Annotated in this window: 51 protein-coding genes, 2 tRNA genes and 1 pseudogene (2 of these 54 cut by a window edge); 19 read left to right on the top strand and 35 right to left on the bottom strand. The window is 69.5% G+C overall.

Translation table 11 applies throughout. The annotated features are described in order from the left end of the window. On the top strand, nucleotides 1–855 hold the final stretch of the coding sequence (gene pknB / locus NON19_RS09090; RefSeq protein WP_255926168.1) for a Stk1 family PASTA domain-containing Ser/Thr kinase. It extends 1,140 nt beyond the left edge of the window; 855 of the gene's 1,995 nt are visible here — the last part of the coding sequence; the start codon falls outside the window, past its left edge; it ends in the stop codon at nucleotides 853–855. A gap of 90 nt (nucleotides 856–945) precedes the next feature. Here the strand turns inward: pknB and NON19_RS09085 are convergent, their stop codons facing one another. The 6 genes from NON19_RS09085 to NON19_RS09060 all read right to left on the bottom strand — a co-directional run bounded on the left by NON19_RS09085 (nucleotide 946) and on the right by NON19_RS09060 (nucleotide 5,402). Beyond that, a complete protein-coding gene (locus NON19_RS09085; protein WP_255926167.1) occupies nucleotides 946–1,695 on the bottom strand; it encodes a class E sortase in 750 nt (249 codons plus the stop codon). A 38-nt stretch (nucleotides 1,696–1,733) separates the two neighbouring features. Then, nucleotides 1,734–2,990 carry a class E sortase gene (locus NON19_RS09080; RefSeq protein WP_255926166.1) on the bottom strand — a complete coding sequence of 419 codons (1,257 nt, stop codon included), beginning with the start codon at nucleotides 2,988–2,990 and terminating at the stop codon, nucleotides 1,734–1,736. After that, on the bottom strand, nucleotides 2,987–3,625 hold the full coding sequence (locus tag NON19_RS09075) for an aminodeoxychorismate/anthranilate synthase component II (protein ID WP_255926165.1): 639 nt from the start codon (nucleotides 3,623–3,625) through the stop codon (nucleotides 2,987–2,989). The genes NON19_RS09080 and NON19_RS09075 overlap by 4 nt, the downstream gene beginning before the upstream one ends. Then, entirely contained in the window at nucleotides 3,625–3,798 is a 174-nt protein-coding gene (locus NON19_RS09070) for a hypothetical protein (RefSeq protein WP_255926164.1), read from the bottom strand. The genes NON19_RS09075 and NON19_RS09070 overlap by 1 nt, the downstream gene beginning before the upstream one ends. Before the next feature lie 64 nt (nucleotides 3,799–3,862). Beyond that, nucleotides 3,863–4,600 carry a class E sortase gene (locus NON19_RS09065; RefSeq protein ID WP_255926225.1) on the bottom strand — a complete coding sequence of 246 codons (738 nt, stop codon included), beginning with the start codon at nucleotides 4,598–4,600 and terminating at the stop codon, nucleotides 3,863–3,865. Between the two features lie 37 nt (nucleotides 4,601–4,637). Then, nucleotides 4,638–5,402, bottom strand: a complete 765-nt coding sequence (locus NON19_RS09060) for a DUF881 domain-containing protein (RefSeq protein WP_255926163.1) — start codon at nucleotides 5,400–5,402, stop codon at nucleotides 4,638–4,640. Nucleotides 5,403–5,539: 137 nt separating this feature from the next. Between NON19_RS09060 and crgA the strand changes: the two genes are divergently transcribed. Next, nucleotides 5,540–5,797: a cell division protein CrgA gene (gene crgA / locus NON19_RS09055; protein ID WP_255926162.1), complete on the top strand. Its 258-nt coding sequence runs from the start codon at nucleotides 5,540–5,542 to the stop codon at nucleotides 5,795–5,797. Between the two features lie 317 nt (nucleotides 5,798–6,114). Here the strand turns inward: crgA and NON19_RS09050 are convergent, their stop codons facing one another. Beyond that, nucleotides 6,115–6,960: a rhomboid family intramembrane serine protease gene (locus NON19_RS09050; protein WP_255926224.1), complete on the bottom strand. Its 846-nt coding sequence runs from the start codon at nucleotides 6,958–6,960 to the stop codon at nucleotides 6,115–6,117. A 165-nt stretch (nucleotides 6,961–7,125) separates the two neighbouring features. Further along, on the bottom strand, nucleotides 7,126–7,659 hold the full coding sequence (locus NON19_RS09045) for a peptidylprolyl isomerase (protein ID WP_255926161.1): 534 nt from the start codon (nucleotides 7,657–7,659) through the stop codon (nucleotides 7,126–7,128). 194 nt (nucleotides 7,660–7,853) lie between these two features. On the opposite strand from NON19_RS09045, the gene NON19_RS09040 reads away from it, so the two are divergent. Continuing rightward, nucleotides 7,854–8,582 carry a DUF5324 family protein gene (locus tag NON19_RS09040; protein ID WP_255926160.1) on the top strand — a complete coding sequence of 243 codons (729 nt, stop codon included), beginning with the start codon at nucleotides 7,854–7,856 and terminating at the stop codon, nucleotides 8,580–8,582. A gap of 182 nt (nucleotides 8,583–8,764) precedes the next feature. Here NON19_RS09040 and NON19_RS09035 read toward each other — a convergent pair whose 3' ends face one another. Further along, nucleotides 8,765–11,941: an AfsR/SARP family transcriptional regulator gene (locus tag NON19_RS09035; RefSeq protein ID WP_255926159.1), complete on the bottom strand. Its 3,177-nt coding sequence runs from the start codon at nucleotides 11,939–11,941 to the stop codon at nucleotides 8,765–8,767. A 347-nt stretch (nucleotides 11,942–12,288) separates the two neighbouring features. Continuing rightward, nucleotides 12,289–12,491 (bottom strand): annotated as a pseudogene (locus tag NON19_RS09030) (hypothetical protein); the annotation flags it as partial. Between the two features lie 275 nt (nucleotides 12,492–12,766). Here NON19_RS09030 and NON19_RS09025 point away from each other — a divergent pair. Then, nucleotides 12,767–13,282, top strand: a complete 516-nt coding sequence (locus NON19_RS09025) for a hypothetical protein (protein ID WP_255926158.1) — start codon at nucleotides 12,767–12,769, stop codon at nucleotides 13,280–13,282. Between the two features lie 85 nt (nucleotides 13,283–13,367). Here the strand turns inward: NON19_RS09025 and NON19_RS33355 are convergent, their stop codons facing one another. Together NON19_RS33355 and NON19_RS09015 are read right to left on the bottom strand one after the other, a co-directional pair. Next, nucleotides 13,368–13,898, bottom strand: a complete 531-nt coding sequence (locus NON19_RS33355) for a DUF1360 domain-containing protein (RefSeq protein WP_255926157.1) — start codon at nucleotides 13,896–13,898, stop codon at nucleotides 13,368–13,370. 290 nt (nucleotides 13,899–14,188) lie between these two features. Beyond that, a tRNA-Ala gene (locus NON19_RS09015) sits at nucleotides 14,189–14,261 on the bottom strand. Between the two features lie 137 nt (nucleotides 14,262–14,398). On the opposite strand from NON19_RS09015, the gene NON19_RS09010 reads away from it, so the two are divergent. Then, nucleotides 14,399–14,950 carry a helix-turn-helix domain-containing protein gene (locus NON19_RS09010; protein WP_255926156.1) on the top strand — a complete coding sequence of 184 codons (552 nt, stop codon included), beginning with the start codon at nucleotides 14,399–14,401 and terminating at the stop codon, nucleotides 14,948–14,950. Nucleotides 14,951–14,980: 30 nt separating this feature from the next. Continuing rightward, nucleotides 14,981–16,132 carry a serine/threonine-protein kinase gene (locus tag NON19_RS09005; RefSeq protein WP_255926155.1) on the top strand — a complete coding sequence of 384 codons (1,152 nt, stop codon included), beginning with the start codon at nucleotides 14,981–14,983 and terminating at the stop codon, nucleotides 16,130–16,132. Nucleotide 16,133: 1 nt separating this feature from the next. Here NON19_RS09005 and NON19_RS09000 read toward each other — a convergent pair whose 3' ends face one another. The 12 genes from NON19_RS09000 to dnaA form a co-directional block, all read right to left on the bottom strand. Then, nucleotides 16,134–17,378 carry a hypothetical protein gene (locus NON19_RS09000; protein ID WP_255926154.1) on the bottom strand — a complete coding sequence of 415 codons (1,245 nt, stop codon included), beginning with the start codon at nucleotides 17,376–17,378 and terminating at the stop codon, nucleotides 16,134–16,136. Between the two features lie 126 nt (nucleotides 17,379–17,504). Continuing rightward, entirely contained in the window at nucleotides 17,505–17,645 is a 141-nt protein-coding gene (locus tag NON19_RS08995) for a DLW-39 family protein (protein WP_255926153.1), read from the bottom strand. 366 nt (nucleotides 17,646–18,011) lie between these two features. Next, nucleotides 18,012–18,269 carry a hypothetical protein gene (locus tag NON19_RS08990; RefSeq protein ID WP_255926152.1) on the bottom strand — a complete coding sequence of 86 codons (258 nt, stop codon included), beginning with the start codon at nucleotides 18,267–18,269 and terminating at the stop codon, nucleotides 18,012–18,014. Nucleotides 18,270–18,489: 220 nt separating this feature from the next. Next, nucleotides 18,490–18,566 (bottom strand) — tRNA-Ile (locus NON19_RS08985). Between the two features lie 61 nt (nucleotides 18,567–18,627). Next, complete coding sequence (locus tag NON19_RS08980) at nucleotides 18,628–19,266, bottom strand: DUF3566 domain-containing protein (protein ID WP_255926151.1); 639 nt, start codon at nucleotides 19,264–19,266, stop codon at nucleotides 18,628–18,630. 3 nt (nucleotides 19,267–19,269) lie between these two features. After that, nucleotides 19,270–21,891, bottom strand: coding sequence for a DNA gyrase subunit A (gene gyrA / locus NON19_RS08975; RefSeq protein ID WP_255926150.1), 2,622 nt, complete (start codon nucleotides 21,889–21,891; stop codon nucleotides 19,270–19,272). Nucleotides 21,892–21,940: 49 nt separating this feature from the next. After that, the gene (gene gyrB, locus NON19_RS08970) at nucleotides 21,941–23,974 is read right to left on the bottom strand and encodes a DNA topoisomerase (ATP-hydrolyzing) subunit B (RefSeq protein ID WP_308213666.1); all 2,034 of its coding nucleotides are present in this window, start codon (nucleotides 23,972–23,974) and stop codon (nucleotides 21,941–21,943) included. 293 nt (nucleotides 23,975–24,267) lie between these two features. Next, nucleotides 24,268–24,825 (bottom strand): DciA family protein, encoded by a 558-nt coding sequence (locus tag NON19_RS08965; RefSeq protein ID WP_255926149.1) that lies wholly within the window; start codon nucleotides 24,823–24,825, stop codon nucleotides 24,268–24,270. Next, on the bottom strand, nucleotides 24,822–25,991 hold the full coding sequence (recF, locus tag NON19_RS08960) for a DNA replication/repair protein RecF (protein ID WP_255926148.1): 1,170 nt from the start codon (nucleotides 25,989–25,991) through the stop codon (nucleotides 24,822–24,824). The genes NON19_RS08965 and recF overlap by 4 nt, the downstream gene beginning before the upstream one ends. Nucleotides 25,992–26,056: 65 nt before the next feature. Beyond that, the gene (gnd, locus tag NON19_RS08955) at nucleotides 26,057–26,944 is read right to left on the bottom strand and encodes a phosphogluconate dehydrogenase (NAD(+)-dependent, decarboxylating) (protein ID WP_255926147.1); all 888 of its coding nucleotides are present in this window, start codon (nucleotides 26,942–26,944) and stop codon (nucleotides 26,057–26,059) included. Nucleotides 26,945–27,202: 258 nt separating this feature from the next. Next, the gene (gene dnaN, locus NON19_RS08950) at nucleotides 27,203–28,333 is read right to left on the bottom strand and encodes a DNA polymerase III subunit beta (RefSeq protein ID WP_255926146.1); all 1,131 of its coding nucleotides are present in this window, start codon (nucleotides 28,331–28,333) and stop codon (nucleotides 27,203–27,205) included. An 813-nt stretch (nucleotides 28,334–29,146) separates the two neighbouring features. Beyond that, nucleotides 29,147–30,928, bottom strand: coding sequence for a chromosomal replication initiator protein DnaA (dnaA, locus tag NON19_RS08945; RefSeq protein WP_255926145.1), 1,782 nt, complete (start codon nucleotides 30,926–30,928; stop codon nucleotides 29,147–29,149). 483 nt (nucleotides 30,929–31,411) lie between these two features. Here dnaA and rpmH point away from each other — a divergent pair, with 483 nt between their 5' ends. The 10 genes from rpmH to NON19_RS08895 all read left to right on the top strand — a co-directional run bounded on the left by rpmH (nucleotide 31,412) and on the right by NON19_RS08895 (nucleotide 38,288). Continuing rightward, nucleotides 31,412–31,549, top strand: coding sequence for a 50S ribosomal protein L34 (gene rpmH / locus NON19_RS08940; protein ID WP_003956500.1), 138 nt, complete (start codon nucleotides 31,412–31,414; stop codon nucleotides 31,547–31,549). 16 nt (nucleotides 31,550–31,565) lie between these two features. Continuing rightward, the gene (gene rnpA, locus NON19_RS08935) at nucleotides 31,566–31,943 is read left to right on the top strand and encodes a ribonuclease P protein component (RefSeq protein WP_255926144.1); all 378 of its coding nucleotides are present in this window, start codon (nucleotides 31,566–31,568) and stop codon (nucleotides 31,941–31,943) included. Next, entirely contained in the window at nucleotides 31,940–32,269 is a 330-nt protein-coding gene (yidD, locus tag NON19_RS08930; protein WP_255926143.1) for a membrane protein insertion efficiency factor YidD, read from the top strand. The genes rnpA and yidD overlap by 4 nt, the downstream gene beginning before the upstream one ends. Before the next feature lie 3 nt (nucleotides 32,270–32,272). Next, nucleotides 32,273–33,376, top strand: coding sequence for a membrane protein insertase YidC (gene yidC / locus NON19_RS08925; protein ID WP_255926142.1), 1,104 nt, complete (start codon nucleotides 32,273–32,275; stop codon nucleotides 33,374–33,376). A gap of 66 nt (nucleotides 33,377–33,442) precedes the next feature. Further along, on the top strand, nucleotides 33,443–33,952 hold the full coding sequence (locus tag NON19_RS08920) for a Jag family protein (protein WP_255926141.1): 510 nt from the start codon (nucleotides 33,443–33,445) through the stop codon (nucleotides 33,950–33,952). A gap of 147 nt (nucleotides 33,953–34,099) precedes the next feature. Beyond that, on the top strand, nucleotides 34,100–34,831 hold the full coding sequence (gene rsmG, locus NON19_RS08915) for a 16S rRNA (guanine(527)-N(7))-methyltransferase RsmG (protein ID WP_255926140.1): 732 nt from the start codon (nucleotides 34,100–34,102) through the stop codon (nucleotides 34,829–34,831). A gap of 236 nt (nucleotides 34,832–35,067) precedes the next feature. After that, on the top strand, nucleotides 35,068–36,159 hold the full coding sequence (locus tag NON19_RS08910; protein ID WP_303653480.1) for a ParA family protein: 1,092 nt from the start codon (nucleotides 35,068–35,070) through the stop codon (nucleotides 36,157–36,159). After that, nucleotides 36,156–37,283, top strand: coding sequence for a ParB/RepB/Spo0J family partition protein (locus NON19_RS08905; RefSeq protein WP_255926138.1), 1,128 nt, complete (start codon nucleotides 36,156–36,158; stop codon nucleotides 37,281–37,283). Before NON19_RS08910 ends, NON19_RS08905 begins: the two co-directional genes overlap by 4 nt. A 134-nt stretch (nucleotides 37,284–37,417) precedes the next feature. Continuing rightward, complete coding sequence (locus NON19_RS08900) at nucleotides 37,418–37,666, top strand: hypothetical protein (protein ID WP_255926137.1); 249 nt, start codon at nucleotides 37,418–37,420, stop codon at nucleotides 37,664–37,666. Between the two features lie 4 nt (nucleotides 37,667–37,670). Then, the gene (locus NON19_RS08895) at nucleotides 37,671–38,288 is read left to right on the top strand and encodes a GNAT family N-acetyltransferase (RefSeq protein ID WP_255926136.1); all 618 of its coding nucleotides are present in this window, start codon (nucleotides 37,671–37,673) and stop codon (nucleotides 38,286–38,288) included. A 72-nt stretch (nucleotides 38,289–38,360) separates the two neighbouring features. Here NON19_RS08895 and trxA read toward each other — a convergent pair whose 3' ends face one another. The 7 genes from trxA to NON19_RS08860 form a co-directional block, all read right to left on the bottom strand. Beyond that, complete coding sequence (gene trxA / locus NON19_RS08890) at nucleotides 38,361–38,684, bottom strand: thioredoxin (protein WP_255926135.1); 324 nt, start codon at nucleotides 38,682–38,684, stop codon at nucleotides 38,361–38,363. Nucleotides 38,685–38,736: 52 nt separating this feature from the next. Then, nucleotides 38,737–39,714 carry a thioredoxin-disulfide reductase gene (gene trxB, locus NON19_RS08885; RefSeq protein ID WP_255926134.1) on the bottom strand — a complete coding sequence of 326 codons (978 nt, stop codon included), beginning with the start codon at nucleotides 39,712–39,714 and terminating at the stop codon, nucleotides 38,737–38,739. Nucleotides 39,715–39,884: 170 nt separating this feature from the next. Beyond that, nucleotides 39,885–40,781 (bottom strand): anti-sigma factor family protein, encoded by an 897-nt coding sequence (locus NON19_RS08880; RefSeq protein ID WP_255926133.1) that lies wholly within the window; start codon nucleotides 40,779–40,781, stop codon nucleotides 39,885–39,887. Further along, nucleotides 40,778–41,473: an RNA polymerase sigma factor SigM gene (sigM, locus tag NON19_RS08875; RefSeq protein ID WP_255926132.1), complete on the bottom strand. Its 696-nt coding sequence runs from the start codon at nucleotides 41,471–41,473 to the stop codon at nucleotides 40,778–40,780. Before sigM ends, NON19_RS08880 begins: the two co-directional genes overlap by 4 nt. 8 nt (nucleotides 41,474–41,481) lie before the next feature. Next, nucleotides 41,482–43,209: a protein kinase family protein gene (locus tag NON19_RS08870; protein WP_255926131.1), complete on the bottom strand. Its 1,728-nt coding sequence runs from the start codon at nucleotides 43,207–43,209 to the stop codon at nucleotides 41,482–41,484. Between the two features lie 148 nt (nucleotides 43,210–43,357). Continuing rightward, entirely contained in the window at nucleotides 43,358–45,541 is a 2,184-nt protein-coding gene (murJ, locus tag NON19_RS08865) for a murein biosynthesis integral membrane protein MurJ (RefSeq protein ID WP_255926130.1), read from the bottom strand. Nucleotides 45,542–45,584: 43 nt separating this feature from the next. Next, nucleotides 45,585–47,918, bottom strand: coding sequence for a DUF6049 family protein (locus tag NON19_RS08860; RefSeq protein ID WP_255926129.1), 2,334 nt, complete (start codon nucleotides 47,916–47,918; stop codon nucleotides 45,585–45,587). A 156-nt stretch (nucleotides 47,919–48,074) separates the two neighbouring features. On the opposite strand from NON19_RS08860, the gene NON19_RS08855 reads away from it, so the two are divergent. Continuing rightward, the gene (locus NON19_RS08855) at nucleotides 48,075–49,553 is read left to right on the top strand and encodes a CCA tRNA nucleotidyltransferase (protein ID WP_255926128.1); all 1,479 of its coding nucleotides are present in this window, start codon (nucleotides 48,075–48,077) and stop codon (nucleotides 49,551–49,553) included. Between the two features lie 104 nt (nucleotides 49,554–49,657). On the opposite strand, the gene NON19_RS08850 is transcribed toward NON19_RS08855, so the two are convergent. From NON19_RS08850 to NON19_RS08840, 3 genes are all read right to left on the bottom strand, one after another. Next, the gene (locus NON19_RS08850) at nucleotides 49,658–50,953 is read right to left on the bottom strand and encodes an MFS transporter (protein ID WP_255926127.1); all 1,296 of its coding nucleotides are present in this window, start codon (nucleotides 50,951–50,953) and stop codon (nucleotides 49,658–49,660) included. 194 nt (nucleotides 50,954–51,147) lie between these two features. Further along, entirely contained in the window at nucleotides 51,148–52,230 is a 1,083-nt protein-coding gene (locus NON19_RS08845; protein WP_255926126.1) for an inositol-3-phosphate synthase, read from the bottom strand. Between the two features lie 50 nt (nucleotides 52,231–52,280). Continuing rightward, nucleotides 52,281–52,904, bottom strand: coding sequence for a PadR family transcriptional regulator (locus NON19_RS08840; protein ID WP_255926125.1), 624 nt, complete (start codon nucleotides 52,902–52,904; stop codon nucleotides 52,281–52,283). 404 nt (nucleotides 52,905–53,308) lie between these two features. Here NON19_RS08840 and NON19_RS08835 point away from each other — a divergent pair, with 404 nt between their 5' ends. Together NON19_RS08835 and NON19_RS08830 are read left to right on the top strand one after the other, a co-directional pair. Beyond that, the gene (locus tag NON19_RS08835) at nucleotides 53,309–55,996 is read left to right on the top strand and encodes a transglycosylase domain-containing protein (RefSeq protein ID WP_255926124.1); all 2,688 of its coding nucleotides are present in this window, start codon (nucleotides 53,309–53,311) and stop codon (nucleotides 55,994–55,996) included. Nucleotides 55,997–56,067: 71 nt separating this feature from the next. After that, nucleotides 56,068–57,570, top strand: coding sequence for a glycosyltransferase family 87 protein (locus NON19_RS08830; protein WP_255926123.1), 1,503 nt, complete (start codon nucleotides 56,068–56,070; stop codon nucleotides 57,568–57,570). 4 nt (nucleotides 57,571–57,574) lie between these two features. Here the strand turns inward: NON19_RS08830 and NON19_RS08825 are convergent, their stop codons facing one another. Further along, nucleotides 57,575–57,671 carry the 3' portion of an alanine racemase gene (locus tag NON19_RS08825; RefSeq protein WP_255926122.1) on the bottom strand. Its footprint extends 938 nt past the window's final position, so only the last 97 of its 1,035 coding nucleotides appear in the window; its start codon lies off the right edge, out of view — the gene reads right to left on this strand; the stop codon is at nucleotides 57,575–57,577.

The raw sequence follows: 57,671 nt of genomic DNA, 5'->3' as shown, positions 1-57,671 counted from the left end.
CTCTCCGCGCCCGACCTGCGCGGCCAGTCCCTGCAGGACGCCCAGACCTCCGCCAGCAACGTCGGGCTGAAGGTGGTCAGGGGCGGCGAGGAGTACTGCCCCAAGTACGACAAGGGGCAGGTGTGCACCCAGAATCCGGCGGCGGGCGCATCGGTCACCAGGAACCAGACGATCACCGTCGTGCTGTCCAAGGGCGCCCAGCCGATCGACGTGCCCGACGAGACCGGTAAGTCCTTCAATGACGCCCAGCAGGACCTGCAGTCCAAGGGCTTCACCAACATCCAGGAGAAGCAGGACGACGGCAACTCCGGCAAGGACCCGGGCACGGTCCTGGACCAGAACCCGTCGGCCGGGTCCAAGGCGGACAAGAACGCCACGATCACGCTGACGGTCGCCAAGGCGCCGACGACGAGGACCGTGCCCAACGTCACCAACAAGCAACTGGCCGACGCGCAGGCGCAGTTGCAGAGTATCGGCTTCAAGGTCCAGGTCCAGGACCAGCAGTCGACCCAGCCGCCGAACACGGTCATCAGCCAGAGCCCCGGCCCTGACAACCAGGCTCCGATCGGCTCGACGGTCACCTTGACCATCGCCCAGGCGCCCACCCCGCAGACGCTGCCCGCGGACATCGTGGGCAAGAAGCTGAAGGACGTGCAGTCGGAGCTGTCCGGGCTGAACCTGAACCTGTCGGTCGCCGGTCCCAGTGACGACAAGGCCGTCGTGGTGGGCAGCAACCCGCAGCCGGGCAGCCAGGTCACCCAGGGCCAGGCCGTCCAGCTCCAGACCATGGAGGCCCCGGGCGGCAACGGAAACGGCGGCAACGGCGGCGGCCTCTTCGGCGGAGCGTTCGGCTAGCGCCGCGCAGCGATACGGCAGGGGCCGCGGACGGTGATCGTCCGCGGCCCCTGCGTATGCGTCGCCGTATGCGTCGCCGTATGCCGTCGCTCAGCCCAGCTCCGCCGGAGGCGTGCGCTTGGCGTCTGCCTTCTGGGTGCGGACCAGTTCGCCCCAGACGATGTAGCGGTACTCGGAGGTGAAGACCGGGGTGCAGGTCGTCAGGGTGATGTAGCGGCCCGGCTTGGTCTTGCCGGACTCCTTGGGGATCTGGTCGATGACGTGCACGTCGTACTTCGAGGTCTGGCTGAGGATGTCGTAGACCTTGTAGACGTACCAGGTGTCCCTGGTCTCGAAGACGATCGCGTCGCCGTCCTTGATCTTGTCGATGTTGTGGAACTTGGCGCCGTGGCCGTCCCGGTGGGCGGCGAGGGTGACGTTGCCGGTCCTGTCCCACGGCATCGCGGACTTCACCGGGTCCGTGTAGTACCCGGCGACGCCCTCGTTCAGCACGTCGACCGAGGTGCCCTTCTTCACCAGCACCTCGAAGTTCCTGCCCATCGCCGGGACGTGCAGGAAGCCGATGCCGTCCGCGGTGTCCAGCGGTCCGGGCGGGCCGCCGCCCGCCTGCTGCTGCGCCCAGTGCTGGCGGACCCGGTCGCCTTCCCGCTGCGCCTGGCGGTCGGCTATGACGTTCGTCCACCACAGCGAGTAGACGACGAACAGCCCGAGCACCAGCCCGCCGGTGATGAGCAGTTCACCGATGACGCTGATGGTGGCGGCGATCCGGCCGCGACCGCGTCGGCGCCGGTGGGTCGCGGGCGCGACCTGGGTGTCGTTCTCGTGCTCGGTGGTAGCCACCGGTCACCCCGTTCTTTGTACGAGTTGCTGGTACGCGCTCATCCGCCGAGCAGTGCGTCCGGTTTGCCTTCGCTGCGTGGCCGGACGTCGACCATCTTGCCCCACACGATCAAGCGGTACTTGCTGGTGAACTCGGGAGTGCAGGTGGTGAGCGTGATGTAACGGCCGGGCTGGGTGAAGCCGGAGCCGACCGGGATCGGCTGGATCACCCCGACGTTGGCGGGCGAGGTCTGCGGCAGCATGCTGGTGACCTCGTACGTGTAGTACGTGCTCGCCGTCTCCACCACGACCTTGTCGCCGGGTACCAGCTTGTTGATGTAACGGAACGGCTCGCCATGGGTGTTGCGGTGCCCGGCGAGCGCGAAGTTGCCGGTCTTGGCCCAGGGCATCGCGGTCGCCTGGGCGCCGGAGTAGTGGCCGACCATGCCCTTGTCGAGGATCTTGGTCTTGTCGGTGCCCTCGGCGATCGGGGCCTCCACGTCGAGCTTCGGGATGTAGATGATCGCGAAGCCCTGACCGGGCGAGAAGGCACCGGGGTTGCGGTCGTCGTTGGAACTGTGCTTGCTGTTCCACTGGTGCTGGAGGCTGTTGGCGGCGCTGTTGGACGCCTCGTGCGCCAGGACGTTGGTCCACCACAACTGGTACGCCACGAACAGCAGCATCAGCGCGCCGATGGTGATGAAGACCTCGCCCAGTACGCGGCAGGCGATCACACCGGGGCTGTCCTTGGCGGCCCGGGCCGCGCGTCTGGCCTCCAGCCGGGAGGTGGGCTGCCGTGGCGCGGACGCCGGAGTGGGGGCCGCCGCGGGAGCGCGGCCACCGTGCTTGGCCGCCTTGCGGCGCGCGGCCCGGCCGCCCGGCGCGGGGGGCAACTCCGGTTCGCCGCTCGGCGGTTGGGCGGCGTGCCCGGAGCGTGCGGCACGGCGGCGCGCGGCCCGGCCGCCGGGTACCGGGTCCGCTTCCGCGGGCGGTACGACGGGCAGCGGCGCGGTCGTCTCGGCGCGGCGGGGGGTGGGCCGCTCGGCGCGGCGGGGGGCGCCGGGCGGCTCGACCAGCGGGAGTTGGGCGGTGACCTGCGGCGCGGGTTGCGGCTGCGGCTGCGGGGCGACCGTCGGGTACGGCATCGCGCCGGGGGTGGCCGACGAGGGGCGGGGCCACCTGGCGGGGGCGCTGCCCGCTATCGGCAGCGGGTCGGTGAGCGGATCCGCGAGCTGGTCGACGGCCGCCTCGAACTCGGCGGTGTCCTCGAAGCCGTCAGGCAGGCCAGGCGTGTTCTCCGGTCGTAGGGTCGTCACGCCCCGCCCTTGCCGACCACCGGCGCGAGCCCCGCCGACCGCGCGACGGCGCCCTTGTCGCCGCAGACGTCGAGCCAGTTGGCGAGCATGCGGTGGCCCCACTCGGTGAGCACCGACTCGGGGTGGAACTGCACGCCCTCGACCGGCAGTTCACGGTGGCGCAGCCCCATGATGACTCCGGTGCCGGTCCAAGCGGTGATCTCCAACTCCTGCGGCACGGTGTCCCGTTCCACCGCCAGCGAGTGGTAGCGGGTCGCGGTGTACGGCGACGGCAGGCCGGTGAAGACGCCCCGGCCCTCGTGCGTCACCAGCGAGGTCTTGCCGTGCAGCAGCTCCGGCGCGCGGTCCACCACGCCCCCGTAGGCCACCGCGATGGACTGCAGGCCGAGGCAGACACCGAACAGCGGTACGCCGGTGGCCGCGCAGTGCCGCACCATCTCGACGCAGATCCCGGCCTCCTCCGGCGTCCCGGGTCCCGGCGAGAGCAGCACCCCGTGGAACCCGTCCTGGGCGTGTCCCGTGGTCACCTCGTCGTTGCGGACCACCTCGCACTCGGCGCCGAGTTGGTACAGGTACTGGACGAGGTTGAAGACGAAGCTGTCGTAGTTGTCGACGACGAGAATCCGTGCGCTCATCAGCCCGCGCTGCCTCCACCGTTCACTGTCACGTCGTTGAACGGCAGCAGCGGCTCCGCCCAGGGGAACACCCACTGGAACAGGACGAAGACGATCGCCAGGACGAGCACGAGCGAGATGACCGCTTTCACCCATGCGTTGCCCGGCAGATGCCGCCAGATCCAGCCGTACATTCGGTGCCTTCCGTTTCTAGGCCACTTCCGCACCAGAGTAAGGGGCGAGGCTGAGTGTTGCGGGTCAGCTGAGCAAAGCTCTCGGCATCCCTTGTGCAACGGGCTGGGTGGCGTCCAGATGGCCCCAGGCGATCAGCCGGTGGCTGTGCCCCCACGGCGGGTCGCAGGTGGTGAGGGTCAGATAGCGGCCGGGTGCGGGGTACGGCGTGGCGGAGCGGTCCAGCGGGGCGGGCAGCGGGTCGATGACGCCGGTGTCGTCCGGCAGCGTGAGGTACGGCGGCTTGTCGATCAGGTAGGTGTACCAGGTGACGCCGTCGGTGAGGACGACCTTGTCGCCCGGACGCAGTTCGGGGAAGTCCTCGAACGGATCGCCGTAGGTACGGCGGTGTCCGGCCACCGCGAAGTTGCCCTGCCCACCGAGCCGGGCGGTGCCCGCGTAGTGGCCGAGGCCGTGCTGGAGGTCGTCGGTGCCGGTGCCCTGGAGCACCGGCTTGTGCCAGTCGGCGCCGAACCGGGGGATGTACATGATCGCGAACGGCTGCCCCTCGCGATACGCGGCGGACGCCGGGGAACCGGTGCCGTGCGCCGCGGGCCTTCCGTTGAGGGTGGTGGCGGGCGACGGGCGGGCGGAGCTGACCGGGGTCCTGGCCCAGCGGTCCTGGAGCGCGCTGACCTCACGGTCCATGGCGTGGTTGGCGCGCACCCCGGTCCAGTAGAGGAGGTAGACCACCAGCAGCAGGATCAACACCCCTACGGTGACGCACAGTTCGCTCAGGGCGCGCACGGTCCCGCGTACTGTCAGCGTCACGCGGATCCCCTCCAGGCGGGCGGTGCCGGGGCTATCCCATGGGCTGTGCGTAGTGGAGGTCCACTGTGCCCGAGTACCCCGGAAGAGTCACCTGGTTGTGCGCCTCGACTTTCCAGCCGAGGCCGTACGCGGTCACGTATTGGCGGTAGTTGGTGATCGCCGGGTCCTGGTCGAGCGCGGTGCGCAGCGCGTTCTGGTCGCCCACGGCGGTGATCGTGTACGGCGGTGAGTAGACGCGGCCCTGGAGCAGCAGGGTGTTGCCCACGCAGCGCACCGCGCTGGTGGAGATCAGCCGCTGGTCCATCACCTGGATGCCCTGGGCGCCGCCCCGCCACAGGGCGTTGACCACAGCCTGCAGGTCCTGTTGGTGGATGACCAGGTCGTTGGGCTGCGGCTCGGGGACGCCGGGGATGCGGGCGGTGGCGTTGGGCGGCGCGTCGTTGAGGGTGACGCTGATGGCGTCGCCGGTCAGCGGCTTGGTTCCGGCGGCGCGCTCCAGGGCGTCGGTCCTGCGCTGGTCGGCGGGGCTCTGGATGCCCTCGCGGTGGGCGAGGGCATCGACGTCGCCGCGCAGCGCGCCGAGTTGCTGTTCCAGGTCGGCGTTCTGGTGGCTCTTGGCGCGGATCAGGTCGGAGGTGCGCAGCAGCGAGTCGTCGCTGCGGATGTTGCTGCCGTGCGCGGTGTCGTAGCTGGTCCAGAACAGCACACCGGCGAGCGCGAAGACCGCCGCGGAGAGTACCTTCGGCAGTGCGGGGCGTCGGCCGGGGCGCACCGGAGCGCCGGCGGAATCGCTCATGGGACCCTTATCTCCTTCGCACCCGCGGAAGCACTACGCTAACGGACGCCCGGGGGCGGCACACCACGCTCCCCGCCTGGCGAAACACACCGCATCCGCCCTGCGTGTCCCGCAGCGCATCGACAGGAGAGCCCCTCGTGCCGAAGTCACGGATCCGCAAGAAGGCCGACTTCACGCCGCCGCCGGAGAAGACCACCGCCACGTTCAAGCTGAACACGGGCCGACGCTGGGTCGCCCCGCTGATGCTGGCGCTGTTCCTGATCGGTCTGGCGTGGATCGTCGTCTTCTACGTGACCACGGGGAACCTGCCGATCGAGGCGTGGGGCAACTGGAACATCGTGGTCGGCTTCGGCTTCATCGCGGCGGGGTTCGTCGTCTCGACGCAGTGGAAGTAACGGTCCCGCGGGAGGCCCTCCTGCGGGGCCTCCATGTCAACCTCTCGCCCTGACTGTCCACAGAGTTATCCACAGGGGAATCCACAGTGGGGAAAAGGTCGGAAGATCTGTGGATAACCTCTCGCCCGTTGACACCGGTGTGACCGGCGAACCACCGCCCAAGCAGTGCCCAGCCTGTCGCGATCTTGCTGGTGAAACGTATATGCGGCCAGGCCACGTGGGCGTCGCACACGCGATGCACAGGCGCTCGCACGCTCTGTGGATAAGTGCGATGAACGTCGTCCTCAACTGTTGATCAGCGGTTGATTAGCGGTTGATCAGCCGTTGATCCGGATCACTCCGGCGGCCACCACGGCCACGATCACCAGGCCCATCGCGGCACACGTCCCCCACTGCACCAGGGCTCGCCGCTGGCGCGGGGCGTGCACCATCCCGTAGGCGATCACCGTGCCCGTCACCAGGCCGCCGACGTGCGCGCGCCAGTCGATGGTCTGCGACTGGGCGAAGGTGAACAGCAGGTTCAGCACGATGATCGCGACGATCGGCCGCAGATCGTAGTTGAGCCGCCGCATCAGCACGAACGTCGCGCCGAGCAGCCCGAAGATCGCCCCGGAAGCGCCCAGCGAGGTCGACCCCGCCCCGGCGACCAGGAACGACAAAGCGCTGCCGCCCAGCCCGGACAGCAGGTACAGCGTCAGATAGCGCGCCCGGCCGAGGGCGACCTCCAGCCCGGGGCCGATCCACCACAGCGACAGCATGTTGAAGCCGATGTGGATGAGCTGCTGGTGCAGGAAGACCGCGGTCAGCAACCGGTAGTACTGGCCGTCGGCGACGCCGATCGTGGCGTGGAACGGCGGCGGTGGCCAGGCACCGACCAGCGCCAGGTCCTCGACCAGCGTCTTGTTCGCCTGTACGGCGAGGAACACCGCGAGGTTGATCCCGATCAGGATCATGGTGACCAGCCGCGGGTTGGCGACGACCGTGCCGCCCGCGACGGTGCGCGGCCGCGCTGCCGACTGGTGGCCAGCGCTTATGCACTCCGGGCACTGGAACCCGACCGAAGCGCTGACCATGCACTCCGGGCAGATCGGACGGTTGCAGCGGGCGCAGCGCACGCCCGTCTCGCGGTCCGGATGCCGGTAGCAGCAGACCGCCTGGTCCATGGTCATCTTCTTCCCTCTACCGACTCTACCGACGGGGGTTCCGCACGGCCGCGCGTCAGGCCGCCCAACCCGGCGCCCCGCCCGTCCGTACGAGTGAATTACGAGGAATCACGAGGAATACGGACGGGCGGGGCGTCTGGGTTCCCGGCGGGCCGGGTGGCTGGTTCAGCCCTCGCGCTTCTCCACCACGACACGCTCGATGACCACGTCGTTGAGCGGGCGGTCGGTGCGCGGGTTGGTCTGCGTGGTGGCGATGGCGTCCACGACCTTCTTGCTCGCCTCGTCGGCGACCTCGCCGAAGATGGTGTGCTTGCCGGTCAGCCACGCGGTCGGGGCCACGGTGATGAAGAACTGCGAGCCGTTGGTGCCCGGACCGGCGTTGGCCATGGCCAGCAGGTACGGCTTGTTGAAGGACAGGTCGGGGTGGAACTCGTCGGCGAAGGTGTACCCCGGGCCGCCGGTGCCGTTGCCCAGCGGGTCACCGCCCTGGATCATGAAGCCGGAGATGACCCGGTGGAAGACCGTGCCGTCGTAAAGGCGGTCCGTGCTCTTCTTGCCGGTCTGCGGGTGCGTCCACTCGCGCTGGCCCTCGGCGAGCTCCACGAAGTTCTTCACGGTCTTGGGAGCGTGGTCCGGCAGGAGCCGGACGGCGATGTCGCCCTGATTGGTCTTGAGGGTGGCGTAGAGCTGCTCGGCCACGACGTACCTTCCATCGACTTCACTGACAACCACGAATCCTCGCACGGGCGGACTTCCAAGGAGTAGCCCGACCGCCCGACGGGCCGCTTGTGCCCCGGATGCCTGAACGTACATGCCGTACGGCGCGCGAGCGGGCATGATCTCTATTCGGGTGGAAAGGCGATAAGCCGGACGCCACCGAGAAGGAGGTTCTCGTGACCCGCAAGAACAGCGTGCGCAACGCGGCCGTGGCGACCAAGGAGAGCGTGCAGCACGCGGCGGAGGTGGTGGCACCGTACGCGGGTACGGCGCGGGACACCGCCGTGCAGTACGCGGACGAGGCGCGCCGGAGGCTGGCGCCCAAGGTGTCGTCCGCCGCGAACTACGCCGCGCTGCAGGCGCGCACCCAGTACGACGCCCATCTCCAGCCCCGTATCGCCCAGGCGATCGAGGCGGTACCGCCGGGGGTGAGCGCCACGGCCACCAAGGCTTCCCGTAAGACGCGCAAGGCGGCCCGTAAGACGCGCAAGGCCGCCCGCAAGGCCGCGGGCTACGCGGCGCCCCGGGTCGGCCAGGCCGCCCAGGCGGCCCGCGCGGCGGCCGAGCCGGTGCGACAGGAGGCAACCGCCCGAAGCGCCGCGGCGCTGGCCGCGCTGCGCGGCGGGGTGTCGGCCGCCGACATCGAGAAGCTGGCCAGACGGCGCAGCCGCCGGTGCCGGGTGGGCCGGATCGCCAAACTGCTGGCGGCACTCGGTGTGCTGGGCGGCGGTACGTTCGCGGCGGTGCGGTGGTGGAAGCGGCAGACCAGTCCTGAGTGGCTGGTGGAGCCGCCGTCTCCCACCGAGGTCCCGGACACCGGCCGCGCGCCCCTGCACGCGGTGGACACGGACGCGGCTGACGCCGCGGGGGAGGAAAAGCGCAGCAAGGACAAGGGCGCGGGCTGAGGGCTCAGGGCTGAGGCCCGGACGGGTTGCGGTTGGCTCGGCACCGCCGAGCCACGCCGCGGGGGCGCTCGCCGCTGCGGCGGAGCTCTCGGAGGCGAGCCCCAAGCCCCCGGGCTGAGGCGGTGGGGCGGCGCCGCCCAACCCACCGCACCCCCCCGCGACAGCGAACCCACCGCACCCCGCTACGGCGGCCAGGACGCCCCCGTCAGCACCGCCAGTGCCGTCGTGCGGTCCAGGGACGCGCCCGTGGCGTAGGCCGCCGCGTAGGCGGGGGCGCCCAGGGACGCGCGGGCCGCGTCCGCGAGCTGGGGCTCGTGGGCGCTCCCGCACATCCCGTCGACCACACCCAGCAGTCGCGCCGCGTGCTCCGCCGCACCGTCCAGCAGCGCGAGTGCCGCCCGCGCCTGAGCGACCCGTACCGCCACCGGCAGTACGCGTAGCGCGGAACCGCTCACCTCCGCGAGGTGCCCCCGCGCCGTCTCCGCGTCGCCCTCCGCCACCGCCGTCCTGGCCAGTACGACGAGGGTGTCCGCCCGGGCCAGCTCACCGGCGAACCCTCCGGCCGGGCACTCGCGCAGCGCCAGTTCACACAGCCTGCGGGCCTCCCCGTACTCCCCCCGCAGCCATGCGCTCTCGCCCAGCCCACGGTGCGCCGCGGCGAGCGCCTCCAACGCGCCCATGGAGCGCGCGAGTTCGGCCGCCCGCCGGAACCCGGCGTCCGCCGCCTCGAACTCGCCGACCCGCGCCAGGCTCTCGGAACGCAGCGCCAGCTCCTCCACCATCTCCTGATCGGCGTCCAACTCCGCACTGAGCGCCAGCGCCTGGTCGAACAGCTCGATGGCACGCCTGGGTTCGTCCTGGAACGCGGCGAGAAAGGCGCGCCACGACAGGGCCATCGCCATGCCCCAACGATCGCCTAGCGTACGGAAGTCAGTGAGCGCGCGGTCCATCTCAGCGGCGCCGCCGACCAGTTCGGCCTGCGTGAGCCACAGTTGGACACCGGCGCCCAGCCGCATCAGCGCACCGGACCACACATCCGACGGCTCCGCGGGCTCCAGCGGCACCGACCCCGTCGGCACCCCCTCGTACGTCCCCCACAGCAGCATCAGCACGGGGTACCGCCGTGGCAGCGGTCCCCCGCGCCCGGCGACCTTCCGGGCCGCGGCCAGGTGCGGTGCCAGGCCCTCGGCGTCGGACCCGTCGGACGCCGCCGCCAGCACGCACAGCGCGTACTCCTCCGCCAGCCCGGCGGGCGGGTTCGGGCTGAGCGCGGCCAGCACCTGCCGGGCCGGGGCGGCGCCCTCGTACCGCATCCCGCGCAGTGCCCAGTAGGTGGACAGTCCGCCGAAGAACCGCAGCGCGGTGGTGGTGTCGCCGTCCGCGACGGCGCGGCGCAGCGCGGTGTGCAGGTTGTCGTGCTCGGCGCGGATCCGTGCCAGCCAGTGGAGTTGCCGCGCACCACGCAGGTGCGGTTCGGCGGCGGTGGCCAGTTCGCCGAAGTACCCGCTGTGCGCGCGGCGTACGGCACCGGCCTCACCGGCGGCTTCTAGCCGTTCCGCGCAGTAGGCGCGGATCGTCTCCAGCATGCGGTAGCGCACGCTGTCCGAGCCGTCGGACCGGTCGGCCACCACCAGCGACTTGTCGACCAGCGACTCGGTCAGGTCGAGCACGTCGGCCGCCTCGATGCCCGCCTCGGCGCCCGCCGTCGGGTCCGCGCAGACCGCCTCGGCGGCGGCCAGCGTCCAGCCCCCGGCAAAGACGGCAGCCCGGCGCAGTACGGCGCGCTCCGGTTCGGTGAGCAGTTGCCAGCTCCAGTCGACGACCGCGCGCAGCGTCCGCTGCCGTGGCTGGGCGGTACGACTGCCCCGGGACAGCAGTTGGAACCGCTGGTCACGAGCGGACGGCAGTGCGCTGAGCCGGGCCGCGATGTCGGCCGCGGAGAGCGAGCGCAACCGGGCCGCGGCCAACTCGATGGCGAGCGGCAGCCCGTCGAGCGCCTCGCAGACCCGCAGCACCGCCGCCAGATCGCCATCCCGCACGGCGTCCGGGCGGACGGCGGCGGCACGTTGCAGAAACAGCCGCACCGCGGGGAAGTCCCGCGCCACCTGGGCGTCGGTCCCCGGCGGCGGCAGCGGCAACGGCGTGACGGCGCACAGGACTTCGCCGGTGATGCCGAGCGCCTCGCGGCTGGTGGCGAGCACCCGCAGCCCCGGGCAGTCGGCGAGCAGCCGGGCGACGAGCGAGGCGACGTCCTCGACGAGGTGCTCGCAGTTGTCGAGCACCAGCAGGGTGGGACGGTCGGCGAGCACCGCCGTCAGCCGCGCCACCGGATCGCGCGTGTCGCGGGATCCGGTCATCCGGCTCGCGTCGCGCACGCCGAGTGCGCCCAGCAGCGTCTGCGGCACTTCGGCGCCGTCGCTGGCCCCGGACAGGCCGACGAAGCACACCTCGCCCGGGTGCCGTCCGGCCGCCTCGACCGACAGCCGGGTCTTGCCCGCGCCTCCGGGACCGATCAGCGTGACCAGCCGCTCGGTGGCCAACCACCGCTCGATGGCGGCCAGTTCGTCGGCCCGTCCCACGAATCCGCCCAGTTGGGCCGGGAGGCCATGGCGTGCGGGTTTGTCGGGCACCGGGTCCGCGCGCAGTACCGCGAGGTGTGCCCGGTTCAGCTCGGGCCCGGGGTCGGCGCCGAGGTCCTCGGCCAGGGTCCGGCGCGCCTCCTCGTACACCGCCAGCGCCTCGGCGCCCTGCCCGGCGCCGTGCAGCGCGTGCATCAGCTGGGCGCGCAGCCGCTCCCGCAGCGGGTTGGCGGCGACCAAGTCGCGCAGTTCCGGGACGAGTTCGCGGTGCGCGCCGAGCGCCAGGTCGGCGGCGACGCGGTCCTCCAGGGCCGCCAGCCGCGACTCCTCGATCCTGGCGACCTGCCCCGCGGCGAACGGCGCCGCACCCACATCGGCCAGTGCGGGCCCCCGCCACACCGCCAGCGCCTCCCGCAGCAGCCCGGCCGCCCGTACCGGGTCACCCGCGCCGAGGGCGGCGCGCCCGAGCCCGGCCAGCCGCTCGAAGCGGTGCACATCCACCTCGTCCGGGTCGACGGCGAACCGGTAGCCGCCGGGATGGCGTTCGATGGGCTCGTCCAGCACGGCACGCAACCGCGACACCTGTGCCTGCACGGCGTTGACGGCCCCCGCCGGTGGCTCCGTCCCGTACACCCCGTCCACCAGCCGCTCCACCGGCACGGCCCGCCCCGCGTCCAGCAGCAGCAACGCGAACACCGCCCGCCGCACCGCCCCACCCAGCGCGACCACCGCACCATCCCTGCGCAGCGCCCGCGTCTCCCCCAGAATCCCGAATCGCACGGGGGTGATTGTCCCTTGGGACGGAGTTCAGACTCATCGAGCGGTACGCCGGAGGGCCTGTGGCCCCCAGACACCGTCATGGTGTCCGTGGTGAGCTGTACGACGACGGGCTTGCGGGAGACGGAAGCGAACCCGAAATGCACCGGCGGTTGGACAGGCATCAGCCGACCCAAGTCGTTCGCCTCGAAGACGACATCAGCCGTGGTGATCCGCCGCAGGTCTTGCACGCCGTACCACTCACGACGCACCCCTCCGACCACGGGCGTGTGCGCCCGTCAGGAGGCATGCCGGAAGGTGCCAGATTGGTGCCCGGACGCGGCGCCAGGTGGACGGCGGGGTGCTCGGTGCGCCTCGTCAGCGGTGACCGTACGCAGGCGGGTGTTGCCGTCCAGATGGTTGGTGCCGACCCCCGCTCGGGCGATCACGGCGAGGGTGCAGTACTGCGGGCGACGATCCGGCCCATCGCGGTGTCCCAGTCGCTCTCCACCAGCCGATCGCCATCGCATACCAGCGGCCTGGTCGGGAGGTCGCGGGAGTGGTTGGCCTGCCCCGGTCGTCCACTACTCACCCGGAGTCAAAGACGTTCGGTTCGCGATTCCCCGTCCGGCCGCACTGCGCACCGCCCCAGAGGTACCCGAAGGCTAGGCGGACAGCGCCCCTTGCGGAGACCCAGCCGTTTGTGCCGTGTCCTCACGGTTCGGTTCCGTGTTTAGTGCCGCAGGCAGGGGCTACTCGGTGGGTTGAGGTTGCAGGTCAGCCCTGCCGCCGTAATCGAACCAGCATCTGCCCACGGTGCGCTGACGGCCCGAGAGAGGAGGGCAGTTGATGACCGCCTGTCTGCGGGACCCGAGAAGCGACCGGTTGAGTTTGCTTGGGGTCTACCTCAACGATCACTTGGCCGGCGCCACGCTCGGCACGGAACTGGCCCGCCGGATGGCCAAGGCAGAACGCCACGCGGCAACCGCTCAGGAGCTGCGGCGGCTGGCGGCCGAGATCGCGGAGGATCGGGCATCGCTTCTGGACATCATGAGGGCGCTCGGTGTGCGGCCCCGCCGCTACAAGGCGGGCGCCGGTTGGCTCGCCGAGAAGGCCGGGCGTCTTAAGGGGAACCGCCAGTTGGTGCGTCGCTCGCCGCTCAGCTCCCTGCTGGAGCTGGAGATGCTCCGGATCGGGGTCGAGGGCAAGGCATTGGGGTGGCGTGCGCTGCGCGAAGTGGCGGACGGCCACGAGCGTCTCGACAAGCGTCGGCTCGACGGCCTGCTCGACCGCGCACGCGACCAGGGCGCCACTCTCGAACGCCTGCATCTCCAGCGGGTAGCGCACGCCCTCCCGGCTTCCTGACCGCGGTCGCTGCACCTTTGGACGCTTTGGAGGCGGCCATCCCGTCCACACACCGGCAGGGCCTGCCGCCCGCCAGGTGCCGTGGTCAGCCCGCGCTCTCCTGCAATCTGGCGTACCCCAGTTGCAGCGTGTCGGCTACGGCCACAGCGGTCATTCCGCCCGCGATCCAGCGAGTTGTCCGCGGAGCCGCCGCGAGTCCGGCGAGACCGATGGTGGCCAGCCACTGGGTCAGGCAGAACGGCCAGGTCAGCAGCTCACCCACCGCGTGCCGTACCGGACCGGTACGGGGGGTCTCCACGACCTCACCCGGACCGCTGGTGCCCTGGTACATGGTGAAGGGCGCCCTCAGCGGCGACATCACAGCGTCCTTGGCCAGTATCCGGCTGGCCCGGAACGTCGCCACACCCAGCAGCGCCAGATCGCTCGCGGCGGGCCGGTATGGGAGTGGCCCACGTCTCACCGCTGCGGCGGCAGCGCAAGCCGCCAGGAGTGCGTAGCCCCCGAGAAGCACGCTGTAACCGGCCAGCGGGCGCCCCTCCCCGGCTTCGTCTGTGCCCTGCTCATAGCTGCTGTGGAGCCGCGCCCACCAGCCGCGCTGCTGCCGTCGCTGTCCCACACACCCTCCCGATCGCACGAGCCCGGCGGGTACCGGGGGCCTTCGACGTTATGCCGCCACGGTGTGGGCCGCGATCGCCTGTACGCCCAACGAGTGACCCGATGAGTCACGAGGCTCGACGAAGATCGGAGAGATCGGAGAGATCGGAACGCTGGTGCCCGGAGCCGTCCCGCCAGCTGATCAACAGCTTCCTGACACAGCTCCAGGGCAGTCAGGGCAAGGCGTGGGGGTCGCGCTCATCGTCGGCACCGCGGTCGCGGTGGGATAGCACGCACGTTACGAGTTAGGAGTGGAGCCTAGGGGAGTCGAACCCCTGACATCTGCCATGCAAAGACAGCGCTCTACCAACTGAGCTAAGGCCCCTCGGCGTGGGTGAGCACGCCGCAGACCAGGGTACCGGGTACCCGGGGGAATCTTGTACACGGTTTCGGCTGGAGCGGAGGTGGGGCGGGGTTCGTAGGATGGTTTTGCTGTATTCGCAGCCGCAAACAGGAGCTGGGATGGACACCTCGTCGCCGCAGGACGCCGCTGTTCGGGCGCGGGAGCAGCAGCGGGGGTGGTACGGGGAGCCGCTGGGGGATCTGTTCCGGCGGCTGATCGGGGACCTCGGGCTGAACCAGGCCCGGCTCGCCTCGGTGCTCGGGCTGTCCGCGCCGATGCTGTCGCAGTTGATGAGCGGGCAGCGGGCCAAGATCGGCAACCCGGCGGTGGTGCAGCGGCTGCAACTGTTGCGGGAGCTGTCCGCGCAGGTGGCGGACGGTGCGGTGACGGCCGTCGAGGCGGCCGCGCGGATGGAGGAGATCCGGGAGGCGGCCGGGGCCACGCTGCTGGGCAGCGCCACGCAGTCCACCGGCGGGCGGGCGGTGCCGTCGCCGCGCCGGGTGGTGCGGGAGATCCAGTCGCTGCTGCGGTCGCTGAGCTCGGCCGACGAGTTGCTGAGCGCGGCAGGCGCCCTCGCCGACAGCCATCCGCAACTGGCAGAGTTCCTCCGTGTGTACGGCGCCGGGCGCACCGATGACGCCGTGGCGCACTTCGAGGCGCATCAGGACTGAAGCGAACACTACGTCTGAGGGGCGCGCGGCATGGGTGAGGTCTTCGCGGGCCGCTACGAACTGGTCGACCCGATCGGGCGCGGCGGGGTGGGGGCGGTCTGGCGCGCCTGGGACCTGCGGCGGCGCAGATACGTGGCGGCCAAGGTGCTCCAGCAGGGCGACGCGCACTCGCTGCTGCGTTTCGTACGCGAGCAAGCGCTGCGCATCGACCACCCGCACGTACTGGCCCCGGCGAGTTGGGCGGCGGACGACGAGAAGGTGCTGTTCACCATGGATCTGGTGCGCGGCGGTTCGCTGGCGCACCTGGTCGGGGACTACGGACCGCTGCCGCCGCGGTATGTGTGCGTGCTGCTGGACCAGTTGCTGGCCGGGCTGACCGCGGTGCACGCGGAGGGCGTGGTGCACCGGGACATCAAGCCCGCCAACGTGCTGCTGGAGGCGACCGGAACGGGCCGTCCGCATGTGCGGCTGTCCGACTTCGGGATCGCGATGCGCAAGGGCGAGCCGCGGCTGACCGACACCAACTACGTGGTCGGCACGCCGGGTTACTTCGCCCCCGAGCAACTGGCGGGCGCGGAACCGGACTTCCCCGCCGACCTGTACGCGGTCGGCCTGGTCGCCCTCTTCCTGCTCACCGGCCGCAAACCGGACTCCCAGGCACTGGTCGAGCGGTTCCTGGAGTACGGCGTGCCAGCCGCCCCGCAGGGCGTGCCCGAGCCGTTGTGGCAGGTCATCGCCACCTTGCTGAACCCGAACCCGGAGGCCAGGTTCCGTACCCCCACCGGGGCGCGCAAGGCGCTGGCGGCGGCGATGGAGCTGTTGCCCGAGCCGGACATCGACGAGGAGCCCATTGAGGTGTTCGACCAACTCGGGCCGCTGCCCGAGGGGTTCGGCCCCGACGGCCCGGTCCGGCTCACCGCACCGGACGACAGCGCCGGGGAGTTCACCGGAGCCGACGGGCTGAGCGCGCCCGTGGCGTGGGCCGGGGTGCGCGGCACCCCGCCCTACTCGCCGACCGTGCCGCTGGCCGGGACGACCAGGCGGTACACCTCGGTGCCGGTGGCGGACCGACCGGCGGCGGCGCGGAAGGTGCCCGCACCGCGGGCCAAGGTGGTGGTGCCGGTGCTGGTGGTGGCGGTGCTCTGCTTCGCGGTGGGCATCTGGGCGCTCGCCGTGGCGTAGCTCACCGTCTGCGGGCCCGTACCGCCCATACGGCGAGTCCGGCCACCAGCAGGGTGCCGGTGACCACGCCGCCGTAGCCGACGGCCAGCAGCATGCGGTTGGGGGTGGCACCGCCGTCGTCGCCGGAGGTCGAGTCCGCGGTGACGCCGAATCCGGCGCTGGTGGCGTCACCTGTGTAGTGCGGGCCGGGCTTCCGGGTGCCGGTGACGGCGAGCCGCAGGGTGACGTCCACGCCGCCGGTGGTGTACTTCGCCACGTCGGGGTGGAGGCTGAGCTGCGCGTAGTACCAACCGGCCACCGGCGCGGAGTTGACCCGCACGTCCGTGGAGTCCCGGTTGAGGTAGTCCACGGTGGGAGTCTGGGCGGTGACGGCCGCCTGCGCACCGCTGTATGAGGCGGTCGCGTCGCTCACCAGACCACGGGCCGGGTTGTAGAGCACCAGACGTACGCCGCTGGTGGAGAAGCCGCCGCTGCCGGTGGTACCGGCGTTGGCGAACTCGGCGGTGGCGACGAGCCGTTGGCCCCAGTCGACCGGGATCCGGTAGAAGTGCGTTTCACCGGGCGCCAGATGGTCCTGGTAGACACCGCTACCGGGCAGTCGGGCGGTGTCGCCGTCCATGTCGGGGGCACCGGTGACCGCTGTGGGCGAGCCGTTGATGACCGGCGGTGTGGCCGTCGTATAGCTCTGTACGGGGCCGGATTCCACCGCGCTCACCGGGGGTTCGGACATATAGCGGATGTCCAGCGGCCAGTCCTCGGCGCTGGAGGCCGCCGCGTTGACCCGCTGCACGGACAGCAGGTAGTCACCGGCCTGCTGGCAGCCGCCGTCCGGCCGGATGGTGCGCACCACGGCGCCGCCCACCGGCTGGACGGCACCGTCCGCGCCGAACCGCGCGTCGTACGCGTCGCACGGCGTGCCGTCCCGGCCGGATAACTTCAGGCTGACGCCGTCGAGGAAGCCGACCCGGCTACCGCGCGGCGGAACGGCGAAGACCGACAGATACGCGGAGGAGCGCGCGTCGAGGCGTATCGCGTAGTACTTGGTGCCGCCCTTGGCGAGGGTGTCCTGGTAGGTGTGTCCGGCCGTCAGCCGCGGCGCACTACCGCTCCTGGCCGTGCCGGATATCCGCTCACCGTGCGGTACCCAGCCCTGCGGGGCGGTGTCCGCCGCCGCGCTCGCGCCGGGCAGCGCAAGGGCCACCAGCACCGCGAGCGCCGCCAGGATGCCTTGCCGGTCCCTTGCCACGCCCCACCCCTCGATCTTTGCTTACGCGAAGATATTGATGTGCGTATGCGAATTCAATAGTGAGCCCAATGGCGAAGCCCCGACCGCGAGGCGGTCGGGGCCCGACTGAGACTATGGATACGGGGCTCAGGCGCTCGTGCCGGAACCTGCCGGTACGGAGTCGGTCGCCTCCGTCCACAGGTCCTGCTCGGCGCGGTCCGCCTGGATCTGGCGGTACACGAGGAGCCCGCCGATGGCGGCCAGTGCGACCAGGAGAAACTTCTTCACCGCGCGACCTCGTCCTTCTTACGTTGGGAGTCCTCCGATGCGCCCGATGATACACACCGGCCGATATAGAACGGTGACCTAGGCCCGACCGGGTCAACTCCCGCCAGCGGCAAGCAGAAGGGGTCGGACACTCGATCGAGTATCCGGCCTCTTCGCGCTGGTGGGGCTGCCAGGACCTGAACCGGTGAGCCACAGGGCGGGGCCGGACGGGCGTTGACAGCCGGTTGTCGCGGCGCGAGCCTGAAATTGATGTGCTTGATCGTCCAGGGACGGCGCGGGCGATGCGGGCCCGAGAAACAAGCGCAGTCGAGCGGGTCCGACGCTTCCGTTTCGCCACCCGTGCGAGTCCAGGGGCTGCGCCCGGGCTCAGCGCCCTGACCGGAACGCTTCTTCCCTCAGGGGCCACGTCATGTCGATTTCCGTTGGCCCCAGCCGTTCGACCCACCGGCGTCGGACGGTGGTTGCCGTCATCGTCACGCCCTTGCTGCTGGCTTCGGTTGGCGCGATGTCACAGCCCGCGAGCGCGTCGGCGCCCCCGAAGATCACGGCCGCTACGGCGCACCCCAGCAGAACGCAGCCCAGCAGGACGTTCCCCTGCGAGGTGCTCAAGAACTGGATGGACAACCACCCAGCGAACACAGCGCAGTGGCGCAAGGTCTCCCTGATTTGGCTGGACCAGGGATGCCCGGGGCGCTGAGCCTCGGCTGCGGCTTCAGCGGCTGAACAGCCACAGAACGAAGAGGCGGGCCGTGCCCACCGGGGATGGCCCGGGCGAAGCCGATCGGCTGATGTCAGGCACGGATGCCAAACGCCCCCAACGGTGATCCGTTGAGGGCGTTCGCGCTGGTGGGGCTAACAGGACTTGAACCTGTGGCCTCTTCCTTATCAGGGAAGCGCTCTAACCGTCTGAGCTATAGCCCCGCGCTGCACCGAAAGATTAGCGCACAGATGGCGCTGTCCCAAAATCGGTGACCGGCTGCGGTCACTCGTCCTCGGCGAGGGTCAACTCGATGCCGCCCACGAAACCGGACGTCAGGTTGTAGAGGAACGAGCCCAGTGTGGCCAGCGCGGTCAGCAGCACCACGTCGATCACCGCGATGATCGCGGTGAACTCCACGACGTGCGAGAGCGACAGGAAGGACTGCAGGTCGAAGCCGGTCTGCTGGCCGGACCCGGTGGCCTCGGTGATGGTGTTGCCGACCGTGGAGAACACTCCCAGCGCGTCCAGCACCATCCACAGCACGGACACCGCGACGACCGTGCACACGCCGAGCGCGATGGAGAACAGGAAGCTGACCTTCATCACCGACCACGGATCGGCCTTGGCGATCCGCAGCCGGGCGCTGCGGGTGCGCGGCGCCGTGCGGGCGGCGGCCGGGCGCGGCTTGCGCACCCCGCCTTGTACCGGCAGCCCGGCGACGCCCTGCGGCGGCTGGTAGGCCTGCGGCGGCTGGTGCGGCGGAGCCGGAACGCCCCGGTCGTTCTCGGCGGCGGTCCGCCCGGCCGCCGCGCCCTGGGTGGCCGAGCCACGGGCACCACCGACCGGGGCGGACTCGGTGGCGGCTCCCGGCCGTCCGTCCGCCCCTGCGCCGCCCGCGGCAGCGCCCGTGGCTCCACTCACGGTTTACTCCTCCGGCTCGTCGGCCGCGGACGGGGTGCCCACGGCACTCTCGGCTGCCTGGGCGTCGGCAGCCGCTTCGACCTCTTCGGCTTCCTCGCCCGCCTCGGCGTTGCGGGCGATGCCGACCACGGCGTCCCGCTTGCCCAGGTTGATCAGTTGGACGCCCATGGTGTCACGGCCCGTCTCCCTGACTCCGTTGACCCGCGTACGGATCACACCGCCGCTGAGGGTGATGGCGAGGATCTCGTCGCTCTCCTCGACCACCAGCGCGCCGACCAACGAGCCGCGGTCCTCCACGATCTTGGCGGCCTTGATGCCGAGGCCGCCGCGGCCCTGGACCCGGTACTCGTCCACCGGGGTGCGCTTGGCGTACCCACCATCGGTGGCGGTGAAGACGAACGTACCCGCCCGAACCACATTCATCGAGAGCAGTTCGTCACCTTCACGGAAACTCATGCCCTTCACACCGGATGTCGCCCGGCCCATCGGCCGCAGCGCCTCATCCGTCGCGGTGAACCGGATGGACTGTGCCTTACGGCTGACCAACAGCAGGTCGTCGTCCGGGGAGACCAGTTCGGCGCCGATCAACTCGTCCTCGCGGCCGTCCTCCATCTCACGCAGGTTGATCGCGATGACACCGCCGGAGCGCGGGGAGTCGTAGTCCTTCAGCGGGGTCTTCTTCACCAGGCCGGACTTGGTGGCCAGCACCAGGTAGGGCGCCGCCTCGTAGTTGCGGATCGCCATGACCTGGGCGATGTGCTCGTCCGGCTGGAAGGCCAGCAGGTTGGCCACGTGCTGGCCGCGCGCGTCCCGGCCCGCGTCCGGCAGCTCGTAGGCCTTGGCCCGGTAGACGCGGCCCTTGTTGGTGAAGAACAGCAGCCAGTTGTGGGTGGTGGTGACGAAGAAGTGGTCGACGATGTCGTCCTGCTTCAGCTGCGTGCCGCGCACACCCTTGCCGCCGCGCTTCTGGGAGCGGTAGTGCTCGGTCTTGGTGCGCTTGACATAGCCGCCGCGGGTGATGGTGACGACGATGTCCTCCTCGGCGATCAGGTCCTCGATGGACATATCGCCGTCGAACGGCACCAGTTGGCTGCGCCGGTCGTCGCCGTACTTCTCCACCAGCGCGGTGAGCTCCTCGCTGATGATGCCGCGCTGCCGCTCGGGGGAGACCAGGATCGCGTTGTACTCGTCGATCTTCGCCTGGAGTTCGTCGTGCTCGGCCACGATCTTCCGGCGCTCCAGGGCGGCCAGTCGGCGCAGCTGCATCTCCAGGATCGCGTTGGCCTGGATCTCGTCGATCTCCAGCAGGCCCATCAGGCCCTCGCGCGCCACCTCGACCGTGTCGCTGCGCCGGATCAGCGCGATGACCTCGTCGATGGCGTCCAGTGCCTTGAGCAGACCGCGCAGAATGTGGGCGCGCTCCTCGGCCTTGCGCAGCCGGAACTTGGTGCGCCGGACGATGACCTCGACCTGGTGCGTCACCCAGTGCCGGATGAACTGGTCGAGCGAGAGGGTGCGCGGCACTCCGTCGACCAGCGCCAGCATGTTGGCGCCGAAGTTGGTCTGCAGATCGGTGTGCTTGTAGAGGTTGTTGAGCACGACCTTGGCGACGGCGTCCCGCTTGAGCACGATCACCAGGCGCTGGCCGGTGCGCGAGGAGGTCTCGTCGCGCACGTCGGCGATGCCGCCGATCTTGCCGTCCTTGACCAGGTCGGCGATCTTCTGCGCCAGGTTGTCGGGGTTGGTCTGGTACGGCAGTTCGGTGACCACCAGGCACTGGCGGTTCTGGATCTCCTCGACCTCGACCACCGCGCGCATGGTGATCGAGCCGCGCCCGGTGCGGTACGCCTCCTCGATGCCGCGGCGGCCGACGACCAGGGCGCCGGTCGGGAAGTCCGGGCCCTTGATCCGCTCCATGAGGGCCTCCAGCAGCTCCTCGCTGGAGGCGTTCGGGTTGGCCAGGTACCACTGGGCACCGTCGGCCACCTCGCGCAGGTTGTGCGGCGGGATGTTGGTGGCCATGCCGACCGCGATACCGGCCGAGCCGTTGATCAGCAGGTTGGGGAACCGGGACGGCAGGACCGTCGGCTCCTGGTTGCGGCCGTCGTAGTTGTCCTGGAAGTCGACGGTCTCCTCGTCGATGTCCCGGACCATCTCCATCGACAGCGGCGCCATCTTGCACTCGGTGTAGCGCATGGCCGCCGCCGGGTCGTTGCCCGGCGAGCCGAAGTTGCCGTTGGAGTCGACCAGCGGCATCCGCATCGCCCACGGCTGGGCGAGGCGCACCAGCGCGTCGTAGATCGAGGCGTCACCGTGCGGGTGGTAGGTACCCATGACGTCACCGACGACACGGGCGCACTTGTAGAAGCCCTTCTCCGGCCGGTATCCACCGTCGTACATCGCGTACAGCACGCGGCGGTGCACCGGCTTGAGGCCGTCTCGGACGTCGGGCAGCGCGCGGGAGACGATCACGCTCATCGCGTAGTCGAGGTAGCTGCGCTGCATCTCCGTCTCGAGCCCGACGGGCTCGACGCGAAGGCCCACGCCTTCGACGGTGGCGGGTCCGCCCTCGGGCGTGACGGGGGTCGGGGAACCCTCAGGGGTGATGGGGGTCTCGTCGGCCATCGCTGGTCAAATCCTTTCGCGCTGCGGGCAGTTGAGGGGCCGACTCGACTCAGATGTCGAGGAACCGGACGTCCTTGGCGTTGCGCTGGATGAACGAGCGCCGCGCCTCGACGTCCTCGCCCATCAGCACCGAGAACAGGTCGTCCGCCTGTGCCGCGTCGTCCAGGGAGACCTGGCCGAGCACCCGGTGGTCCACGTCCATGGTGGTGACCCGCAGCTCCTCGGCGTTCATCTCACCGAGGCCCTTGAAGCGCTGTACGGAGTCGTCCTTGATCCGCTTGCCGTTGTTCCGGCCGAGTTCGATCAGCGCGTCGCGCTCGCGGTCGGAGTACGCGTACTCGAAGTCGTCCTTGCCCCACTTGATCTTGTAGAGCGGCGGACGGGAGAGGTACACGTGCCCGGCCTCGACCAGCGGGCGCATGAAGCGGAACAGGAAGGTCAGCAGCAGGGTGTTGATGTGCTGACCGTCGACATCGGCGTCCGCCATCAAGATGATCTTGTGGTAGCGGAGCTTGGAGATGTCGAAGTCCTCGTGCACACCCGTGCCGAAGGCCGAGATCAGCGCCTGGATCTCCTGGTTCTGCAGGATCTTGTCGATCCTGGCCTTCTCCACGTTGAGGATCTTGCCGCGGATCGGCAGGATCGCCTGGTACTCGGGGTTGCGGCCGGACTTGGCCGAGCCACCCGCGGAGTCACCCTCGACGATGAAGATCTCGCACTTGGCCGGGTCGTTGGACTGGCAGTCGCTGAGCTTGCCGGGCAGCGACGCGGTCTCCAGCAGGCCCTTGCGCCGGGTCAGATCGCGCGCCTTGCGGGCGGCGACCCGGGCGGTGGCGGCCTGGATGGACTTGCGGATGATGTCCGCGGCCTCGTTCGGGTTGCGGTCCAGCCAGTCGTTGAGCTGCTCGTAAACCGCCTTCTGGACAAAGGTCTTGGCCTCGGTGTTGCCCAGCTTGGTCTTGGTCTGGCCCTCGAACTGCGGCTCGCTGAGCTTGACCGAGATGATCGCGGTCAGGCCCTCGCGGATGTCGTCACCGGTGAGGTTGTCGTCCCGCTCGCGCAACAGCTTCTTGTCGCGCGCGTACTTGTTGATCAGTGAGGTCAGCGCGGCGCGGAAACCCTCTTCGTGGGTGCCGCCCTCGTGGGTGTGGATGATGTTGGCGAAGGAGTAGACACCCTCGGTGTACTGGGTGTTCCACTGCATCGCGATTTCGAGCGAGAGCATCCGCTCGGTGTCCTCGGCCTCGAAGCCGATGACGGTGGGGTGAACCGCCTCGCCCTTGCGGGAGTTGAGGTACTTCACGAAGTCGACGATGCCGCCCTCGTAGCAGTACCGCACCGACAGCGGCTGGCCGTTCTCGTCGACGTGCTCGGGGCGCTGGTCGGTGAGGGAGATGGTCAGGCCCTTGTTGAGGAAGGCCATCTCCTGGAAGCGCCGCGAGAGCGTCTCGAAGGAGTACTCGGTGGTCTCGAAGATGTCCGGGTCCGCCCAGAACGTCACCGAGGTTCCGGTCTCCTCGGTCGCCTCGTTCTTCTGCAGCGGAGCGGTGGGGACACCGAGCTTGTAGTCCTGGGTCCAGCGGAAGCCGTCCGTCTTGACCTCGACGGCCACCCTGCTGGAGAGGGCGTTCACCACGGACACACCGACGCCGTGCAGACCGCCGGAGACCGCGTATCCGCCGCCGCCGAACTTGCCGCCCGCGTGCAGCACGGTCAGCACGACCTCGACCGCGGGCTTGCCCTCGGACGGAACGATTCCCACCGGGATGCCGCGGCCGTTGTCCACCACGCGCACCCCGCCGTCCGGCAGGATCGTCACGTCGATGGTGTCGGCGTGCCCGGCCAGGGCCTCGTCGACCGAGTTGTCGACCACCTCGTAGACGAGGTGGTGCAGACCACGCTCGCCGGTGGAGCCGATGTACATACCGGGGCGCTTGCGGACCGCGTCGAGGCCTTCCAGGACGGTGATCGCGCTGGCGTCGTACGACGCGCCTCCCGGCGCCGCATCGGTGCCCGTTGTGGATGTGTGGATCTCGTTGGGGTTGCCGGAATCGGCCACGAAGCGCCCTTTCTGGCACAGCACGAGCCGACTCCGGGCGTGCAGGAGCGGCTGCGTCGTTCGACATGTTCCGCTGGGGTTCCCCGGCCTGGGGCTGGGGTGGGCGGTTGTCCCCCAGTCTACCGGTAGCGGTGACATAGATGGGGGTTTGGCGGTACCTGAGTTCGCATGTGCCGCCCGAAGAGGCCTTGCGCCGACTCCCCATACGCGGACCCGGGCTCTGAGACGCTCACAACGGCGCTCAGGGCTTCGGGCCGATTACTTTGCGCACCGGCCCCGAGCCCCGGTTCCACGCCGGGGGCCCGGTGAGACGCACATCACCCGTAGGTGTCCCCAGGACCGGTGCTCCCCGGAGCGCGCAGCCGCCCGTACGAGCGGGCGGGGCCCGACGGACCCAGGACCTTGATCAACTTTACGGTGCCATGGCCCAGGTCCGCATTGAGCCTGGCCACCAACTGAGGCGCCAGCAGCCGCAGTTGGGTGGCCCACGCGGTGGAGTCGCAGCGCACGGTGAGGACCTTCTCCTCCTCGTCGTAGCGCTGCGGCTCACAGTGCCGGGCCAGGTCCTCGCCGACGATCTGCGGCCAGCGGCCCATCACCCCGCCGACCGCGGCCGGGGCCTCCCAGCCGCGTTCGGTGATCAGCCGGCTGATCGCGGCCCCCAACGGCAGCGGATCGCGGCCGTCCGCGCGTGCGCCGCTGCGCAGTCCGCCGCGCCTGGCCTGCTTCTTCTGCTGGGCGGCGGCGCCCCGGGCGCGGGCCTGCTCCTTGGCGGCGCGCAGCGCGACCCGGGCCAGGTCGACGCCGGACGGCTGGGGGGCGCCGAGCTGCTGCGCGGGCTGCTGGGAGAGGTTCTCTGGAGGGTGTTCGGTCATCGCCGCTCCACCGTTCCCCCGGCCACCGTGAAGCGGGCGCCCGCCAGCACACTGGGCACATCGTCGTCCACCGCGGCGGTCACCAGCACCTGCTCGCCGGGGGCGACCAGCTCCGCGAGCCGGTCGCGGCGTCTGGCGTCCAGCTCGGCGAAGACGTCGTCGAGCACCAGCACCGGCTCGCCGCCCGGACCGCCCTCCGCGCGCAGCAGGTCGTACGAGGCCAGCCGCAGCGCCAGCGCGTACGACCAGGACTCGCCATGGCTGGCGTAGCCCTTGGCGGGCAGCCGCCCCAGGTTCAGCAGCAGGTCGTCGCGGTGCGGGCCGACGAGGGTGACGCCGCGTTCGATCTCCTGGCCGCGTACATCGGCGAGGGCGGCCAGCAGCGCCTCGTACAGTTCCTCGCGGGTGGTGGCTCCCGTCTCGCCCGCCGAGTTGCGGTACTCCAGGCCGATCGGGCCGCCGCCGGGGGCCAGTTGCTCGTACGCCTTGTCGGCGAGCGGCAGCAGGGCGGCGATCAGGTCCAGGCGCTGGGCGAGCAGTTCGGCGCCGGAGCGGGCCAGGTGCTGGTCCCACACGTCCAGCGTCGACATGTCCGCCCCCAGGCCCGAGTCCGCTCGCCCGGGAGGTGCCCCCCGCCGTCCGCCGTGCCGCCGGGCCAGCGCGGCGGACTTCAGCAGGGTGTTGCGCTGCCTGAGCACCCGGTCGTAGTCCTGCCGCACGCCCGCCATCCGCGGTGCGCGGGCGGTGATCAACTCGTCCAGGAAACGGCGGCGTTCGCCCGGGTCGCCCTTGACCAGAGCCAGGTCCTCGGGGGCGAACAGCACGGTGCGCACGATGCCCAGCACATCGCGCGGTCGCACCTGCGAGGAGCGGTTGATCCGGGCGCGGTTGGCCTTGCCCGGGTTGATCTCCAGTTCGACCAGCTGCTGGCGGTCGCCGTGCACGACGCTGGCGCGGATTACGGCGCGCTCCGCGCCGAGCCGGACCAACGGCGCGTCGGAGGCGACCCGGTGGCTGCCGAGGGTGGCCAGATAGCCGACCGCCTCGACCAGGTTGGTCTTGCCCTGGCCGTTGGGGCCCACGAAGGCGGTGACGCCCGGGTCGAGCGGGACCTCGACCCGGGCGTAGGAGCGGAAGTCGGCGAGCGACAGGTGCGCTACGTACATCGCGTTGCTGTGGCGCGGGTCCGCGCCGGCCTCCCCTTTTCCTGCTGGTTTCCCTGCTTGGCTGACTACTTGTCCGCGGCGGCCGACTCGACCGCGTGGCCGCCGAACTGGTTGCGCAGCGCGGCGATCATCTTCATCTGCGGGGAGTCGTCCTGGCGCGAGGCGAAGCGGGCGAACAGCGACGCGGTGATCGCGGGCAGCGGCACCGCGTGGTCGATGGCGGCCTCCACGGTCCACCGGCCCTCACCGGAGTCCTGGGCGTAGCCGCGCAGCTTGTCCAGGTGCTCGTCCGCGTCGAGCGCGTTGACGGCCAGGTCGAGCAGCCAGGAGCGGATCACCGTGCCCTCCTGCCAGGAGCGGAAGACCTCGCGGACGTCGGTGACCGAGTCCACCGCCTCCAGCAGCTCCCAACCCTCGGCGTAGGCCTGCATCATGGCGTACTCGATGCCGTTGTGCACCATCTTGGCGAAGTGGCCCGCGCCGACCTTGCCCGCGTGCACCGAGCCGTGCTCGCCCTCCGGCTTGAGCGCGTCGAAGATCGGCTGGACCTTGGCGACGTTCTCCGGGTCGCCGCCGTACATCAGCGCGTAGCCGTACTCCAGGCCCCAGACGCCGCCGGAGACACCGCAGTCCACAAAGCCGATCCCGCGCTCGGCCAGTTCCTTGGCGTGCTTCTCGTCATCCGTCCAGCGCGAGTTGCCGCCGTCGACGACCACGTCGCCGGGGGAGAGCAGACCGGCCAGTTCGTCGATCGTCGCCTGGGTGGGCTCCCCGGCCGGAACCATCACCCACACGACGCGGGGGCCCTGCAGCTTGTCCACCATCGCCTTCAGGCTGGGGACGTCGGCGAGGTCCGGGTTGCGGTCGTAGCCGATGACGGTGTGGCCGGCGCGGCGGATGCGCTCACGCATGTTTCCGCCCATCTTGCCGAGACCGATGAGACCGAGCTCCATCACAGATCCTTCGTTCAGACGTGCCTGACCTAGTCCCGAGCCTAGCCCCGGGCCCCATAGACGGCCCGGGGCGGTGCGCCGTTCTCCGGGTGCGGGCGGAATATGACGTCTGCCACGGTTCCGGGCTTCTGGGGGGATCTGGGCGGGGTACGGCGGGTTCGGCGACGCCGGTCCGACGATGGCGCGCCCCCGGATCCCCGGTTCCGGCCAGGCCCGCCCCGCCGGGCCGCCGAGCCTGGCCGGAAAACGGCTCTCGGGTCAGCCCGACAGCCGGACGGGCATGATCAGGTACTTGTAGGACTCGACCGCCTCCGCGTCCACCGCGGGCTTGCCGCTGAGCAGGGCGGGCTTGGTCGACGTGGTGAACGACAACTGGGCGACCGGGGAGTCGATCGCGCTCAGGCCGTCCAGCAGGAAGGTCGGGTTGAAGGCGATCGAGATGTCGTCGCCCTCCAACTGGGCGTCCACCCGCTCCACAGCCTGTGCGTCGTCGCTGGAGCCCGCCTCCAGCGTCAGCACGCTGTCCGTGAAGTTCAGCCGGATCGGCGTGTTCCGCTCGGCCACCAGCGCCACACGCTTGACCGCCTCGACGAACGGCGCGGTCTCGATGACCGCCACCGACGCGAACTCGGTCGGGAACAGCGTCCGGTACTTCGGCAGGTCGCCTTCCAGCAGCCGGGTGGTGGTACGGCGCCCGGCGCCCTCGAAGCCGATCAGACCCTCACCGGCGCCGGATCCGGCCAGCGCGAGCGCCACCGTGTCACCGCTGGTCAGCGCCTTGGCGGTGTCCAGCAGGGTCTTGGCCGGGACGAGCGCGACCGCGGACAGGTCCGGCGTCTCCGGCTTCCACAGGAACTCGCGGACGGCGAACCGGTAGCGGTCGGTGGCGGCCAGGGTGACCGTGTCGCCCTCGATCTCGATCCGCACACCGGTCAGCACCGGCAGCGTGTCGTCGCGGCCGGCGGCGATGGCGACCTGGGAGACGGCGGCGGCGAACACCTCACCGGGCACGGTGCCGGAAGCGGACGGCATCGCGGGCAGCGCGGGGTACTCCTCCACAGGCAGGGTGTGGAGTGTGAATCGCGAACTGCCGCACACGACGGTCACCCGCACCCCGTCGGTGGAGATTTCCACAGGCCTGTTGGGAAGTGCGCGCGAGATGTCGGCGAGCAGTCGGCCGGAGACCAGGACGGTGCCCTCCTCGTCGATCTCCGCCTCCACCGAGACTCGCGCCGAGACCTCGTAGTCGAAGGCCGACAGGCTCAGCTGCCCGTCCTCGGCCTTCAGCAGCAGACCGGCGAGCACGGGCGCCGGTGGGCGGGCCGGGAGACTGCGGGCCGCCCAGGCCACTGCCTCCGCGAGTACGTCGCGTTCCACCCGGAACTTCACCGGAACCGCCTCCTGCTGTTGCTGGCCGTCTCTGCCTGGCCGTCCTACGTCTGATGGCCGTCTGCCGGAGAACAGTCTGACGCACACCGCCGACAACAGGTGCGGCTTGGGGTCAAGCCGGGCTTCGCGGTGTCGAGCGCCGCACGGCGAGGTTGTGCACAGGCCCGACTTCGATCTTGCTTCCCCGGTATCTCTACGTGGTCGTAGTAATAGGGGGTGTGGATACCGTGGATAACCGGTTCCAGTGCAGGTCAGCGCGGCTTTTTTGTCCACCGCGGCTGGGGATGGCGCCCGTGGACAACCGGCCGCTTCTGTGGACGGCCGGAAGTTGTGCACACGCGATGCACAGGGTGGCCCCGGTTCTCCCCAGTGTCGTCCCCAGGAATACCCACGTTCTCCCCAGCCCAACCAGTGGACCTGGTGTGACGCCTTTCACTCCATCCGGCGACCGTCCCCGTTTCCTTGCCGAACAGTGGACAGAGGTGTGGAGAAGCCGGGAGAAGCTGTTCATAACTCGCCACAGCCTGTGGGCGAGCGGTGGACAACCGCCAACGGTCCTTGCGGAACAGGGCGTTGTCCACAACCTGTGGAAGGTGGTTAGCCACAATTCCACACGCGGTTGACCTGGGAGGATGAACCTTCTACAGGCTTGCCTGTGGAGGCGGTTGGGACAACTTCGTACTCCCCAGCCTGTGGACAGCCGAATCGCCCCGAACCTGTGGAGTACTGCCATACCGAGCAAAGGATTCGAACAACAAGAAGCGCCCTGGAAGTGAACTTCCAGGGCGCCAGCGGTGAATCCGCGTTGTGTGCTCAGGACTTGATGCGGTTGGTCAGCTCGGTCACCTGGTTGAAGATGGACCGCCGTTCCGCCATCAGCGCCCGGATCTTGCGGTCCGCGTGCATCACCGTGGTGTGGTCGCGCCCGCCGAACAGCGCGCCAATCTTCGGCAGCGACAGGTCAGTTAGCTCCCGGCACAGGTACATGGCGATCTGCCGTGCGGTGACCAGGACCCGGCTGCGCGACGAGCCGCACAGGTCCTCGACGGTCAGCCCGAAGTAGGCGGCCGTCTCCGCCATGATCGCGTTCCCGGTGATCTCCGGAACCACGTCCTCCCCGCCCGGGATCAGGTCCTTGAGGACGATCTCGGTCAACTGCAGGTCCACCGGCTGCCGGTTGAGGCTGGCGAACGCCGTCACCCGGATCAGCGCGCCCTCCAACTCGCGGATGTTGCGCGAGATCCGGGAGGCGATGAACTCCAGCACTTCCGGAGGGGCGTTGAGCTGTTCCTGGACCGCCTTCTTGCGCAGGATCGCGATCCGCGTCTCCAGCTCGGGCGGCTGGACGTCGGTGATCAGTCCCCACTCGAAGCGGTTGCGCAGCCGGTCCTCCAGGGTCACCAGCTGCTTGGGCGGCCGGTCGGAGGACAGCACGATCTGCTTGTTGGCGTTGTGCAGGGTGTTGAAGGTGTGGAAGAACTCCTCCTGCGTCGACTCCTTGCTCGCCAGGAACTGGATGTCGTCGACCAGCAGGATGTCCATCTCGCGGTAGCGCTTGCGGAACGCGTCGCCCTTGCCGTCGCGGATGGAGTTGATGAACTCGTTGGTGAACTCCTCGGAGCTGACGTACCGCACCCGGGTGCCCGGGTAGAGGCTGCGGGCGTAGTGCCCGATCGCGTGCAGCAGATGGGTCTTGCCCAGGCCGGACTCGCCGTAGATGAACAACGGGTTGTACGCCTTGGCCGGGGCTTCGGCGACCGCGACCGCCGCGGCGTGCGCGAAGCGGTTGGAGGCGCCGATGACGAAGGTGTCGAAGAGGTACTTGGGGTTCAGCCGGGCCGTCGGCTCACCGGGTCCGGTGGCGGGCGCCGGCTGGGCGGCGAGCGGTCCGGGGGCGCCGCTGGGCGGGGCGGGCAGCGGGTCCTGCGGGCGGCCGCCGACGGGTCGCTCGGTGGGCTGCCGCTGCTGGTAGCCGGGCTGCTGCTGGCCGTAGTCCCGCTGCGGGACCGGGGGGTACGGGTCGCGCTCGGCGAAGCCGCCGTGCTGCTGCCAGTTCTCGGTGCGGGAGTGACCGTCGTCCTGGGGGCGACCGTGGCCCTGCGCGTGGCCGTACGCGTCGGGGCCGCTCACTGCGGCCGGGCGCGGCCAACCGCCGGTGGGCTCGTGGCCGGTGGGGTAGTCGGGGTAGGCGCGGCGGATCATCGGGCCGTCGCCGCCGGGGCGCCCGTACTCGTCCCACTGCCCGCGCTGCTCGGCGTACGGCGCCGGGTTGCCGGGCGCGGTCTGAGCGGGCGGGGTCTGCGGGGCCTGCGGGGCCGCCGAGTCCGTGCTGGCGTCGACGGTGATCGCGATGCGGATCGGGCGGCCGAACTCGCGGCTGAGGCCCTCGGTGATCAACGGCAGCAGGCGGCCCTCCAGTACGCCCTTGGCGTACTCGTTGGGCGCGGCCAGTAGCGCGGTGTCGGCCACCAGCGCCAGCGCCTGGCACACCTTGAGCCAGCGCTGGTCCTTGGCCTCGACGCCCTGGCCCTCGGCGAGGAGCTGCTCGAGCACCCGAGGCCACACTGCGGCTAGATCGGCAGTTACATCAGCCACAGTGCACGCTCTCTCGCTCGGTGGGTGGGCTCGCTCGGTGGAATCGAGAGGGCGCCGACGTGTCCCACGAAGGTGTGGTTCTCGGGAAGTGCGGGAAGTATGTCGGGTTGGTTCGGCGGAGATCCCTGAGTCCAGCCACGGTAGTCAGCGCCCCGTCTGTGGTTCAAGTCGTTGTCCACAGGGTGTGTACAAATGTGCCATGTGTCAGCGGGCCGTGCTTCAGTGGGTCGGGGTCGGCGCGTCGGCCGCCTGGCGGAGCTGGTTTGACCGAATGGCGTAGCCGCGCGTACCGTAACCAGGTCGAGTTGTCGATGGCTGCTGCCGCCTGCCTGACGAAGGGCACAGATCACTTCAGGTGACTGGATAAGCGGTTACACCCAAGGCGTATCGCGAGCTTCGTGGGCGCACGGTGACAGCCAAGCGACGCCCCACACACGTCTCGGACAAAGCGGACGAGACACCAAGCATTCCTGGAGTCCCCGAGTGAGCAAGCGCACCTTCCAGCCGAACAACCGCCGCCGCGCGAAGACCCACGGCTTCCGGCTGCGCATGCGCACCCGTGCCGGGCGCGCCATCCTCGCGTCGCGCCGCAGCAAGGGTCGCGCGCGCCTGTCCGCCTGATCGCACGGGTCATGCCGTGCTGCCCACCGAGAACCGGCTGAGGCGGCGCCAGGACTTCGCGACAGCGGTACGACGGGGGCGCCGAGCCGGACGCCCACTGCTCGTCGTGCACCTGCGAGACAGCGAGATTACGGACCCGCACGCTACGGGGGGGAGTGTTCCCCCGGCGCGTGCGGGTTTCGTCGTGAGCAAGGCCGTGGGCGGTGCGGTCGAACGGAACCGGGTCAAGCGCCGACTGCGGCACCTGGTTCGCGAACGCCTGTCCGAGCTTCCCGCAGGTAGCCTGGTGGTTGTACGGGCGCTGCCCGGCGCCGGCGCCGCGGATCACGCTTCCCTGGCCCGCGACCTGGACGCCGCACTACGGCGGCTACTGGGGGGGAGGGGCGTGCGATGAAATATCCGTTGATGTGGCTCATCAAGCTGTACCAGTGGACGATCAGCCCGCTGCTCGGGCCGGTCTGCAAGTACTACCCCTCCTGTTCCCACTACGGGTACGAGGCCATTGCCGTGCACGGCGCGGTCAAGGGCACGGCCCTGACCGCGTGGCGCGTCCTGCGCTGCAACCCGTGGTCCCTGGGCGGTGTGGACCATGTTCCGCCGCGCAAGCGACCGCCGTGGCACGCTCGACTGCGCGAGGCGCTACGGAAAGACCCCGGCGGGCACCCCGCCGCCGAACCCAACAGGGCGACCGAGACACAGCCCACTGCCCAAGGAGCCTGATCTGTGGGAACGATCCTGAGTCCCCTCTATACCGCTGTTTCGTGGATCATCGTCCAGTTCCACACGTTCTACAGCCTGATCTTCAAGCCTGACAGCGGTTGGGCGTGGGGTCTGTCCATCGTCTCGCTGGTTGTGCTGATCCGGATCTGCCTGATCCCGCTGTTCGTCAAGCAGATCAAGGCGACGCGGAACATGCAGGTGCTCCAGCCGAAGATGAAGGCGATCCAGGAGCGCTACAAGCACGACAAGCAGCGCCAGTCCGAAGAGATGATGAAGCTGTACAAGGAGTCGGGTACCAACCCGCTCTCCAGCTGCCTTCCCATCCTCGTACAGTCGCCCTTCTTCATGTCGCTGTACGGCGTGCTGCACAACATCGCCAGCGGCCACCAGGTCGGCGTCATCCACAAGTCGCTGCTGGACAGCGCCCGGCACGCGCACATCTTCGGCGCCCCGCTGTCGGTGAAGTTCACCGACAGCGCCAGCAAGATCGCCTCGCTCGGCGCCTCAGCGACCGATGTGCGAATCGTCACGGTCATCATGATCGTCCTGATGTCGGCGTCGCAGTTCTACACGCAGCGCCAGCTGATGACCAAGAACGTCGACATGACGGTGAAGACGCCGTTCATGCAGCAGCAGAAGATGCTGATGTACGTCTTCCCGGTGATGTTCGCCGTCTTCGGCATCAACTTCCCCGTCGGTGTCCTGGTGTACTGGTTGACCACGAACGTGTGGACCATGGGCCAGCAGATGTTCGTCATCCGCCGCAACCCCACCCCGGGCAGCCTCGCCTACAAGGAGCGCCAGGCGCGGCTGCAGGCCAAGGGCAAGCTCGTCGAGGAGCCGAAGGCCGCCGTCCGTGCCGCCGAGAGCGGTCAGCCGGTCAAGCGTCAGCAGCCCAAGCGGCAGACCAAGGCCCAGCGGCAGTCGGGTTCCGCCCATGCCGCGGCCGTCGGTTCGGCGAAGAGCGACACGGGGTCCGATGCCGCGCCGAAGCTGGACAAGGAGCCGGAGGACGCCAAGGCGTCCGGTGGCTCCGCCAAGGGCGGCCAGTCCAAGGGCGCCCAGCGCAAGGGCCAGCAGCGGTCCAAGCACCCGTCGAAGAAGTAGCGCCGGAAGAATCCGCGCCCAGCGAGCGCAGCGCAAATGGAAGCGCAAATGGATAGGAGTCCATCCGTGACGGAAGGCAACACCCCCGTCGTCGAGGGCGAGGACGCCCTGACCCGCCTTGAGCAGGAAGGGGAGATCGCCGCCGATTACCTTGAGGGCCTGCTGGACATCGCCGATCTGGACGGTGACATCGACATGGACGTCGAGGGCGACCGCGCGGCCGTCTCGATCGTCGGTGACTCGGCCAGTCGTGACCTGCAGAAGCTGGTCGGCCGGGACGGTGAGGTGCTGGAGGCGCTGCAGGAGCTGACCCGGCTGGCGGTGCACCGGGAGACCGGTGACCGCAGCCGCCTGATGCTCGACATCGGTGGTTTCCGGGCCCGCAAGCGCGCGGAGCTCACCGAGCTGGGTGCCAAGGCGGCCGAGGAGGCCAAGGGCAGCGGTGAGCCGGTCAAGCTGCGGCCGATGACTCCTTTCGAGCGCAAGGTCGTGCACGACGCGGTGGCGGCGGCCGGGCTGCGCAGTGAGTCTGAGGGTGAGGAGCCCCAGCGCCGGGTGGTCGTCCTCCCGGCTTGATGCTGTACACACCTTGTTGGACGGCCCCGCCTGTGGGTCCGGGAGCACCCCGGGCGCGGACGCAGGCGGGGCCGACACTTGTCAGTCTGCTAGTCGGGCCCTGACCGCGCCGCGGTCCGGGCACCGTGGAACTGAAGGGACGGCCCCGTGACGGAGGCAGCCGCAGAGCTTCCCCCCGCGCCCCAGCAGGCGCACACGATTTTCGGTGACCGGTTCGCCGACGCCGTGCGGTACGCGGAACTGCTCGCCGATGCCGGGGTGCGCCGAGGGCTGATCGGCCCGCGTGAGGTTCCTCGGCTGTGGGAACGGCATCTGCTGAACTGCGCTGTGCTCTCCGATGTGGTCCCGCAGGGCGTGTCCGTGTGCGACGTGGGCTCGGGCGCCGGGCTGCCGGGGATTCCCCTGGCGCTGGCGCGGCCGGATCTGCGGATCACACTGCTGGAACCGCTGCTGCGGCGGACGACCTTCCTGGAGGAGGTCGTGATGCTGCTGGGGCTGGACAACGTCTCGGTGGTACGGGGGCGGGCCGAGGAGATGATCGGCCACCTTCCACCGGTGGACGTGGTCACCGCTCGGGCGGTGGCGCCACTGGACCGGCTTGCGGGGTGGGGGCTTCCGCTGCTGCGGCCGCACGGCGAGATGCTGGCGATCAAGGGCGACACCGCGGAGGAGGAGCTGAAGGCCGCGCGTGCCGCTCTCAGCAAGCTCGGCGCGGTCGAGACCTCCGTGGTGCAGGCGGGTGTGGGGTTGGTGGATCCGCCGTCCACCGTGGTCCGGGTAGTGGTCGGCGAGAGTCCTGGTGGGGTGCGCGCCGCGACCCGTAGGGCGAAGGCGGCTCGGGCGAACCGTCCGGTGAAGGGCGCTCGACGGCGCCGCTGACAGCCGCTGTGCTCCATACAAACGGCCAAAACTACATATTTCGGAGTGTCGTGGACTAAACAGACACCCGCCTGTGCATCGTGTTTCACGTGAAACGTCGCTCACTGCTGCCAGGAATCCTCAGCCGTGGCCGCGCGGCGGCCGAGGCGCGCACACGTAAGCCCCACCATGCGGGGGGCTCATCCACAGATTCATCCACAGGAGAACAGGCCTCACTGGTTCACGACCCGGAAAACATGGCAGGCTCTGTGCATCGCGAGCCTGCAGTCGAGGAGAGTGAGTCCTTGCGGTCCGACGCCAATGCCGCGGGACCGATGACCGATCCGGTCCCCGGCCCCCGAAGTGAATCGACAGGGGACGGTGTTTCACGTGAAACGCTGCCCCCCATGGACGACACCCCGATCGGCCGGGCCGCCCAACTGGCGGTGGAGGCGCTGGGAAGGGCCGGTGAGGGGCTTCCCCGGCCGGAGCAGACCAGAGTGATCGTGGTCGCGAACCAGAAGGGCGGGGTGGGCAAAACCACCACAACGGTCAACCTCGCCGCCTCACTCGCCCTGCACGGCGGGCGGGTTCTGGTGGTGGATCTGGACCCACAGGGCAACGCCTCCACGGCACTGGGCATCGACCACCATGCCGAAGTCCCCTCCATCTATGACGTTCTGGTGGAGGGTCGGGCGCTCTCCGAGGTTGTACAGCCGGTCCCGGATGTCGAGGGGCTGTTCTGTGCGCCCGCCACGATCGACCTGGCCGGTGCCGAGATCGAACTGGTTTCGCTGGTGGCCCGGGAGAGCCGTCTCCAACGCGCCATCGAGTCCTACGAACAGCCGTTGGACTACATTCTCATCGACTGCCCGCCCTCACTGGGTCTGCTGACGGTCAACGCCCTGGTCGCGGGCGCTGAAGTGCTGATCCCCATCCAGTGCGAGTACTACGCCCTGGAAGGCCTCGGCCAGTTGCTACGGAACGTGGACCTGGTACGCGGGCATCTCAACCCGAAACTGCATGTGTCCACCATCCTGTTGACCATGTACGACGGCCGCACCCGGCTCGCCGCCCAGGTCGCCGAGGAGGTACGCAGCCACTTCGGCAAGGAGGTGCTGCGCACCAGCATTCCGCGCTCGGTCCGCATCTCCGAGGCGCCCAGCTACGGCCAGACGGTACTCACCTATGACCCTGGCTCCAGTGGGGCGCTGTCCTACCTTGAGGCCGCCAGGGAAATGGCGCTCCGCGGCGTTGGGATGGGCGTCGAGTACGACGGGCGGCACGCGCATATGGCGCCCCAGAACAGTGAGTACGGTCAGCACAGCATGTCGGAGGGGATCAAGTGAGCGAGCGACGCAGAGGGTTGGGGCGGGGGCTCGGTGCGCTGATTCCCGCCGCACCGACGGGATCCGACAAGGCCAGTCCCACCGTGGGGGCCGCGGTCACCTCCCCGTCCGCGGTGCCGGTGCTCGCGCCGGAGCGCGGTGTCGCGGCGGCCAAGGTCGCGGGGCTGGCGGACCGCGGGACGCGAGAGACGCCAGCGGTGGCCGACCTTCCTGTTTCACGTGAAACCGAGGCCGCTGCCACCGAGGTCGCGCCCTCCGGGGTGGCCGGAGCACACTTCGCCGAGTTGCCGATCGACTCCATCTCGCCGAACCCACGGCAGCCGCGTGAGGTCTTCGACGAGGACGCGCTGGCCGAACTGGTCACCTCCATCAAGGAGGTCGGCCTCCTCCAGCCGGTTGTGGTGCGCCAGACGGGTCCTCAGCGCCATGAGCTGATCATGGGCGAGCGCCGCTGGCGGGCATGCCGCGAGGCGGGGCTTGAGCGCATCCCCGCCATCGTCCGCGCGACTGAGGACGAGAAGCTGCTGCTGGACGCCCTGCTGGAGAACCTGCACCGGGCTCAGCTCAATCCACTGGAAGAGGCCGCCGCCTACGACCAGTTGCTCCAGGACTTCAGCTGCACCCATGAGGAGCTGGCCGATCGTATCGGACGCTCTCGTTCCCAAGTATCCAACACACTAAGGCTGTTGAAGCTGTCCCCTCCCGTTCAACGACGGGTGGCGGCAGGAGTTCTGTCCGCGGGGCACGCCCGAGCGCTGCTCGCGCTGGATGATGTTCAGGAGCAGGACCGGCTGGCCCAGCGGATCGTTGCCGAGGGACTGTCGGTGCGTTCGGTCGAGGAGATCGTGGCTTTGATGGGCGCCGAGCCCAGCGCCACCAAGAAGCCCAAGGGTCCACGGGCCGGTAGGCGGCTGTCCCCCGCCCTCACTGATCTCGCCTCCCGGCTGTCGGACCGCTTCGACACTCGGGTGAAGGTGGACCTGGGGCAGCGCAAGGGAAAGATCGTCGTTGAGTTCGCCTCAATAGAGGATCTGGAGCGCATCCTCGGGGAGATCGCCCCGGGCGAAGGCAGGGTGCTTGAGCAGGGCTTGGCCGCCGAGTCCGAGGACGACGACTCGGAGTGAGCTGAGCCCGCAGTGGCCAGGGCGGGTCGCGTCCCGTGGAACGCGACCCGCCCTTTGCGGGCCCTCGGTATCGGGCAGGTCGCGACCCGGTTACGATGCGGGTGGGTATGGCGCTCCACGGTGAAGGGAAGCCCATGCGATCGGTGAGCCGCACTCTGCTGGGACACGACTGGCGCAAGACCGCTCTGGTGGCCACTGGGTTGGGTCTGGGGGTGGTGGGCGGCTTCGTCGGCAGCCTGCTGAAGGAGCGCGAGGCGCTGGACGCGGCGCGTACGGCCGTCAGCGGCCCTCCTGTCGGCGACGTTCTGGCCCCCCGCCGCATGGCGGCGCGGCGGCTCACACCGGCGGGGGCGACCGACCGTCCGCTAGAGATGAGGGCCTGAGGCCATGGGGCGTCGGCTCGTACCGCTGACCTTGGACAACCTTCCGGATCTGCCCAAGCGTTGCCGCTCCTGTGTCTTCTGGGAACTCGACCCGGTAAGCGGTGAGGCGGCGGCGCAGGCGGGCAAGCCGGAACTGGAGAAGGAAGCCTGGATCTCGGCCGTGCTGCTGGAGTGGGGCTCCTGCGGCCGGGTCGCCTATGTGGACGAAGTACCGGCCGGGTTCGTGCTCTACGCCCCGCCCGCCTACGTACCGCGGTCGCTGGCGTTTCCCACCAGCCCGGTCTCCCCCGACGCCGTGCAGTTGATGACCTCACGCGTGCTTCCCGGGTACCAAGGGCAGGGACTTGGCAGAGTGCTGGTGCAGACGGTGGCCAAGGATCTGGTACGGCGGGGGTTCAAAGCGATCGAGGCTTTCGGAGACGCCAAGTGGGAGGAGCCCGGCTGCATACTGCCCGCGGACCATCTGACGGCGGTGGGCTTCAAGACGGTACGGCCCCATCCGCGTTATCCACGGCTGCGACTGGATCTGCGGACCACCATCTCCTGGAAGGAAGACGTGGAGATGGCCATCGACCGGCTGCTCGGCGCGGTCCAGAAGGAACCGGCGTTGCGGCCGTTGTGAGTGCGTGTTTCACGTGAAACATGGAGAGGGGGCGCCCACCGGGGCGCCCCCTCTCCATGTGCCGGGCGATGATCAGCCGATGAAGTCGGCCAGGTCGCGCTCGATCGCGGCCTTCGGCTTGGCGCCGACGATGGTCTTGACGACCTCACCACCCTTGTAGACGTTCATCGTCGGGATCGACATCACCCCGTACTTGGCGGTGATGGTGGGGTTCTGGTCGATGTTGAGCTTGACGATCTCCAGCTTGTCGCCGTGCTCCGCGGCGATCGCCTCCAGTGAGGGAGCGACCTGGCGGCACGGCCCGCACCACTCAGCCCAGAAGTCGACCAGTACGGGCTTGTCGCTCTTGAGGACGTCCTCGTCGAAAGAGGCGTCGGTTACGGACTTGAGAGCCACGGCTTTTTCTCCTCAGTGTCGCTGCGTGCGGGGTGGGTTTCAGGGGGACGGTTCAGACGGCGGCGGCCGACTTCTCCGGCTCTGCCGCCTTCTCGGCATCGTTCAGGGCGGCCAGGTACCGCTCGGCGTCCAGCGCGGCGGCACAACCGGTACCGGCCGCGGTGATCGCCTGACGGTAGGTGTGGTCGACCACGTCACCGGCCGCGAACACACCGGTCAGGTTGGTGCGGGTGCTGGGTGCGTCGACCTTGAGGTAGCCGTCGCCGTCCAGCTCCAACTGCCCCTTGAACAGTTCGGTGCGCGGGTCATGGCCGATCGCGATGAACAGCCCAGTCACCGGCAGTTGGGCGGTCTCACCGGACTGCACGTTGCGCAGCGTAAGACCGGAGAGCTTGCCCTCGCCGTGGATCTCGGCGACCTCGCTGTCCCAGATGAACGAGATCTTCGGGTCGGCGAACGCCCGCTCCTGCATCGCCTTGGAGGCCCGCAGAGTGTCACGGCGGTGCACGACGGTGACGGACTTGGCGAACCGGGAGAGGAAGGTCGCCTCCTCCATCGCCGTGTCACCGCCGCCGACCACGGCGATGTCCTGGTCCTTGAAGAAGAAGCCGTCACACGTGGCACACCACGACACGCCACGGCCGGACAGTTCGTCCTCAGAGGGCAGGTTCAGCTTCCGGTGCTGCGAACCGGTGCTCACGATGACCGCCTTGGCGCGGTGTACGTTGCCCGCCGAGTCGGTGACGGTCTTGATCTCGCCGGTGAGGTCCACCGCCGTCACGTCGTCCGGCACCAGTTCGGCGCCGAAGCGCTCGGCCTGGGCCCGCATGTTGTCCATCAGGTCCGGGCCCATGATGCCGTCGCGGAAGCCGGGGAAGTTCTCGACCTCGGTGGTGTTCATCAGCGCACCGCCAGCGGTGACGGAGCCCTCGAAAACCAGCGGCTTCAAGGAGGCCCGGGCAGTGTAGAGGGCCGCGGTGTAGCCCGCCGGCCCGGACCCGATGATGATCACGTTGCGGACATCGCTCACGGCTTCTTCCTCGTCTCTGCCGACTGCTGTGGGAACCCTTGCGGAAGCTTCACCCCGCCTAACGGATCCTACGATGCGGGCATTCCCGGGGAGGTCGACCGTCACCGCTCTCCGTCATCCCGCGCGGTGAAGGTTCACACGGCCAAGCGTGCGGGACCGCTCGGAGGGGCTCAGCGGTTGTACGTCTGCTCGGTCAGGACATGGCCCGGCGTGGAGGATCCCGCGCTCGCGCATGACGCGTCGACGACATAGGCGTCGACCTTCGCGGGGTCGGACGGGTGCGGCAGCACGATCAGATATGCCGCACGCCCCTCGTACGTGCCCGGCGAGAGGGCCAGTGGAGTCCCGGCCCGGCCGGTGGCCTGCAGCACGCAGGACGGCGCGGGAGCGGCCTTGGTGGCGAACGGAGTCTCCTCGGCGTGCCCGCCGGTCTTCGGGGAAGCGGCGCCGGTGTTGGCCAGCAGCTCGTGGACCTTCGTGGGCAGCGCCGCTCCGGAGAACATTCCCGGCTGCTGGGCGCCAGCGGTGGTCGTTGTCGCGGGTCCGCCGCTGTGGGACGTGCCGAGCGAGCTCACGAAGAGTCCACCGAGGGCAATTACGGCGGCAGCGCTCGCGGCGGCCAGCAGGGTGCGACCCCGACGCCACCGCGGCCGGGAGCGCCCCGGTCCGGTGGACGCGTGCGCATGTCCGGCGGGGCGGGGGGCCGAGCGCGCTGTTTCACGTGAAACATGGGCCGCGTCCGCCCGCACCGGGCTGACCGCGTCTCCGCGCACCGGGTTGGGCGGGGCAGCGGGCATCGAGTCCGGCGTGGTGGCGTTGATCAATGCCTCGGCGGCGAGCGCGGCGTCGATCCGCTCCGCGACATCTGCAGGCATCCGGCACGGTCCCGGGAGGCTGCCGAGCAGACCGCGGATCTCATCCAGGGAGTCCCGCACATCGGTGCACAGGACGCAGTCGGCGAGGTGGCCGCGGAGGGCGGCCGTGCGCTCGGGGGGCAGGATGCCCTCGGCGAATGCCGAGATCTCGGAGACTTCGGGGTGGTCGTCCGTGCTGGCCGTCGATGTCACTGTTGACCACCTCCGCCCTTCACGGCGTCCTTCGGATCTTTCGCTGACGTCTCTGGGACGGATGTCGCCTGCGTCCGGTTCCTTCCCCCACCGGCACCCGCGCTACCCCCGTGGTGCGTACGCAGGTGGGTGAGTAGCGGAAGCAGCCGGGCGCGGCCCCGGGCACATCTGCTTTTGACCGTGCCGGGGGGCACGTCGAGGACCTTCGCGGCCTCGGCGACCGGGTAGCCCTGCATGTCCACCAGCACCAGGGCGGCGCGCTGGTCGGGCGGGAGCGTGGCGAGGGCGTGGATGAGTTCGCGGTGCAGTTCCCCGCGTTCGGCCGGGGCCTCGGCGGACTCGTGCGGCTCGACCAGCGTCTCCAGGTGCTCGGTGTCGGCGAGCGGTGCGGTGCGCCGGGAGGCGGCCTTGCGGGCCCGGTCGAGGCAGGCGTTCACGGTGATGCGGTGCAGCCAGGTGGTGACGGCCGACTGGCCGCGGAAGGTGTGCGCCGAACGGAAGGCGGAGACCAGGGCATCCTGCACCGCGTCCGCGGCCTCCTCGGGGTCGCCGAGGGTGCGCACCGCGACCGCCCACAGACGGTCGCGGTGGCGCCGCACCAACTCGGCGAAGGCGTCGGGATCGCCCGCGACATGGCGGGAGAGGAGATCCGGGTCGGTGGCCTCCTTATGCGATCCCTCGCCCAACGCCATGCCTCCTCCTACGACGACAGGCCGCTGAACGACACGTTCGTTATGGCCTGCTTGTAACCAGCGCCACTGTAAGTGCTGGAATCCGCAGGGGAGTTAGGCACGGCGGTGATCCAGACGAGGACATACCGTGTCGACACCGGGGCCTTGGCGGTGAGTTGGGCGGTGGTGCTTTCGGTGCGCGCCGAGGCGATCTGGTGCATGCCCGACGGCTGCGTCGACGGCGAGAGCGAGTCCGCCGCGTACAGCGCGACCGCGGTGTACGAACCGCTGTAGCGGAAGGTGATGGTGCCGCCGCTGACCTTCTGCGCCGAGCCGAGGTCATAGACGATGCCGACGCCCTGTTTGTACGGGGCCAGCACTGGGCCGTCGTTGAAGGCTTTGGTGATCCAGTACTTCGAACCCCCCTTGCCGTAGGTGTCGTTGACCTGACCGGGATGCTGCGGGGATCCGTCCGGCGCGTACTCCTGGGCGTTGACGATGGCCAGCGGCTTGGGGGTGCCGTGTTGGGTGCCGGTGCTCGCGCTGCCCTTCTGCTGTTGCGGCTGCTGCTGGGTGGACCCCGACTGGCCGCCCTGGTTCATCAGGGTGTCCGCAACCTGCCAACTGCCAAGCCCCAGCGCGGCGATGAGCAGCGCGGCGACGCTCCATTTGAACACCTTGCCCGCACGGCCGGAGAGCGCCGGAGGCGGGGGCGGTGTCACCGGAACCTGACGGGTGGGGCCCGGCTGGCCGGGGCGCGCCGGGGGCTGACGGTAGGCGGTCTGCGGGAACGTCGGTCCCTGCGGCTCCGGCGGCCGGATCCGAGGCAGCGCGGCGACGGCCTTGGCGAGCTCCTCGGGAGTGGTGAGCGGCTGTTCGTGGCGTGACGGATGGGCGCCGTCGTTGATCAGGGCGCGCATGGCCAGCCCGGACAGACCGCGGTGCACACCCGCCCGTACCTGGTCCGGGGGGACCAGTCCGAGGTCCTTGGGCAGGCCCTTGAGGCCGTGGGCGTCCTCCGGGTACGGCCAGCGGCCGGTCAGGGACGAGTACAGCAGGGCGCCGATCGCCTCGGTGTCGGTGCGCTTGGGGCGCTCCGACTCGATTCCACGCAGCGCCGCGTCAACTGCCAGCCCCCGGATGCGGTACTGGCCGGACTCGGAGCGCAGCACCGAGCCGGGGTTGAGCCGGAGGTGGGAGAGGCCCTCGCGGTGGGCTGCCGCCATGGCCTGGGAGACCTGGGTGACGAGTTGGTACGCGTCGTACGGCTCCAGTGGACCGGAGGCGAGCAGCGGGCCCAACTCCGTTGCGTCAGGCAGCCATTCGTGGACGACGTAGACGAGGTCGTTCTCCTCCACGGCGTCAAGGACCTGAACGAAGCGCGGATCGCCCAGTAGTGCCGCGGAGCGGGCGGCTGACAACACGGCGCGGGAACGGGGGTGATCGGCGGGCAGCAGGTGGACGCCGACGGCGCGACGGAGCTTTTCGTCGACGGCACGCCAACTGCTGAAGCCGTCAACGCGGGTGACGCACTCTTCCAGGCGGTAGCGCCGGGCGAGTCTGTGGCCGCTGTGCAACTCCGGGGGTTCGGGGTGCGGTGGGGTCGGCGCGGTCTCTTCCGAAGTCTTCCGCTCCGCGTCCTGCGTTTCGCTCTGGGCCGTCGCCTCGTCGCCCGTGGCCCCGCCCGCGCTGGCGGCGAGCGGCGCTTGGCCGCTCTCGTTGGCCACGTCGACGGCAGCCGTGCTCCGCTCCGCCACCGTCGTTCCTGCCTCCCCATCCGTTGGACGCGTCGTGCACAGCGTCTGTACCGAAGCCGTCTGTATCAAAGCCAAAGACAATTGTGCCCACAGTCCGCCGCTATGCACGACACACGAAGGCGGGCGATGGTTGCCCGCTGGCGCCGCGTCAACGACCCAGACGACCGCGCACCATACCCACCATCGCTGTCAATTCCTCGATGCGCATCCGGCGTGCTGCTCCATAGAAGACCCCTAGCAGAATGATGCCGCCGCCCACCAGTGAGGCGAGCGAACCGAAGAAACCTCCACCGAGCATCCCACCGATCCAATAGGCGGCGGCCCCACCGAGCAGGGCCGCCGGCAGACTGGCGCCGATCAGCCGCGCGTAGGTGCGGATGACGTGCGCGCCGTCCAAGTCGCCGTCAAGGCGCTTACCCAGTCGCTTCACCGCGACTCCCACTCCGACCAGGTAGGCCAGGCCGTAGGAGGCGGCCATGCCGACGACGGCCCAGCGGGCGGGCAGCGTGAGGAAGCACAGTCCGGAGGCCGCCGCGTTGACCACTGCGACGATCACCGTGTTGTAGAAGGGCGTGCGGGTGTCCTCGTAGGCGTAGAAGCCGCGCAGCACGACGTACTGCACCGAGTACGGGATCAGGCCGAGGCCGAACGCCATCAGGACGTAGCCGATGTTGCGGGCGCCGGACTCGCCGGAGCTGGAGTACATCATGGTGGCCATCGGCACGCCGAGCGCCAGGAAGGCGAAGGCGCACGGGACGATCGCGACGGCCGAGGTCCGCAGCCCGTACGACAGGTCGTCGCGCACCGCTGAGGCGTCGCCGTCGGCCGCGGCGCGGGAGATGCGCGGCAGTACCGCCGTCATCACCGAGACCGTGATGATCGCCTGAGGCATCTGCCAGAGCAGCAGCGCGTAGTTGTAGGCGGTGATACCGGTACCGGGGTGGCCCTGCTTGTCGGCGACCGCGCCCGCCCAGGTGGCGAGTTGCGTGACGACCACCATGCCCGCCTGGTTGGCCAGCACGAACAGGAAGGTCCACTTGGCGAGCTTGGCGGCGTGGCCCAGGCCGTGTCCACGCCAGTCGAAGCGCGGCCGGATGCGCAGTCCCGACTCGCGCAGGTACGGGATCATGGCCAGCGCCTGGACCGCGAGACCCAGCAGCGTGCCGATGCCGAGCAGCCGAATGCCCTCGGGGGAGATCGAGGCGGCGTCCACGCCCGAGGTGCGGGCGGTGCCGTAGACCCAGATGAAGGCGCCGAAAGTGGCGATGACGACGATGTTGTTCAGGACCGGGGTCCACATCATCGCGCCGAACCGGCCACGGGCGTTGAGGATCTGTCCGAGTACGACGTGCACGCCCATGAAGAACATGGTCGGCAGGCAGTAGCGGGTGAAGGACACGGCGACGTTCATCGTCACCGGGTCGGAGGCGATCTTGTCCGACATCAGCCGCACCAGCACGGGCGCGCCGAGCACCATGACCGTGGTGACGGCCGCCAGGCCCACCACGACGAGGGTCAGCAGCCGGTTGGCGTAGGCCTCGCCGCCGTCCTCGTCGTTCTTCATCGCCCGCACCAACTGCGGAATGAACACCGCGTTGAGCGCGCCGCCGCCGACCAAGATGTAGATCATCGTCGGCAGGGTGTTGGCCACCTGGTAGCTGTCGTTCAGCGTCGAGACGCCGATGGCCCCACCGATGACCAGGGTGCGCAGGAAGCCGGTGACGCGGGAGACCAGTGTTCCCGCGGCCATCACCGCGCTGGACTTGAGCAGGCTGCTTGCCCGGCCCCCGGAGCGGGTGGCCTCGGCGGTGGCCTCCGGCTGCGGATCCGCGGCCACCTCGGATTCCGGCGCCGGTTCGGCGGCGACGTCGGTGAACACCGGTTGCTGCTGGGTGGCCGCGGGCTGGTCGCGGAAGAAGTGCGCGTACGGGTCCTGGGCCGGCTGCTGCTGCGTCGCGTCGCTGGCTCCGGCGTACGAGTTCGGGCTCGCCTCGGCGTACGGGTTCGCCTGGCCGCTGCCGTAGGGCGCGTGCTCTGGCTGGCCCTCCGGATGGCGGGGCGGCTGGGGCGCCCACTGCCGGGGGTCGGCGGCGGGCTGCTGGTAGCCCTGGGGCGGGTTCGGCGGCGGAACGGACGGCGTCGGGGTCGGCGCGGGCCGGTCGTAGTGGGCCTCGGCGGCCGGGGCTTGCTGGGCGTACGGGTTGTGGGCGTACGACTCCGGTGGGTAAGGGCTGGTACCGGAGCGGTGCTCGGGCGGAGGCGGCGGGCTCGCGGCCGTCGCGTCGTCGTACGACGACGCCCGGTCACGCTCCCCGTCGTACGGCGCGTTCATCACTGCCCCACCTTAAGGTTTACGGCCCAGGCCCTGCCCCTGGCTATCTGTCCACCTTCTCACCCGCTGCCCGGGTCCCCGGGCTTTCCGCCGCGGTGTCAGCGGCCGGGTCACCCGGCTGCTCAGGGACCGTACCGGCGCCTTCGGCGGCCTGACCACGGCCGTCGTCCGGTGCCTGCGGTTCCTCGGATGTGTCGTCCGTCTCGTCGGACGCCAGCAGTGCCCGGCGCTTGCGGTGCCGGTACATACGGAATCCAGCCAGGACCAGCAGCAGCAGCCCCCCGGCGATCACCAGCATCACGGTGTCGGTGATGGAGGTGACGTTCACCTGGAAGACCATGGGCTGGCCGTAGGGCGTGCCGTCCGCGGTGAACAACTGGGCGGAAACCCAGGTGATGCCGTTGGCGCTGGCGGTGGTGCGGAACTTCAACGAGCGGCTGTGGCCGCCGTCGACGGTCACGGCCTGCGGGATGCCCACGTCCAGCCGGTTGTTCTGGCTGGAGGTCAGCCGCAGCTGCAACCCCGTGACCTGCTGGGTGAGGCTGTTCTGGACGGTCACCGGGATCGTGGCGGTACGCCCGGAAAGAGTGATCGACTTCTTGTCGACGATGTGTACGTACTGGGTGAGGTCGCTCAGGTACGACGCGACGTCGCCCCTGAAGGCCGCGGCGTTGTCCGGGTCACCGCGCCACTGGGTCGACATCGAGCGCAGGACGGCGGTTCCGAACGGGGTGGTGACCCGGTCCTTGCGGGAGAGGATCACCAGGAAGCTGTTGAGCGAGTCCTGGACGGACTGGATCTGCTGGAAGGCGTCGGTGGTGAGCTCCTGCCGCCGCAGCGATGCCGGATAGGCGTCGGCACTGGGCACCGACTCGTTCGCCCCCGGGTCGGGGGTGGCCTTGGCGGCGGCGCTGAGGGGGGCCGGGTCGGTCCAGCCGCCGGTGCGGGAGGCGGAGATCGCCGCGGCCATGGCCTGCGCCTGGCTGGTGGTCGGCATCCGCTGCGGTGCGACGACGATGTTCCGCTGCTGCCCGGGCGCCTGCTCGTCGATCATCAGGGACTGGGCCAGGAACTTCTGGACGGCCAGCGTCTCGGCGTCAGCCCGGGTCAGATCACCCATGAACGCCTTGGACAGCGGGCTGTCGGCGACGACCGCGGTGGTGCCGCCGCCGATGGGACGGGCGGCGGACGGCGTGTAGCTGAGCGCCCCGGTCTCCCGCAGGCTGTCGCTACGGGCGATGATCTTGTCGGCCCCGCCCGCGGTGGCCACGCCGACGATGGACGGGTCGACGGCGCCGTCAGCGGGCCAGGCGAAGTCGGTACGCGGGCTGACCCCGAGCACCGTCTGGACGGTCACGGCGGCCAGGTCGGTGGCGGCCTTCAGATGGCCGATGGTCCCGGAGACGTCCTTGCCGTGGTGCGCGATGGAGGCGATGTCCGGGTCGCCGAACGGCAGGGCGACCACCTCGTCGCCCTGGATGGCGTGCTGGAGCTCGTTGAGCCACTGCTTGGCGTACTCGGTGCCGGTGCCCGGTGTGGCCTGCTTGGGGTCGCCGTCCGGGCCGAGGACCTTGTACGGCTTGGTCATGGCGTCGACGGTGGCCAGCAGGTCCGGATCGATCACCCAGGTCACCGGGAGCCCCTTGGCGAGCGACACCATCTGGTCGAGTCGACCGCCGGGGGCGAGCTCCGCCGCGAGGTCGTCGTCGCGGAACAGCGGCGACTGCTGGTCGTCGCCCGGGGTGCGGATGTCCATGTGCGGGCGGTCGATCAGCGGCCACAGGAAGGTGGTCCTGGTCTTCTCGCCGCCGCCCTGGGAGTACCAGGGCAGGAAGGTCCGCTTGATGCCGAGAACGTGCTGGTAGTTGGCGTCCTTGGTGGTGCCGGACGCGGTCACACCGAGTTGGTAGACCCCGTCGTTGCCCAGGCCGAGCGCGCTGACCGGTACATCGAGGGTGAAAGGAAGGCTGATGTGCGGCGGGATGTCGGGCAGATTGGCGGTGTGGTCGGCGATCTCGTTGCCGTCGAGCACGGAGAACGCGCCGCTGGCCGCGGTGTTGCTTATGGCGCTGCGGCTGCTCAGCGGGCCACCGCTGCCGAGGCGTAGGCCGACGTGGGCGCTGGAGATGGTCTCATCGCCGTCGTTGGTGACCGTGCCGCTGATGGTGAGGGTGTCGTTTTTGGCCGGCGTGGTGGGGCTGAGGGAGTCCACGTCCACCTCGGCGGTGCTGGAGCCGCTGCCCGTGTCGGCGTGCGCGCTGGTCGCGGTGGGGAACTGGACGAGGCTGGTCAGCAGGGCGGCGCCGACAAGCGTCGCGGCGCGTCGCAGCCAGGAACGAGCAGGGGTGGTTCCGGGGTGCCGTGCCGCCTCGCCCACGCGGTCGTCCGTCCGTCTCTCGTCGCCATCGGATGTGCGTCCTGGCATGGTAACGATGGCTGCTGAGGGTAAGTGCCGTGGAGTGCCCTCCAAGATCACCAAAGGGCCGGTAATCCGGCAGCCCGAGTCCTCGGCGGCCACGTATTCTGTTCTGTTGTGCCGAACGCCAACAATGTCTCTCAAGCCCCGCCGTCCGCGGAAGCCAGTGCCCTGAACCAGGCGCAGCGTCGCGCTGTGGGCGAGCTGCTGCGGGTATCACCGGTCGCCGACGACCTGGGTCGGCGTTTCCAGGAGGCGGGCTTCAAGCTCGCCTTGGTCGGTGGATCGGTCCGGGACGCGCTACTGGGTCGGCTCGGCAATGATCTGGACTTCACCACGGACGCCCGGCCCGAGCAGGTGCTGAAGATCGTGCGTGGCTGGGCGGACGCGGTGTGGGAGGTCGGCATCGCCTTCGGCACCGTGGGCTGCCGGAAGACGGACGCCGAGGGCAACGACTTCCAGATCGAGGTGACGACGTACCGGTCGGAGGCCTACGACCGCAACTCGCGCAAGCCCGAGGTCTCCTACGGCGACACCATCGAGCAGGACCTGGTGCGCCGGGACTTCACGGTGAACGCGATGGCGGTCGCGCTGCCGGGCATCGAGTTCGTCGATCCGTACAACGGCCTTGAGCACCTCGCCCAGCGGGTTCTGCGGACACCGGGCACCCCGGAGGAGTCCTTCTCGGACGATCCGCTGCGGATGATGCGTGCCGCGCGCTTCGCAGCGCAGCTCGACTTCACGGTGGCACCGGAAGTGGTCGCCGCGATGAAGGAGATGGCCGACCGTATCGAGATCGTGTCGGCGGAGCGGGTGCGTGACGAGCTGAACAAGCTCATCCTCAGTGATCACCCTCGCAAGGGCCTTCGGCTGCTGGTGGAGACCGGCCTGGCGCAACGGGTGATCCCCGAGCTGCCCGCGCTGCGGCTGGAGCGTGACGAGCACTTCCGGCACAAGGACGTCTACGAGCACAGCCTGATCGTGCTGGAGCAGGCGATGGCCCTGGAGACGGAAGGCCCGGACCTGGTACTGAGGCTGGCGGCGCTGCTGCACGACATCGGCAAGCCCAGGACGCGGCGGTTCGAGCCGGATGGGCGCGTCTCCTTCCACCACCACGAGGTGGTGGGGGCGAAGATGACCAAATCCCGGCTGACCAAGTTGAAGTACCCGAATGACATGGTCAAGGACGTCGCGAAGCTGGTCGAACTGCACCTGCGGTTCCACGGCTACGGCAGCGGCGAATGGACGGACTCCGCGGTGCGGCGGTATGTCCGGGACGCCGGACCGCTGCTGGACCGGCTGCACAAGCTGACCCGTTCGGACTGCACGACCCGCAACAAGAAGAAGGCTGCTGCGCTGGCCCGGACGTATGACTCCTTGGAGGAGCGGATCGCCCAATTGAAGGAGCGGGAGGAACTCGACTCCATCCGGCCGGACCTCAACGGCAACCAGATCATGGAGATCCTGGGGGTTCCGGCGGGCCCTGTGGTCGGCAAGGCGTACAAGTACCTGCTTGAACTGCGGCTGGAGAACGGTCCGATGGGCTACGACGACGCGGCGGCCGCGCTCAGGGAATGGTGGGCCGGACAGCAGTAGCCACGGCGCGGACGCTTGGCGGTCCGGTGCGATGTTTCACGTGAAACAGAGGTCCCCCGACGCCATGTTTCACGTGAAACACCGCACCGGACCGCCTTGATGTTTCACGTGAAACACCGCGGCGCGTCGGACCGCCTCCGCAGCAGGACCGTCCCGATGGCGGTGGCTCCGTACAGCACGGCGATCAGGATCAGCAGCAGCGGTGAGCGGCCGTCAGGCGGGAGCATCAACGCGGCGACCGCGGCCGAGCCGACGAAGGCGACATTGAAGAAGACGTCGTAGAGGGCGAAGACACGGCCGCGGTAGGCATCGTCCACGGAGGACTGGACGATGGTGTCGGTGGCGATCTTCGCGCCCTGCGTGGTGACCCCCAGCAGGAACGCCGCGACCAGCATCGGCGCCGGGCGGAACGGCAGACCAAGCGCGGGCTCCACCACCGTGGCGGCAGCGGCGCACACCGTGATCCAGCCCGCGACCCCGAACCGCCCGGTCGCCCACGGCGTGACGACCGCCGCCACGAAGAACCCCGCACCGGAGACCCCGACCGCGAGCCCGAGCAGCGCCAGTCCCCCGGAAGTGTTCGAGGGGGCGGCCCAGGAGTACCGGCACAGCATCAGCACGGTCACCGTCAGCGCCCCGTAGCAGAACCGCAGCACCGCCATGGCGCCCATCGCGTACGCCGCCGGGCGATGCGTCGCCAGGTGCCGTAGCCCTTCGAGTAGCCCGCGTGCCGTGCTGGCCACCGCCGCGCCGATCCGGGGCTGGAGGAAATGCGGATCGGGCCCGAGCAGATCCGCGCCCATCGTGCGGGCGGACAGTCCCGCGCACAGGTACAGCAGTGCCGCCATGACAACGACCGCCGCGTCGGCCCCGATGCCCGCCGCCATCCAGAGGTGTACGACGAAGGCGGCTCCGCCGCCCGCGGTGGCGGCGATCGTCCCCGCCGTCGGCGATACCGAGTTGGCCACCACCAGCCGTTCGCTGTCCACCACTCGCGGAAGGGCGGCGGACAGCCCCGCGAGGATGAAGCGGTTGACGGCGGTGACGGATAGCGCGGAAAGGTAGAACACCCAGTCCGGCACATGGGTGACGATCAGCACGCCGGTGCCCGCCGCGAGCACGGCGCGCAGCAGGTTGCCGTAGAGCAGCACCTGACGCCTGCGCCAGCGATCGAGGAGGACGCCGGTGAACGGGCCGAGCAGGGAGTACGGCAGCAGCAGCACGGCCATCGCGGCGGCGATGGCCGTGGGCGAGGCTTGCCTTTCCGGGGTGAAGACCACGTAGGCGGCGAGCGCGACCTGGTACACGCCGTCGGAGAGCTGCGAGAGCAGGCGTACCACCAGCAGCCGCCGGAAATCGCGGAACCGCAGCAGCACGCGAAGATCCCGAACGACGGCCATGCCGACAGCCTCACACAAGCGCCAGGCCCCCGGACGCATTGTCCGGGGGCCTGCGATCAAGACGTTGCAGATGCGTTGCCCGCGCTTTAGCGCGTCGCACCGCCTCCACCAGCGCACGCCGTGAGCCAGCGCTCGGCGCGGTGTCTCGCTAGCGCGCCGCGCCGTGTCTCGCTAGCGCGCCGCGCCGTGTCTCGCTAGCGCTCGACCTCACCCTTGATGAACTTCTCGACGTTGTTGCGGGCCTCGTCGTCGAAGTACTGAACCGGCGGGGACTTCATGAAGTACGAGGACGCGGAGAGCACCGGGCCACCGATGCCGCGGTCCTTGGCGATCTTCGCGGCGCGCAGGGCGTCGATGATGACACCCGCGGAGTTCGGGGAGTCCCAGACCTCGAGCTTGTACTCCAGGTTCAGCGGAACGTCGCCGAAGGCACGGCCCTCAAGGCGGACGTAGGCCCACTTGCGGTCGTCAAGCCAGGCCACGTAGTCGGACGGGCCGATGTGGACGTTCTTCTCGCCCAGCTCGCGGTCCGGGATCTGCGAGGTGACGGCCTGCGTCTTGGAGATCTTCTTGGACTCCAGCCGCTCACGCTCCAGCATGTTCTTGAAGTCCATGTTGCCGCCGACGTTCAGCTGCATCGTGCGGTCCAGGATGACACCGCGGTCCTCGAAGAGCTTCGCCATCACGCGGTGCGTGATGGTGGCGCCCACCTGGGACTTGATGTCGTCGCCGACGATCGGCACGCCCGCCTCGGTGAACTTGTCCGCCCACTCCTTGGTACCGGCGATGAAGACCGGCAGGGCGTTGACGAACGCGACCTTGGCGTCGATGGCGCACTGGGCGTAGAACTTGGCGGCGTCTTCGGAGCCGACCGGGAGGTAGCAGACCAGGACGTCGACCTGCTTGTCCTTGAGGACCTGCACCACGTCGACCGGAGCCTCCGGCGACTCCTCGATGGTCTGCCGGTAGTACTTGCCGAGACCGTCGAGGGTGTGGCCCCGCTGGACCGTGACACCGGTCTGCGGAACGTCGCAGATCTTGATGGTGTTGTTCTCGCTGGCACCGATCGCGTCCGCGAGGTCGAGGCCGACCTTCTTGGCGTCGACGTCGAAGGCGGCCACGAACTCCACGTCCCGGACGTGGTACTCACCGAACTGCACGTGCATCAGGCCGGGCACGCGGCTGTCCGGGTCGGCGTCCTTGTAGTACTCGACGCCCTGCACCAGCGACGCGGCGCAGTTGCCCACGCCGACGATGGCTACGCGAACCGAACCCATTCCGGTTGCTCCCTGTGTACTCGATTACTCGGCCCTACGTCTGCGGGGCCTCATGTGGTGGTGTCGGTCGGATCCGTATCGTCGCGACCTTGGTCGGCGGGGCGGCCCTTGGCGCGGCCTCGGCCCGCCCGCTCTGTCTCGATCAGCTCGTTGAGCCAGCGGACCTCGCGCTCCACCGACTCCATGCCGTGCCGTTGCAGCTCAAGGGTGTAGTCGTCGAGCCGCTCACGGGTGCGGGCCAGTGAGGCACGCATCCTCTCCAGCCGCTCCTCTAGGCGGCTGCGGCGCCCTTCCAGGACCCGCATCCTCACGTCGCGTTCGGTGTGGCCGAAGAAGGCGAAGCGCACGCCGAACTGCTCGTCCTCCCAGGCGTCCGGACCGCTCTGGGCCAGCAGATCCTCGAAGTGCTCCTTCCCAGCGGAGGTCAGCCGGTAGACAATCTTCGCCCGTCGCCCGGCAAGCGGCGCGGCGAGCGGGTCATCAGGGGCCGTCTCCTCGGTCAGCCATCCCTGAGCGACCAGCGTCTTCAGGCACGGGTAGAGGGTGCCGTAGCTGAAGGCGCGGAAGACGCCGAGCGAGGTGTTGAGCCGCTTGCGCAGCTCGTAACCGTGCATCGGCGACTCCCGGAGCAGGCCCAGGACCGCGAATTCGAGGACGCCGGAGCGCCTGCTCATACTCGCCTCCTTGGCTCTTGGGTAGCCGTGGTAGTCCTGCCCCTACCTGTCGTCCGTGCTGTTCGTGATCTTCTTTATCTCGTTCTGATGTATCGAGTCGATACATCGCGACGATAGAACGGCCTTGTGGATCACGCAAGACACGGCATGGTGAGCGGCGTCACATCTGGGGCTCGTAAGGAGTTTCGTGGGCCGTCAACTGTCCGTTATGTGGCGAACGTTGGGGTAGTTCGGTCTTTGACGGTGCGTACTCTGTTCGCCATGCAAACCAACGGGAACCTTGTGGCGCCGGGAGGCGTCATGGTCCTGGGTGCCGTGTGGCCCGGCGGGGCCGCGATCCGGGGGGACCGGAAGTCAACTGCGACCTTCAGGCGACACCGCCTGCCCGAGGAGTAGCTGGAACGATGAGCGAGCACCGCCGAAAGCCGCCGCAGCCGAACGGTGGCGGGCGACCCGCACCCCGGCGCGGAGCCCAGCCGCCCCCGACCGCCTCACCAGGACGGCGGGCCACGCCACAGCGTGAGGGGCACGGAACCAGAGGACCGGCCGCGGGCGGACGCCCGGCCGAGGACGCCGCGGGGCAGCCGTACGCCAGCCGCGCGGAGGCCCGACGGGCGGCGCAGAGCGGTGGCCGCCGCAGGGGCGCCGCGGCGGGCGGTGGCGCCGGAGGGCGCGGCGGCGGGCGCCGGGGCACCGGTGGGCCGGGAGGCGAACGGCCGAAGCGCTTCATCGACTACCCGCGCTGGGGCAAGAGCGGATGGCGCCGCTGGATGCCGTCCTTCAAGCAGATCTCCGCGATCTGCCTGGTGTTCCTCGGCACGCTGGTCGGCCTGATCGGCGTCTCCTACGCGATGGTCACCGTGCCGGACCCGAACGCCGCCGCCAACACGCAGAAGAACGTCTACTACTGGGCTGACGGCACCCGCATGGTGGTGTCGGGCGGCGGTGACCTCAACCGGCAGATCGTCCCGCTGGACCAGATCTCCAAGAACATGCAGAACGCGGTGATCTCCATGGAGAACGCCTCGTTCTGGACCGACTCCGGCGTTGACCCCCAGGGCATCGCGCGCGCGGTGCTGCGCATGGCCGAGGGCGGCGAGACCCAGAGTGGCTCGACCATCACCCAGCAGTACGTGAAGAACACCTACCTGGACCAGTCGCAGACCGTCACCCGCAAGTTCAAGGAGCTGATGATCTCGATCAAGGTGGGCCAGACCGTGTCGAAGCGGGATGTTCTCGCCGGGTATCTCAACACCGCCTACTACGGCCGCGGCGCCTACGGCATCCAGGCCGCCTCACAGGCGTACTACGGCGTGAACGCCAATGCCCTCAAGCCGGACCAGGCCGCCTTCCTGGCCGCCGTGCTCAACGGCCCGAACCTGTACGACCCGGCGGGCGGCGTCGGCGAAAACGCCACGCCCGACCAGAACACCGCACGCGCCGAGCAGCGTTGGCGCGAGGTGCTCGACCGCGAGGTCAAGACCGGTGACATGAGCCAGCAGGATCGGCAGAAGTACCAGACGTTCCCGATGCCGCAGAAGCCCAAGCGGTCCACCGACAAGGCGGGCCAGATCGGTTATATGACGGACCTCGCGGACAAGTACGTCTTCAACAACACCAACATCACCCAGCAGGATCTGGCCCATGGCGGCTACCAGATCTACACGACCTTCGACAAGAAGGACATGACGGCGCTGCAGAACGCCGTCGACGACGTCCGGAAGAAGAACATCCGGCCGGACCTGCGCCCGGATACCGACAAGTACGTCCAGTTCGGCGGCGCTTCCGTGGTGCCGGGCGATGGCGCCATCAAGGCGATCTACGGCGGTGAGAACTACCTGAAGCACTTCACCGACAACGCCGACTACACCGGTGCCCAGGTAGGTTCGACCTTCAAGCCGTTCGTGCTGGCGGCGGCGATGCGCGATGGCGTGCGCAAGCCCACCGGTCCCCCGGACCAGCCGGACTCCATGCGCACCGTGGTCTCGCCGAAGTCCATGTACACCGGTATAAACAAGTGGAAGGTGCTCAACTACGACGGGTCCGTCTGGCAGGACAAGGACGGCAACGAGTGGTTGCAGCAGAACGACGACAACGATTCGTTCAAGTCCATCGACCTCAAGAGCGCGATGGAGCAGTCGGTCAACTCCACCTATGTCCAGCTCGGCATGGACGTGGGCCTGGACAAGGTCAAGCAGGCGGCCCTGGACGCGGGCGTCACCTCGGACAGTCTGGCCAGCACCAACGGCCCGTCGTTCTCCATCGGTACCTCCTCGCCCAGCGCGATCAGGATGGCGGACGCCTACGCGACCTTCGCCAAGAGCGGTCTGCAGGCCGAGCCCTACTCGGTCACCAAGGTCATGGGCCCCAAGGGCTTGGCTTACCAGCACGAGGCCAAGACCAAGAAGGCCTTCGACCCGGCGGTCGCCGACAACGTCACCGACGTGCTGCAGGGCGTCATCCAGGAGGGCACCGGTACCGCCGCCAAGGCGCTCGGCCGGTACGCGGCCGGTAAGACCGGTACCACGGACGACAACAAGTCCGCGTGGTTCACCGGCTACACCCCGCAGCTGTCGACGTCGATCGGCATGTACCGGATGGACGACCAGGCCAAGAACCCCACGTTCCTGAAGATGTACGGGGTCGGCGGTCTGCAGAAGATCTACGGTGCGTCCTTCCCGACCGAGATCTGGACCGAGTACATGAAGGCGGCGCTCGCCGGGCAGCCGAACGAGAACTTCGAGACCCCGCAGCCCATCGGCCAGATGGTCTACGGTCCCGGCGCGAGCCCGTCGCCGAGCGCGACTCCGTCGGCGACTCCGTCGGTGACGCCGAGCACCAAGCCGTCCGCGCCGCCCTCGCACTCCCCCTCGCCGTCGACCACTCCGTCGCCGTCCCAGTCCTGTGGCGACCTGTTCAACTGCCAGCCGGGTGGTACGACCAACGGTGGCGGTACGAACGGCGGACCTGGTGGCGGCCCCGGCGGTGGTCCTGGCGGTGGCACAACCGGTACCACCAACGGAGGCCCCGGTACCGGGGGCACCACCAAGGGCAACGGCAACGGCGGCCTGTTCGGCGGGCCGAACGGCTAGCCACCGCATTAACCGGCGGTAGGCCGGCAAAACACGGCCGCCGCTCAGTTTCGTACGGCAGGATGTCTCGCATGACGACCGCGCGCGAGAACGACGACAGCGCCGCCCCCGTGCAGGCCGCGACCGTACCGCCGACCGCCGAGGACCCGCTGGCCGAGGCGGGCAGCGAGCTGATCGGCGGTCCCGTCGGACGGCGCGCGACGACTGGTCGAAGCGGTTGGTGGAATCCGCTGCGGATCCTCGCACTGGTCGTCATCGGCATGTTTGCGCTCGGCATGGTGCAGAAGGTGCCGTGTTATGACAGCGGCTGGTTCTTCGGCGCGAACGACCAGTACACCCACGCCTGCTACTCCGACATCCCGCACCTGTTCTACGCCCGCGGCTTCGCCGACGATCTGGTGCCGTATTTCGACCACATCCCCGACGCGACCTCGGGCGGCATGGGCTACCTCGAGTACCCGGTGCTGACCGGCCTGTTCATGGAGGTCGCCTCCTGGTTCACCCCGCACGGTTCGGACCTGGTGCACCGCGAGCAGGTCTACTGGCTGGTCAACGCGGCGATGCTGATGGTCTGCGCGGTGGTCGTGGTGGTCGCCGTGGCGCGCACCCACCGCCGTCGGCCGTGGGACGGCCTGCTGGTCGCGCTGGCGCCCGCGTTCGCGCTCACCGCGACGATCAACTGGGACCTGCTGGCGGTGGCGCTCACCGCGGTCGGGATGCTGATGTGGGCGCGCAGCCGACCGGTGGCGGCCGGGGTGCTGATCGGCCTGGCGACCGCCGCGAAGCTCTACCCCGTGCTGCTGCTGGGCCCGTTGCTGCTGCTGTGTCTGCGGGCCGGGCGGATGCGGACGTACTGGCAGGCGTTCGGCGCCGCGGTGGTCGCCTGGCTGGTGGTCAACGTGCCGGTGATGGTCTTCGCCTGGGACGGCTGGGAGAAGTTCTACACCTACAGCCAGTCGCGCGGTGTGGACTTCGGCTCGCTGTGGCTGATCATCTCGCAGCAGACCGGCGATCCGCTCGACGGTGCCAACTCGTATGCCGTCGCGCTGATGCTGCTGCTGTGTGCCGCCATCGCCGCGCTCATCCTGTACGCACCGCGCAGGCCGCGTTTCGCACAGGTCGCGTTCCTGGTGATCGCCGCGTTCGTGCTGACCAACAAGGTCTACTCACCGCAGTACGTGCTGTGGCTGATCCCGCTGGCCGCGCTGGCCCGGCCGCGCTGGCGGGACTTCCTGGTCTGGCAGACCTGCGAGGTCATGTACTTCCTCGGCATCTGGATGTACCTGGCGTACACCACGGGCGGCAACAACAAGGGCCTGCCAGAAGGCGGTTACGACTTCGCGATCGCGCTGCACCTGCTCGGCACGCTCTACCTGTGCGTCGTGATCGCGCGCGACGCGCTGATGGCGGAGCGGGACCCGGTGCGGCGGGACGGTTCCGACGACCCGTCCGGCGGGGTGCTGGACGGCGCGCGGGATGTGTTCGTACTGGGGCGGCGCGCGCATCAGCCGCGACACGCCGCCCAGTTCACCAGCGGTTACGTCGAATGGGGCCGGGAGAACGCGGACGCCTGACGGCTCAGCGCTCGACCACCCGGTCCGCCCGCGTGGTGGTGTTGCGCAGGTGGGCGACCAACTCATCGCCCACCGCGGGCGGGGCCACGTCGCTCGGCAGG

The sequence above is a fragment of the Streptantibioticus rubrisoli genome (assembly GCF_024436055.1).
GTDB classification, from domain to species: domain Bacteria; phylum Actinomycetota; class Actinomycetes; order Streptomycetales; family Streptomycetaceae; genus Streptantibioticus_A; species Streptantibioticus_A rubrisoli.
This window is presented reverse-complemented; position numbering and strand designations above follow the sequence as displayed.

Bases quoted from the DNA above. Each gene is read 5' to 3' on its own strand.
- NON19_RS09075 (WP_255926165.1), bottom strand. From the start codon at position 3,625: ATGAGCGCACGGATTCTCGTCGTCGACAACTACGACAGCTTCGTCTTC.
- NON19_RS09070 (WP_255926164.1), bottom strand. From the start codon at position 3,798: ATGTACGGCTGGATCTGGCGGCATCTGCCGGGCAACGCATGGGTGAAA.
- NON19_RS09060 (WP_255926163.1), bottom strand. From the start codon at position 5,402: ATGAGCGATTCCGCCGGCGCTCCGGTGCGCCCCGGCCGACGCCCCGCA.
- NON19_RS09050 (WP_255926224.1), bottom strand. From the start codon at position 6,960: ATGGACCAGGCGGTCTGCTGCTACCGGCATCCGGACCGCGAGACGGGC.
- NON19_RS09025 (WP_255926158.1), top strand. From the start codon at position 12,767: ATGACCGCCTGTCTGCGGGACCCGAGAAGCGACCGGTTGAGTTTGCTT.
- NON19_RS09010 (WP_255926156.1), top strand. From the start codon at position 14,399: ATGGACACCTCGTCGCCGCAGGACGCCGCTGTTCGGGCGCGGGAGCAG.
- NON19_RS09005 (WP_255926155.1), top strand. From the start codon at position 14,981: ATGGGTGAGGTCTTCGCGGGCCGCTACGAACTGGTCGACCCGATCGGG.
- gyrA (WP_255926150.1), bottom strand. From the start codon at position 21,891: ATGGCCGACGAGACCCCCATCACCCCTGAGGGTTCCCCGACCCCCGTC.
- NON19_RS08965 (WP_255926149.1), bottom strand. From the start codon at position 24,825: ATGACCGAACACCCTCCAGAGAACCTCTCCCAGCAGCCCGCGCAGCAG.
- recF (WP_255926148.1), bottom strand. From the start codon at position 25,991: ATGTACGTAGCGCACCTGTCGCTCGCCGACTTCCGCTCCTACGCCCGG.
- gnd (WP_255926147.1), bottom strand. From the start codon at position 26,944: ATGGAGCTCGGTCTCATCGGTCTCGGCAAGATGGGCGGAAACATGCGT.
- yidD (WP_255926143.1), top strand. From the start codon at position 31,940: ATGAAATATCCGTTGATGTGGCTCATCAAGCTGTACCAGTGGACGATC.
- NON19_RS08910 (WP_303653480.1), top strand. From the start codon at position 35,068: ATGGCAGGCTCTGTGCATCGCGAGCCTGCAGTCGAGGAGAGTGAGTCC.
- NON19_RS08900 (WP_255926137.1), top strand. From the start codon at position 37,418: ATGCGATCGGTGAGCCGCACTCTGCTGGGACACGACTGGCGCAAGACC.
- NON19_RS08895 (WP_255926136.1), top strand. From the start codon at position 37,671: ATGGGGCGTCGGCTCGTACCGCTGACCTTGGACAACCTTCCGGATCTG.
- sigM (WP_255926132.1), bottom strand. From the start codon at position 41,473: ATGGCGTTGGGCGAGGGATCGCATAAGGAGGCCACCGACCCGGATCTC.
- murJ (WP_255926130.1), bottom strand. From the start codon at position 45,541: ATGAACGCGCCGTACGACGGGGAGCGTGACCGGGCGTCGTCGTACGAC.
- NON19_RS08850 (WP_255926127.1), bottom strand. From the start codon at position 50,953: ATGGCCGTCGTTCGGGATCTTCGCGTGCTGCTGCGGTTCCGCGATTTC.
- NON19_RS08845 (WP_255926126.1), bottom strand. From the start codon at position 52,230: ATGGGTTCGGTTCGCGTAGCCATCGTCGGCGTGGGCAACTGCGCCGCG.
- NON19_RS08840 (WP_255926125.1), bottom strand. From the start codon at position 52,904: ATGAGCAGGCGCTCCGGCGTCCTCGAATTCGCGGTCCTGGGCCTGCTC.
- NON19_RS08835 (WP_255926124.1), top strand. From the start codon at position 53,309: ATGAGCGAGCACCGCCGAAAGCCGCCGCAGCCGAACGGTGGCGGGCGA.
- NON19_RS08830 (WP_255926123.1), top strand. From the start codon at position 56,068: ATGACGACCGCGCGCGAGAACGACGACAGCGCCGCCCCCGTGCAGGCC.